Below are 51,827 nucleotides of genomic sequence, written 5' to 3'. Positions count from 1 at the left end.
ATTTTCTTTTCACCTCGATGATAAGCTTTGACTGCTTTTTCTCTTAAATCGTAGCCGTATGGAGCTGGCATTTTCTTAATCTTCTCTTTCTGCCTCAATTTTAGGACAAAAATGTCCTAACACAACTACGTATTGCTATACTTATGATTCAGGAACTATAAAGGAATCTAAATATACCGCCTTTTTTGGCAACTACAAGTATGAAGAAGATAATACTTCTTTCAATATTGGTAAAGATTTTAAATCCATTTCGGTTGATAGCACTGGAAAAGCCGCATTACATTTTGCTTTTCAGCTACAACAATTATTAGATGATGATTTGACAGCATCTGACACTGACTATAGTTTCTTGTGCCAACTCAATAAAGTTTCTACACTTAGAGAATTTAAGAACGTTGTATCTCAAGGAATCTATATGAACGAAAAGTAGTATTTATTGATTAATAGCTCTATCTAATACCAACCAATAAAAATAATCCTACCAACTATATACGAACTTGTAAGCGATCGCGATCGAGTATGAGCATAGACCTTTGCATTTTTCCCACTAGCTCAGAACATTTTTATTGGGGCGAGCTAAAAGACAAGTTTTTAGAATTATTAACTTTAGAAGATGCACAAAGACTAGGAACTGTATCTTTGTGCAAACTAGGTAGTGATGAAATATTGGCAGAGAAAGAAAAAATATATATTCCTGATGATCAAAATCACAATTATTATTACTTGTCTTTAGGCATTCCTAATACTCTTGGGATGAATATTCGTAGAAACGAACCAAATTATGTTATTGAAATTGATATGCTTGAAGATTTTGGTCGTAATTTAAATTCTGCGAGTATCCAAACCTTAGTACAAAAATGGCAGTTAATAGGCTATGTATATGGAATTACTAGTATGGCAGGTAGAAGTAGATGGGAACCTCCTTTGTTTGTTGCTTTAGCAGCAGCTATTGCTCATCTCTGTCAAGGTTACGTCATAGTCATGAGCGATGAATTTACTTTGGATGTTGGAGTTTATACACCTACTGAATTTCAACAAGCAAAAATGAAATTTTCTATCCAGAAATGGTCAGAAGAGGATACATAGATATTCTCGGCGAGAAGATAAGATCTTTTCTGATAAACAATTTGAATTAATGCTCGTAAATTAATAGCTCTATCTCTCTAATCCCAACCAATAAAAATAATACTTAGAGAGATAAATCATGAATACAGATATTTTAGGCACAAACCTCGGCGAACAACTTTACGGTATCACTAATTGGTAAATAGCCGATCCACGATTAAAATAATTTTCTTTAGCTAATAGTAATTATTTGTACCTATAGAGCCTTGATTGATATTTGTGCCTGAAGATCTGAGATAATTTTCGCTCCCGTAGTTACGGGGGTTACAGAACCTTCTACCGCAGCAGCATAGCTAGGAATGGCGCTGGCAGCTAGGGGAATATGGCGATCGCTAACTAGCAAACCTAAAGTAGGATCGTAACCCCGCCAACCAGCCCCAGGTAGATAAATCTCTACCCAAGCATGAAGATCCCGCGACTGTTGCTCGAAATCTCCTTCTTGATAGCCACTCACAAACCGTGCCGCAATTCCCACTGCTCGACACACATCCATAAACAGAACTGTATAATCTCGGCATGAGCCTTGTTTGCCTCGCCATGTTACTCCAGCTGGGAAGGGTTCGCCCGTATCTCTAATAATATATTTGCAGTCTTGATAGATACGTTGATTGAGAGCAAATAAAAGTCTAGCGTATTTTCTTTTGTAGCAAAGGCAATATCTTGAGCTAATTCTAAAGCTGAACTATCGGGAATAAAACTATATGAGCTTGACATACTCCTATTTCTTCAGGAATAGGAGTATGTCAAATCAACCCGCCTCAAGCCTTTAGTAGTTCGCATCTGTAGATAGCCATCTGCTACGATTAAATCTCTTCCTTCGACTAATTCAATGCCCATTTGCTGCGCCAAAAAGGAATGCTCGTAATATGCACAGTTATAAATCCCAGGCGTTAAAACCACCACCATCGGATCTGGTACTTGAGAAGGCGCAAGATTAAGTAAGGTTTCTAATAGCTGGCTGGGATAGTCATCGACAGGTTTAACCATCATGTTGCGAAAAATTTCGGGGAAGGTGCTTTTCATTACCCGCCGATTTTCTAGAACATAAGAAACTCCAGAAGGCGATCGCAAATTATCTTCTAAGACATACCATCGGCCGTCTTTATCCCTGACTAAATCTGTTCCCGTAATATGACACCAAACTCCAGCAGGAGGCTTAATGCCTAAGCAAGGCTTGAGAACACCAGAAGCCGTGTAGATAATCTCAGCGGGAATTTTGCCATCTTTAATTATCTTTTGCGCGCCATAAATATCGTCGAGAAATAGATTTAAGGCTTGGATTCTCTGCTTTAAACCTTGCTCTAACTGCAACCATTCTGTCCCGTCAATGATGCGAAAAATAATATCAAACGGGAAGATTTTTTCTACTCCCTGATTATCGCTATAGACATTAAAAGTTACTCCCAGTTTAAACAAAGCTATTTCCGCTGTTTGACGCTGTTGCTCTAGCTGCGATATGCCTAACTTTACCATGCGTTGAACCAAAGAGGCACAGTGCGATCGCGGTTCACCTAAAGCTAAAAACAGTTCGTCATAAAAATTTTCTGGGGCGTAAGCTTCAAATGCCATGTGTCTCTTTTAACTAGCCTTAAGACGGAAAATAATTTAGTCACAATGCTTAAACTTAGCGATGTTTAATCTAGCTTGATGTTCGTTATGAACTTTGTAATGTTACTTAACAGTTACTTAATCTAAAGAGTTTGTATCAAGAAATTCTATATAATAAAGAGCCTATAGTACTAAGCCGACCTTGAAAGCAGGGTTTGCGATCGCGTTTTTCTTATCATCATGCTTAATCCAAATTTGGAAGCAATCGAACTCAATAAAGATGAATATCAAAGGTATTCACGCCATATTATCTTGCCAGAGGTAGGATTAGACGGACAAAAACGCCTCAAGGCAGCTAGCGTTCTTTGTATTGGTAGCGGTGGTCTTGGTTCGCCGCTGCTGTTATATTTAGCAGCCGCGGGTATTGGCAAAATTGGCTTGGTAGACTTCGATATTGTCGATAGTTCTAATTTACAACGTCAGATAATTCACAGCGAATCATGGGTTGGCAAACCCAAGATTCAGTCAGCTAAAGACCGAATTCACAGCATCAATCCTCATTGTCAGGTAGATCTATACGAAACTGCCTTAAGTTCCGTTAATGCCTTAGATATTTTAGCCCCCTATGACGTAGTAGTTGATGGTACAGACAACTTCCCCACTCGTTATTTGACTAACGATGCTTGCGTATTGTTAGACAAGCCTAACGTCTATGGTTCTATCTTTCGCTTTGAAGGACAGGCAACAGTCTTCAACTATCAAGGAGGCCCTAACTACCGCGATTTATATCCCGAACCACCACCACCAGGAATGGTGCCTTCCTGTGCCGAAGGAGGAGTTTTAGGGGTGCTTTGTGGCATTATTGGCACAATTCAGGCAACAGAGGCAATTAAAATCATTTTGGGTGCAGAAAATACCCTGAGTGGTAGATTACTGCTTTATAATGCTTGGGACATGAAATTCCGTGAACTGAAGCTACGTCCTAATCCCGAACGACCTGTAATTGAACAACTGATCGATTACCAAGAGTTTTGTGGGATTCCTCAGGCAGCAGCGGCAGCAGCAGCAGAGAATAATGCGATCGCTGAAATGTCGGTTAAAGACTTAAAGCAGCTTATGGATAGCGCTAAGGGCGATTTTGTCTTACTAGATGTTCGTAATCCTAACGAATACGAAATTGCTAAAATTGACGGTTCGGTTTTGATTCCTCTATCTGAATTAGAAGATGGTAGCAGTATCGATAAAGTAAAAGAACTAGTCAATGGTCATCGTCTAATTGCTCACTGCAAACTAGGAGGGCGTTCTGCTAAAGCCTTAAATATTCTCAAAGAAGCAGGAATTGAAGGCACAAACGTTAAGGGTGGAATTGCTGCCTGGAGTCAGGAAATCGATCCTAGTGTTCCTCAGTACTAAATGATTCTTAATTTAGTTAGCAGTAAGTAATCAGTTGTATTACTTACTGCTGGCTTATTTATTTGTCGTTCTTTAGGTTTTATGCCTCGTTCCTCACGTCTAATCCCTTTAAAGCATATACTCGCCGATTCTGGCGATCTAGCCTTAATATGGTTGTGAGTTGAAAATATTATTGAATTATCATGCAAATTCTTTTGAAAGCGGTTAGTTGGACTAGTCTGGTTTCTGTTCCCATATTTTTATTGATTACACCTAATTCTTCTGCCTTAGCTGGTAGCATCGGTACTTGTGCCGATAGCCTGATCTTAAGTGGCGTGCAGAAATCGCCCGCAGCGATCGCTTGTTCTGATGCTTTAGAGCCTGAGGATCTTGCTGCTTGTGTAGAGGAGATTAAAACAGGAACTAATGTTGAAGGAAATGACGCTCTACAAGCCTGCTATCGTGTTCGTAGACCTGATGAACTTGCTGGCTGCGTTACGACTATTAGTGCTGGTTTAGAAACGGGAGCGGCAATAGCTTTAGATACTTGTCGCCGTAGCTTGTTGCCCGAACGCCATGCCGAATGCACTCTCGACCTTGCTAGTATTGCTAACATATCTGCTGAAGAAGCCATGAGAAGCTGTACTGCCGCCGAAATTACTCCTGGAGAAGTAGCACCTGAAACCACTGAATAGAATGTAACTGCCTAATGTTGCCTATTTTGCTGAAACACTTGCTGAAACACTTTTTGATTGGAAAACATTGACATAAGCCCTGTTCATGCTTTTTGTAAAACAGGGTTAAATAATTTATAGCTTGACCGCAGTTTAATCAGATTAACGCTCAAATTAAGCTATATTATGTAGCAATTAGCTATTAAATATAAATAACTTTAATCAACTATTTAACTGTGAATATTCAAGGATATAAGAGATTTAATGATTAAGATTTATTGCTCTAGAGGATAGTATTTGAATCAAATTAATATCTCTGGTAAACAGTTTCGATCTGATGTAAATTTTCAACCGAATTCACTGGCTTTACCATAGCATAACGCTTTGCTGTCCTAGCTTTGGTTCGGGCTTTAGTACGTATTTCGCTCAATGATATCGGCATGACTACGATCCACAAAGCTGATGCGATCGCGACTACTATCCAGGATGTAGGGTCTGTTTTAGAACACTCTCGATCTTTAAACTTGCATAACAGTAGAAAAACACAGTATGCACCAGCACCAGTTAAGTAAAATGTCATCTTAATTTAAAAATACATCTTAGGTTTGATATCTTTATATTATCATTTATGCTGGACAGACTTTAGGTTAAGAAATAATATTGTTTGTAAAATAATCAATAAAGCTTTGATGAAAAAAACCAATTGAAATTGAGATTAATTCGCTTTAGGTTATTATGTTACCTAATATGAAAGCAGATTATGTTTCCTCCCAATGGCAAGAACTAGCTGACTTAAAGGCTACCAATAATAGTCAATTAGATAAGATTAAATATCATTTAGATCTGGTTCTATTAGCTTTAGAGGCGATCGCCGATATTAGTTCAGAAGCTATTTTACAGGCTGCAAAAGATTTAAACTTAGAATCGATAATTGGCGATCGCGGAGCGTGGGCTGCGCCCAATCGCATTACTGATCTCGAAACAAGTGAGCCTAAACATACTTGTTCGGCAGACAAAAAACTAGATCTAGAAGTAGCGCGATCGCTGGCATTAATTATTTGCTATTTAGCCAACCAGCATCAAGAATTGCTGCGTCGAGGAGTCGGCTTATTGGAGCAAGCAACCCAACAAAACAAAGTTCCCGAGCAAACTGCTTTACTAAGCAATTATCTAGAGCGATTTATTAATTACTATCAAGCCAGAATTAGTAATTCTCAAAAGATTTCGCCTCAAACCTTATCGCCCTTAGCTTGGAAACTATTGATCGCTCTGCTGTTTTACAGTGGTCAAAATGGCCCTAGTTTACTTGGGATTGCTATCTTTGATGCTGCTGGAATATCTAAATAAAGCTGGGAAAATATCAGTTAAATCATGTCTTCTTCCATACATCGCTTCACTCCACCCACCTGTACTTTAGAAATTAGAGGCAAAAAATCGCTTCTTTCGGGCTGGAAAAAGCAAAATTTAGCAAAAAACTGGAAATTTGAGCTAAGATTTGACGATCCACGCGAAATGACTTCAAATCAGGTAACGCTTCAAGGCGATCGCCAAGATTTAGAACTGCTTCAAGTAGCGATCGCTCGGTACGTACAAAAATATTTACAAGCTTCATTTCAGCCAATAGATAGCAATGTAAATCTCAATCGAGAACTGATTCAAAATAATCAGCCTTATTTAAAACCCCAAGGATTGGTCAATCATGAACTTTTTTTTGGTTCTTTAATTCATGATGGCAAAGCCGAGCAAATAAAACTTAGCACAGTGCAGCTATTTGATTTAGTAACTGCATTAGAAGCATATCAGACCGAAATTGCTACTCTACCAGAAAAGCAGGTGTCAGCTACAAAAAAGCTCATCCCTGTTTGGGGTGGAATAGCTGCCGTGGCGATCGCTGCGCTAGGTATCACTACGATTTTGCTTAGATCGCAATCAATCTCTAACAAAGCTTCGTCTCCAGAATCTGAGTCCCAACCTCCAGCAGAAATTCCCGAATTAAATGAGGTTATTCCACCTCAAGCACCAGAGACAGTTAAATCGATCTCTAAACCCCAGCTGACACAACCGCTTACTTCTGCCAAGAGACTACCGCCACCTCCCGCCGTAGACACCCCGAAACCCAAACCAAACATACCCGATCCTGCCGACTATCCCTTATCTGATGTAGTTCGTCAGTCTGGACTAAATAATTCAATACAAAAAGAAATTGCTGCTCAACCAACCGAATCAACAATTGTAGTTCCTAACACAACCAAAGAGAAGCAAGAAGCAAATTCCACAACAACAGAGAAAATTGCGGGCTTGGCTAAATCTGACGTTTTAAAAGATTCTCGTTCTCAACCAAGTCAGATACAGGAAGTTATTGTTTATTTTCAGCAGAAGTGGCAGCCCCCAGAGGATTTAAAACAAAGTCTTGAATACCGATTGCTGCTCAATGCCGATGGTTCAATCAAAAGGGTAGTTGCTTTGGGTAAAGCTTCTCAACTATATCTAAAGCAGAGCAATATTCCTGTAAACGGCGAATCATTTGTTTCGCCTCTTGACGAGTCACAATCAGCTACAGTTCGTCTACTATTAAATCCTGATGGTAGAGTTCAAGCTTTTACAGAATAAATAAAGTAACGCTTTACCTCTTCCATTCAATAATTATTGTTTTGTTGATAAGCCAAATATGTTGCTTCTAAAAATTGACTATGACTGTAACCTTCTGGGATCTCATCTAAAAGAATAATTTCTTTAACTTGTTCGGCTAGTTTACGGCTTAATTGGTGCTGATATTGCAACATAATATTTTTTCGCCGCTGGAGGAAATCGCGGATAGTGGCATAGTCTTCAGGCAATAAATTAGCTATTTCCGATTCTATTCTTAATTGAATTGCTAAATCTTCAGCTTCAGAAGAAATGTCAACATTAGCTAATTTTGAGCCTTGTTCTTCTTGAACTACTATTGTTCCTGCAACCATGTCGCCAAGGCGCTTTTCTTGTTGAGAAAAAATAATCAAAAATACGCCCACAAATAATATATCATCTACAGGTCTGAGTAATGCCCGTAAGATTGCTTGAGGTAATCTTTCTGGTTTGCCATTGTCACGAATAACTCTAATTTTTGTCCATTTTTTTCCTGGTGTTTGTCCTTGCCATAAAGTTTCTAAAACAACAAAATAATCTACATAAATAGCAAAGCTAGTTATAAATTGAATTGCTAAAATCCATTGTTCGACCAGGTCTAAAACTCCACTAACGACTAGATTAGGAACAAGCTGAAAAGCCAAAAAAGCACTAATAATCCAAACTAATAAAATAGTTAAACCAAAGACAAGATAATCAATTATTAGAGCAAAAGAGCGATTACCAATCCCTGCCAAAGTAAACTCTAGCTCAACACTTTCTGGAGTTTGTAAATTAATCTGATTAAAAAGACGCATATATTAAACAGCTTAGGAAAAATATTAATTATTAATCTATAGCGGTTCTTATTCACGTAAGGTACAGTCTGACACCCTGGTTTTTGCTAATAGCCAATGGGACGCGATATCCGAAGGTGTATGCTAAAGCATATGCCCTAAAGGATACCGCTTCGCGTCACGCGAAGCGGTATCCTTTAGGGCTAATGGTTCACGCCTAATTGAGGTTTACCTTATAAATATGAGAATTGCTATAAGCTTTGAGTTTAGCTTGACTCAACATAAGAAACTGTGATTTAACTATCTCTATTGATAGAAGTAAGACCAAAAAATTTTAGTTAGTTTTTGAAAAGAAAAATGATTTATGACGTTGCTGATTTAAACTATACTACAAGAGTATATCCGAAGGTGTATGCTAAAGCATATGCGAAGCGGTATCCTTTAGGACTAGCTCCGCAAATTATGCACGGGCATATAGCTATCAGCTATTAGCTTTTTAATTAATTTGCTTAGTTGTAAGAATCATATAATCATTTTATTCAGCAACGCCTAATTTATTTGTCTTGGTCAGGCGATCGCCCTACCGGCATTTCTCATACTCATACCAATACTGCTGATATTCTTTATCTCTGCGTTTTATGGGTTGGCATCAGCGAAATTATGCCAAGGTGCAATGTTAGTTAGCGATTCAATTTTGGCGATCGCATCTTCATTATTAATTACTCAGTTATTGAGAATTAATAGCAATTAGTTAGAAAAAATGATAGATTATTTTTGTTGGCAAAAAAAGAAGTTTATACTTTGGTCAGTAATTGGTTAATCTATCAGGTTACCTTCTATTTTCTTGACTTAAGCCAATAATTACTGCAAATAACTCTTAATAGTTAAGAAGCAAAAATCAATGATGAATACACTTGACAAGCATCACAGAAGTAGGCCTCCTCAGTGGCAATCAGAAAAAATGAGAACTCTAATTGAAGAACGCTGGTCAGAAGTTTGGGAAGTTGTTATCGCTAGGGAACATTCTGAGCAAAATTTACCTCGGCTTTGCAGAAATTCACGTCGTAATTCAAGTTTTTAAACACTTAAGACTTAAAACTTAAGATAGTGAATGCTAGTCAATTAGCTCTAAGCTCTAATTACGTATAAAGAGGAAAAGCATATCCAGCAATAGCGATCGCAACAACCGCAACCAGAGACTAAAGAGATCGTCAATGCCATTCCCGCACCAGTTTGAGCGCCAAATATACCGCCGAAAATCTTAGATAAGCTACTATTAGTCTTCATTGCTGGCTCAAAGAAGCGATCGGCTAAAACACCAGCGACCGCAGCTCCTAAAGGTGTAGCAATACCTGCAATCAGATCGCGGGCAGCAAAAACCACTAATAACCGCAGCAGCCAGTTGAAAAAATATGGCTTGTGTTACTGATAGCAGAATTAAACCTGCTTTCGAGATCGCACTACCGAGTAATAATCCATGAATGCGACGTTTTGGTATATTCCAAATACTAATTGTTGCTGCGCCGAGCAAACCGCCAATACCAAAGGTGCTGACAAGTCTACCCCACACTGTCGGATTGTTATTACTGCGAGCTAAAACCATTGCAGGTAAAATGGCAAAATTAACGCTGTCAATTAAGTTATTGATTAGCAAAAAAAACAAAATTGCTAACAAATGGGGATATCTAAATAGGTAGCGCAAGCCAAAGGTTAGCTCTTGTTTTGGGTTACGAATATGCTGAGTAACCTGACTCAGACTAGGTTGAGGAATTGTGACTATGATTAAAGTTGCGATCGCCATAATATAAAGTAGCAATATCGATAATCAAAATTCCTTTTAAACTAATCAAAGGGTATAAGCTTCCAGCCAAAGCAGGAGCTAAAATATAAGACCCAGATATCTGAACCGAATTAAACGCGGTAGCTCTGGTGTAATGTTGCGGGGAAACAATGAGAGAGAGTGAGGAAGAGTAAGCTAACCCCTGAAGAAAGCCAAACAGACTATTTACTGCTGCGGTGCAGTATAGATGCCATATTTCAAGATTGTTGGTAAAAAAAAGTACCAGAATAGCAATTGTGGAAGTCCCTGCTGCCAAATCGCTGATAATTATTAGCAGTTTACGACTATAGCGATCGACTAGGACTCCAGCAAACAAAGAGACGATAACTCTGGGGGTTTGCACGAAAAATAAGATTAATGACAAAGGAGTAGCTCTTCCCGTAACTGACCAAGCCCAGTCGTCGGCTTCATTCGTAATACGATCCAGGGGAACATCGGCAATCTCGTCACCAATGGCAGAAACACCAAAACTAGGTGGTCGATCTTCGTTAAGATATTCTAATTCAAAATTAAGGTCAGTGCGATCGCCAATCTTCTAAGTCACCACAGCGGAAATATAAAACCGCTCAATATTTTGATCGACATCTTGGATATCATCACTGTTGCGATATAAGGCATTGAGTCTATTTTGATACTGCTTTGATATGAACTATGTTGTAGATTTTCAATCCGATCAAAACCATCGACATTATAAATTAGTTCTCTTGTTCCTCTCGTGTTTAAAGTTTGCTCTAATAATTGTTCTTCTGTAAGTATTTTCATTTGTTAGCGGTGGATAATTAGCTATCTGGCGCGATCGCTCTACTAACAATAGATTTTAGAAGCAAATGAGAATTAATTTCAACAATCTGTAAACTGAGTCCGATGGCACTTTCACCCACAGACTAGAGAAAAAGTGAAGAGTTTTATCGATTCAGGCTCCCCCTTTTATAATGCCAGCAATAGTATTGCATAGATCCCTGCATTTAAGGCAAACGACCAAAAACGACACCCAATTACCCAGCCAAAAATAATTGCTGCTGCTAGTATCCAACGACCGAGATTATGATAGGCGTGTTTATGATTTTCTCGTAACCCAAAGTTATTGACCACAAAATGCAACGCCATTGCCAAGAAAAAGAAACATAAACTCAAAAACCCTGGTTCTTCCCGATGTACCAGCAGATAGCCAATTAGCCCATTGTAGAGAGCAAAAGAAACAACGTGCAGCCAAAAAACCTCCGTTTCTCTCACGTCTCTTCCTGCTCTTTGGTTGCCTTGACGCGATAGTGAACTACCCACATCGAATCAAAGATTACGATGTCGGCTTCCTACCCAAAGGTCTGCCTCTCCATGCAAGCACAGTTTGGTCTTAAGTCCAGGCGATAGGCTTTGCCCCGCGTCCCGCAGGTCAAAATACTTGGATTTTACTTGTACAGGTATCGCTACTTGGATCGTAAGTTATTCCCTTACGGCGGGTCGGGTTCACGTACAAAGCTACATCCCTCTTACCGCTATTCCCCGAATCAACAGCCCATGTCATTACCATGCAGACCTATCAAAAATTAAAACTATCATACTACGAATCGGTTACCCGATCTACACCCTGTTGGCAATTCATCCGAACATCAAATCCAAGATTATGATGTCGGGCTTCTTGCCACATTAGCTAAAAAAAGCACTGCTTCGCCCATTACTCCCGTAGCAGTCTTTTGAGCTTGACTAAGTTCGGGTAAAATTATGAACGAAAACGTAGGCAACTGAAACTCCACTGGCAAACGATAGCCAAATGTTACGAGGGGTAGTTTTTAAAAGCGCAACCTACCTGCCAAGAAATGCACTAATGCCAGTGCGATAGCAAATAGCCCAGAAAGAAATAATATCGTTGAAATTCATGTTACCGAGAGGCTGGGAGGGTAAAAACAATAAGTTCTGGCGCGTAATTAATTGGGGGAGGAAAAATACCTAACCTAAGATGGATTTACAAAACAGTTGTTTTAATTATATTAATCAATACTCTCTTCAAAAAATGAAACCTAAGTCGAACAAAATTAACCATGAATTTCCAAGAAACAATTGCAGCAGCATGGGCAAAAATTGAAGAATTAATTAATAGTTCTATTCTCATCTTGCCCAATATTGTCTTAGCTGCGATCGCCTTTTTCGCGTTTTTTTTCGCCGCCAGATGGCTAAAAATAGTCGTTAAACGTCTCACCCGCAGGCATCGACAAGCGAGAAATTTGGGAATGGTGTTGGGACGCTTAGCTCAAGGAACGGTCATTCTCATTGGTTTGTTTGTCGCTTTGTCTATTATTATCCCAACATTTAGGGCGGGAGATTTGGTGCAACTATTAGGAATTAGTGGTGTTGCTATTGGTTTTGCTTTTCGCGATATTTTGCAGAACTTTCTAGCTGGTATTTTAATTCTTTTGACAGAGCCATTTCAAATTGACGACCAGATTGTCTTCCAAGAATATGAAGGAACGGTTGAAAATATTCAAACCCGTGCGACTACGATTAGAACCTATGATGGTCGTCGCATTGTTATTCCCAATTCTGAACTGTTTACCAATTCAGTCACCGTAAACACAGCTTTTGAAAGTCGTCGAATGGAATACGATGTCGGTATTGGTTATGGCGACGACCTCGATCGAGCAAAACAGTTGATGCTTGAAGCGATCTACAGTATAGATACAACGCTTAGAGAGCCTGCTCCTGACGTGTTAGTAGTCGATCTTGCTGAAAGCACTGTCAATATCCGTGCCAGATGGTGGATTAAACCACCGCGAAGATCAGACGATCTTGACGCACGTGATAAAATTTTGGCAGCAATTAAAAATAAACTGACGGCTAATGGAATCGATCTGCCTTTTCCAAGCCAACAAATACTTTTCCACGACCAAACCGAAGAGACAGACGGCGATCGCTCTCGTCAGAGAGAAGGTTGGCCAGCAGGAAACAAGGAAGTTCCAAAAGCTCGCGGCATTAGCGATTCTCTTAGAAGCATAGCGCAAATGCGAGCGTCGAGAAACGGTAGCAGTGGACAGGAAAAACAGACGAACTCGAGCCAGGAGCAACTATGAAAAATGTTAAACTTGGCAAACTTTGGGACTCGCTTAACTCTAGTTACTGGTTTTTGCCCACTATCTTTGCGTTTGTAGCGCTCGCCTTAGCATTTACTATGCTAAGGCTCGATCACCTAGGCTATTATGGACCACTGGAGAAATGGGGCTGGATATATACTGGTGGCTCTAACGGAGCGCGTGAAGTGCTTAGTGCCGTTGCCAGTTCCACTATCGGCGTTACTGGTACAGTCTTTTCGATTACGATTGTAGCGCTTCAGTTAGCTGCTTCTAATTTCGGCCCTAGGCTACTGCGTAACTTTATGCAGGATAAGGGCAATCAAATTGTTTTGGGTACATTTATCGGGACATTCATTTATTCGTTGCTTGTCCTGCGAACTATTCGTGGAGACGGAGACGATTACAATTCCTTTGTACCACAACTATCTGTTACAGTGGGTTTGCTACTGGCGATCGCTTCGATCGGCGTATTGATCTACTTTATCGATCATGCTTCTACCATCATTCAGGTGTCCCACGTTATTGTCGAAACGAGTGCCGATTTAGACCGCGCCATCGATCGCCTCTTTCCCGAAAGAATCGGACAAGGTGTATCCCAATTAACGCAGTCAACAGAAGAACTTCCAACCGATTTTGACTCGGATGCTTACAGGGTGAGAGCGCAGAGTAATGGTTATTTACAGGTGATCGACAATAAAGAATTAATGAAGTTTGCCTGTAAGCACGATTTGCTATTGCGTCTCAATTATCGCCCTGGTCAGTTTATCGTCAAAGGTAGTGAGTTGATAATGGTTTATCCTAGAGAACGGATCACGCGACAACTTGCTAAACAGCTAAACGATGCTTTTATTTTAGACAAGGAACGAACCGAGCAACAAGATGTAGAATTTCCCATCGAACAATTAGTTGAAATCGCCTTACGCGCCATTTCTCCTGGTGTTAACGACCCGTTTACCGCAATTCGCTGTATAGATCGCCTCAGTGCAGGATTGTCTCGCCTCGCCCAAAGAAACTTTCCTTCTCCCTACCGTTACGATGACCATAAAAATCTTCGCGTTATTGTCGAAAGAGTAACATTTACAGGGTTAATTAATACGGCTTTTAATCAGATTCGACAGTACGGCAAAAGCGATGTTGCTGTAACTATTCGTTTGTTAGAAGCGATCGCCACAGTTGCTCGTTTTACATCAACTCCTCAAGAGCGCAAAATACTTTTGCGTCATGCTGAGATGATTAGACGCAATAGCCAGCAAGCTATATCCGAAGAATTAGACAAAAAAGATATTGAGCAGCGTTATCTGACAATTAAGAAAGAGCTTTTAGCCAGATGAAGAAAATTAAACCGAGTCGTACGACGATTGCAGCGATCGCGCATTAAACGAAGAATTGCTATTGCTATTACGTTATCGTTCTACTGGTGCTTATCGCTGGCTTGTTCACAATTAAAGCCGTATTCTAGATCGCGATCGCTGCTAACACTATTGTCCTGCTACAAGAACATTTAGAGATTTTTAAAAATATTTATAGTCATGTTAATTGATGACAAACTATTAATTAATAATGAAATAAACTAATCTATTTAAAGTACGTTATTTTAAAGTTTTAACTATTGATCTTAATCACAGCTTTATTATTTTGATGAAGTTTAAAATATTGATTGTTATAAATAAATAAGGATATTTCTGAAATGTATAGTTGGGGAGCTTACAACCAACATAGTCCTGGTATAGATCGGGAACTAGAACTATTAAAACTTCAGTTAAGTCAAGCAAAGGATCGAGCTATTATTAAGACTCTCAACCACACAGAAAATATCAACAACAAGGTTACCCAAAATCAAGATGAAGCTAAAAACAATTTAGACAATATAGAAGAGATACTACGAGAATTAAATAGCTTAATAGGATTAACAAAACTTAAATCAGAAATTAATAATTTAATTAACTTTCTAAAAATTCAACAGAAAAGACAAGAACTTGGATTGTCTAAAGTTTCGATTACTTTACATTTAGTATTTTATGGTTCTCCTGGTACTGGAAAAACTACGGTTGCTCGTCTTATGGGTAAGATTTATCAAGAATTAGGCATTCTTCAAAAAGGACATTGTATTGAAACAGATCGTTCAGGAATGGTCGCTCAGTATGTCGGACATACTGCACAAAAAACCGACGATTTAATTAAATTAGCTTTAGATGGCGTACTGTTTATTGATGAAGCTTATACTTTAAAACCCGAAAATGCAGGTAATGATTTTGGTCAAGAGGCAATCGATACATTACTAAAAAGAATGGAAGATTATCGCGATCGCTTAGTAGTTATTGTCGCAGGTTATCCTAATGAAATGTCTCGCTTTATTCAATCCAATCCTGGCTTACAATCAAGATTTACCCGCTATTTTACTTTTGAAGATTATCAACCTGTTGAATTACTCGCTATTTTTCAAAAGATTTGCGACTCTAATCATTATCAACTAGATAAAGAGGCTAAAAAAGCTTTGTTAACCAAGTTTACCAAGTTATATCATCAAAGAGATAAAGATTTTGGCAATGGTAGGTTAGTACGTAATCTTTTTGAGAAAACAATAGAAAAACAAGCTACAAGATTAACCAAACTTTCTCAGCTTAATAAGAAGAACATTGTGACCATCATGCCAGAAGATATCGAAAACATTATCTAAATTCTGACATTGTTTAAAGCCTGGAGGAATTTTTGCTCAGGATTTGGAAGAGAAATTTTCAATATAGCCCACCAGTATACTAAGTCAATTCTTGTAAAAGCGCGATCGCAAATCCTACCAAAACTTGCCAAAAACTTAGACGCGGTTGGTAAGCAAATCAATCATCTGTATTCACCTGTATTCATCTGTATTTATCTGTGCGATATGCCCTAAAGGACTAGCTTCGCGTCGCGAAGCGGTATCCTTTAGGACGTAGGAGCTAATCATGCACGGGCATATCATGCACGGGGACACTTTTACAGCCAGATTTCAGACTGCTCAGTCCACGACTAAATCTCTAATGACTTTTGCTCAATGGGATAAAAAAACAAAAAACCCCTGATTCAATTAATTCTCATCAAAGGGCTGTTAAACAATATTTAATCAAAAGCTGTTATTTACATCAAACCAAGCTGTCTTAAAACCCCATGTCCCGTATTTAGTTCTAAAATAATAGCAGAGACAAAACCGATCATTGCTAAACGACCATTCCAAATCTCGGCAAAATTAGTGAAGCCAAATTTACTCTCTTTATTTTTCATAATAATTACTATCCCTTCATTGCAGGGTTTACTTGTGTCAAGTATTGTTAATATAGCGTAACTCACATACTCATATTTTTTGTTTTAATCTGTCAATAATTAAGTAGAAGTACCCCGAACTGACTTTGATTACCACTGAAACTCTCGACTTATTGGAATGGCAACGTTTATGCCAAAATTTGTCCACCTTCGCAGCAACTAAGTTAGGCGTGGTAGCAGCGCGTCAATTGAGACTACCTACTAGCCAAGCAGAGAGCGAAAGGCTACTTGCTCAAACTAAAGAAATATATAATCTAGAACAAGGATTAAATTCGGGATGGACTTTTAAAGGCATAAAAGATGTCGGTGCGTCTTTAGAACGATCTGGTATTGGTGGAATATTATCAGCGCAAGAATTATTAGATTTGGCTACAACCTTGGCAGGAATGCGTTATCTGCGTCGCTTAATTGACGATCGCAGCGAAGAATTAGTAACTTTGACCGAGTTAGTTACTGATGTTCGCACCTATCCTGAAATTGAGCAAGAAATACATCACTGTATTGACGATCGCGCTGAAATAACCGATCGCGCTAATCCCAAGCTAGCGGATATCCGTAGTGAAATTAAAAACCTACGTGAGCGAATTTATAAAACGCTACAGGGAATTATGCAGCGCAACTCCACGGCAATTCAAGAAGCGGTAATTACTCAAAGGAGCGATCGCTTTGTCTTGCCCGTTAAACCAGCCCAGAAAGAAACAATCAAAGGAATAGTCCATGATGTTTCTAGTACAGGTTCTACTTACTACATTGAACCCAATGCGGTGGTGCCGTTGGGTAATCAGCTTCGGCAAAAAGAGCGTCAGGAAAAACGAGAAGAAGAAATTATTTTACAAGGGCTGTCGGAAAAAGTGGCAGAGGTACAAGAAGATTTAGAGAAAGTTTTAGCTGTCGCAACAATGCTCGATTTGGCTACGGCGAGAGCGCGTTATGGCTTATGGTTAGAAGCTAATCCGCCTCAGTTTATTGACACTACCAAAGGTGAAACTACTACCCTGCGTCGTTTGCGTCATCCATTGTTAGTTTGGCAACAACGCCACGAAGAGGGATCGCAAGTAGTTCCGATTAATGTCTTAGTTAAACCCGAAACAAGAGTAGTAGCGATTACGGGGCCAAACACGGGCGGTAAAACCGTTACCCTCAAAACGATCGCCTTAGCTGCGCTGATGGCCAAAGCAGGAATGTTTGTTCCTGCCAAAGAGCCTGTAGAATTACCTTGGTTTGATGTGGTTTTGGCTGATATTGGAGATGAGCAGTCTTTACAACAGAGCTTATCAACTTTTTCAGGCCATATTCGCCGTATTAGTCGTATTATGGCCGCTTTAAACGAGAATAATGGCAATTCTCTAATTTTGCTAGATGAAGTTGGCGCAGGTACAGATCCCGCTGAAGGGAGTGCTTTAGCGATCGCTCTGCTCAAACACTTAGCAGAACATGGTTTGTTAACTATTGCCACTACTCACTATGGAGAATTAAAAGCCCTAAAATATCAAGATGCCAGGTTTGAAAATGCTTCGGTGGAGTTTGACGATAGTACTCTCCAGCCTACCTATAGATTGTTGTGGGGAATTCCTGGACGTTCCAATGCCCTAACTATTGCTCGACGTTTAGGCTTAAATTCAGATATTATTGAGGAGGCTCGGTCTTTAGTAGGTACGGGTTCATCAGAAGATGTCAACCAGGTAATTGCCGCCTTAGAAGCACAAAGAAGAGAACAGGAAGAAAAAGCCCAGGAAGCGGGTAAGCTACTAGAACAAACAGAGCGTTTTTATTCAGAAGTATCAGAGAAAGCTTCTGCTTTGCAGGAAAGAGAACAGTCATTAAAAGTCTATCAAGAACAAGCGGTGCAACAAGCGATCGCCGAAGCCAAAAAAGAAGTGGCAAAAGTTATTCGTCGCTTACAGCAGGGCGAGCAAACTATGCAGAAAACCCAACAGGCAACAGAAGCTTTAAATGATCTTACCACCAAGGAATTAGCCAAAACTCAGACACCAAAGCCACCCAAACCCAGCTATAAACCCCAGGTAGGAGAAAAAATTAGGATTCCTCGTCTTAATCAAACAGGAGAGGTACTGAGTATTGATGAGGCAGAAGAACAGCTAACAGTGCGCTTTGGCATCATGAAAATGAGTATTAGTTTAGCAGAAATTGAATCTTTAGATGGACAGAAAGCCGAAGTTAAGCCCAAAGCCAAGAATACCAAGAAAGCTGTGGCACAAACTCAGCCCAAAAAGCCAGCGGTAATGGTGCGGACTTCTAAAAACACCTTGGATATTCGTGGTCAACGGGTAGACAATGCAGAAAGAGAAATCGATAATGCGATCGCTCTCGCCCTAGAATCAGGAGTATTGTGGATTATTCATGGCAAAGGAACAGGACGTTTACGCCAAGGAGTTCATGAATTCCTCAAGCGTCATTCCCAGGTAGACAAATTTGAACTTGCTCCCCAAAACGAAGGTGGTGCTGGAGTTACCGTCGTGCATCTTCAATAATCTCGCGGTTTCTCGCCGATCGAAGTAATAATATCAATTCTCGCGCAATAGCTGGCGATATCGATAACTTACTAAAAACTCAAACATGGTTGGTAAGCAAATCAATCATCCGTGTTCATCTGCGTTTATCTGTGCGATATGCCCGTGCATGACTAACTACGTGTCGCGAAGCGGTATACTTTAGGACGCGAAGCTAGTACTTTAGTGAATCATGCACGGGGACACTTTTACAGTCAGATCTCAGACGGATCGGTTCACTTTTTCTCAATCGTATCAAATAAATTAAATTTTCTTATTTCGGCACTTTCGGCTAGATTTTAACGTCATTTGATTTAAGTAAGCATATAGATGAATTGTTAATTTCCTCATGCAAAAAACAAAAATATTTGGCTTGATAAAACTACATTATTGCTTGGCGATATATCAAGCTAACAAAACTTTATCAAGTCTAAATTAAAAATTATTTAGCTAACGGCACTCTCAATTTGCTCTGGTAAATTTTGAAGCAAAAGCTAAAATAAATCAGCAAGATAATTCAGAGAAAAAATAAAATTAAAACAAGTCTTTGTATATATACTTAGGCGAAAAGTTAATATTTATCGGCTTTAAATATTTATCTGGAATACAACAATGCTTTTTGCAAAAAAGTCAAACGTCTATAAACTAGTAGCTATAATTTTTGGATTTACATTAGCTATTATTACTAATAATTTAGTTCACGCTGAAAACTTAGATTCAGCAAAATTTACTATTCAAGAACTAGATAAAACTTCTAGCTTTACTATTGCTCAGACATTTAAACAGCTTGATTTTAGTAACACTTATTATCAAAAATTGTCAGAGGCAGATTACTATTATCGTCAAGGTAATTTAAGTCAAGCAAAGGAAATTCAACAGCAGGTAAAACCAGCATTTGCTGCTACAGCAACTGTTCCTCCCGCAATAGATGACTTAGCAAAACTGGACGCTAAAGGTCAGCAATATTGGAACACGGCTAATAAAGCAATTGAAGCCAATCCTGAAACCGAATTAGAAATTACTGGCAAAATTTTTGAGCCATTACAAAGCTTAGTCAAAGAGTATCCTGGATTTATTCCTGGTCATATTTTGCTAGCTGATACTTACGATCTTTATGGTGAAGAAAAACCAGCTTTAGCGACTATTGAAAAAGCTGCGGAAATGTATCCAGCCAGAGAAGATATCTTAGATACTAAGATTGACCTGTTATTGCTCTACGGTCAACCTTTAGAAGCCTCAATTGCAGCGCGGGAATTTGCCTACAGCTATCCCAACAATCAAAAAAGCAAAGCTTACGAACAGGCAGCTAACCAATACTTTGAACAATACAAGAAAAAGCTCAACTCTAAAATTACCACTTCAGGAATCCTCGGCAGTATTGGTCAGGTTGCTACGGGAAATGAACTTGGTGCTTTGGAAATTGGTCAAATGTTATTAGCGGGAGAGAAAAGTGCGGGACAATCTTTTGCTCAAAGCATTAAGGCTCAATCAAAAATGGTCTCCGATCAAAAACAACTAAAATACCTCAACGATATCGGTCAGAAATTGGCTAAATTGATGGGAAGGAATGAATTTGAATACGAATTTAATATCGTTGACGATCCTACCCCGAATGCTTTTGCCTTGCCTGGAGGTAAAATATTTTTTCATACAGGAATGTTGGAATTGATGGATTCTGAAGCAGAATTAGCTGGGGTGTTAGCGCACGAAATAGCCCACTCTGTTTTATCTCACAGCTATAAACAAATTGGTGAGTCTGCATTGACTGGCACAGCTTCAAATTTAATAACTAGTATGATTGGACGAGGAGCAGGAGCTGCTTCTCAAGTAGGTGGATTATTGCTCAACCAAAAATTTAGCCGTGATAAAGAAAAACAATCGGATATCTTGGGCTTGAGGGTACTAGATGCTGCTGGATACTCGGCGGATGGTTTATATAACGTGATGGCAAAGCTGAAAAAACTTCAGGGAGAATCTGGTACAGGTGCTTCTTTGTTGTCCAGTCACCCTGCTTCGGAAGAGAGAATGCGTTATTTAGAAGAATTGATTCAAACTAAGGGTTACAACCGCTATGGATATGAGGGAGTAGAAGCCTATCGCTCAGTCTTTCCTCGCTAGAGTTCTTTTTACCAAACAGACATAAACCTTATGGGGGCGTTTCGCGTTTGCGTAGCATCTGGGAAGGAGAAACGCCCCTACCCTAGACATCTTTACACTGATTCGGTCTGGCGAATTAAATATTGTTCGCGGTTAAATTCTTTTTGTTTTTCAGTCAATAGGCTGTAATTATCAATGGGAGGACGCATATCCCATTGAGTTTCCGCAAATATTAGCAAATTCGCTGTCATGATTAAACCTGTGGCTAAAAATTGCCAGCCAGTGCATAGGGGTAGAATTAATATTCCTAAAAGATGAAATAGTCCAGCGATCGCAAAAGCACGCGATCGCAATCCCAACCACGTACAGAAATAGCCCATTGCGCTTAACCCTAGCCACAAATGACATAGGTGCATCAAAACCGTTCCCCATCCCCAGAGAATACCTAAGTCGGTGATAGCTACACCACCCAACATCAGAACTATCCAGGCATACAATACCCAACGCAATCGTTCTACCTTTACCCAAAAATTAGTCAAGACGCTCATTACCACTGTACCAAAAACAGTTAATACGGACCAAAAAGCAGCCTGAGTAGTCCAGTTAATCGGTGCAAACTGGGCCGTAAAAAAGATAATTGCCGTAATTAACCCCCAGAATCCAAAAACCTGATCGATTCTGGTATAAATGCTATTAAATAAAATTTTGTTGCTAATTTGCAGTTTAAGTGTTACTAGTCCTTGACGATCTTGAAAATCTAATGCGTGTTGCTTGCGACGGATGATTGGCTCGACAGAGTTGAACAAAAGCATTTAATTATATAGCTGTAGCGAAATTAGTTGTATAACTTTAGTTGTATTTATCTTTCTTAACAATTATATATATATTTGGGATTAAAAAACTCAGGAAAACAATCCGAGTAGTTACCGCTTACCCGAATAGTGTTGTTGAAAACAATTAATCTAGTCAAATAGAAAGATGAGTTGCTGTCCAAATTGTCCAACCGTCAATGAGCCATAAGAACATCGTAAAAATAAATAGAATTAGATACATCCAGGGTTGCGCTAGGGGACGAATATCAAAAGTATCAATGCCTGTTTTCTCGCTAACTAGGTTGACCATGCGATTAAAGCCAGCAACGCGCATCGGCAGCAAATAGGCTTTTTCGGCGGTAGGAGAAGTCAAGTAGTAGACCATTCCACCTTGTCCTGTGGTACGCATTTTCAGGTTATTAATTTCCTGCCAAGACAAAGACCAACCCTGGCGAAAAAATGAGGGAACCCAATTAGGATAAGCAACCTGTATTTTATCCTCGTCTAGAATGACTCTTTCACTAAGAGCAGCATATAAGGCGATCGCACCTAAAGCAATTCCCATCCACAATAGCCAAGAAGGTACTGGTGCATCAGTAAAGTCAGCTAAAAAAGGTAAGGGAACTGTCAAAGCAATATAAAGACATAAAAGAGTAATGCGGATAAGAGGAGAAATTTTGAAAATATTCACTTTAATTCTTTAATTACTAATTACTGATAACGGTTAGCTGATAACTGAATTTCCTTGTCCCCAGAAGCCATCATATTTAATCACTTCGATATCGCCTAAAACTTCAGTTTGGCAAGCCAGACGGCGATTTTGTTCTGAGGAATGAGGCAAGGCGCGATCGCTACCGCCTTGTCTTTCCAGTTGGCAGGAGAAACCTGACCAATTATTTCTACGGCATATGTTCCGCAACTACCGAGCCCTGTACAGTTGATAATTGTTGATTTACCGTTATAGAGCTTGATTTTGTGTTTCAATAAAACTCTGCGTAAATTTGCGCCAAACTCACAGGTAAAAGTGTTTCCTCGTACAGTTACGGTAGGCATAATCAATTACTAGTCTCGGCAAAATAATATTTATCTTAAGTAACTTAGCATTTGTTAACTTTAATTGAAGCAAAATTTGACTCCATGAATCAAAAACCAGTAATTCAGGTTTACGATACTACTCTAAGAGACGGTTCTCAAAGAGAAGGAATTTCTTTATCATTAGGTGACAAGCTCAAAATAGCGCGACAACTGGATCGACTAGGAGTGCATTTTATTGAAGGGGGATGGCCAGGAGCAAATCCGAAGGATGTCCAGTTTTTTTGGAAATTAAAAGAAGAACCGCTACAAAATGCCAAAATAGTTGCTTTTTGCTCCACTCGCCGTCCTAACGTATCCGTTGTCGAAGATAAAATGCTTCAGGCGATTTTGGCAGCAGGCACTCATTGGGTAACAATTTTTGGTAAGTCTTGGGATCTCCACGTTACGGAAACCTTAAAGACTAGTCTAGAAGAAAACCTGGCAATGATTCGCGACACAATTGAATATTTACGCCAGGAAGGTAGAAAAGTAATTTATGATGCCGAACATTGGTTTGATGGCTATAAATATAATCCAGAATACGCCCTCTTAACGCTGAGAACAGCTTGGGCGGCAGGGGCCGAATGGTTAGCTTTGTGCGACACAAACGGCGGTACATTACCCCACGAAATAGCTCAGATAGTCACAGAAATAATTGACGCCATACCAGAATTGCACGGCAAGTTAGGGATACATACTCACAATGACGGCGGAACGGCAGTAGCTAATGCGATCGCAGCGGTGATGTCAGGAGCGACGATGATTCAGGGAACAATTAATGGCTATGGAGAAAGGTGCGGTAATGCTAATCTTTGTACTCTGATTCCCAATTTACAGCTAAAGCTGGGCTATCCGTGTTTACGACAGCAACAGCTAGCTAAACTAAGTCCAACTAGCCGTCTAATCAGCGAAATAGTTAACTTAGCTCCCGATGACCATGCCCCTTTTGTCGGGCGTTCGGCATTTGCCCATAAAGCGGGAGTTCATGTTGCCGCAGTTGAGAAAAATCCTTTAACCTACGAACACATTCAACCTGAATTAATCGGCAATCAAAGAAGAATCGTCATTTCAGATCAGTCAGGCTTGAGCAATGTTTTACACTATGCAGCTAAGTTTGGCATTAACCTAAGTAAACAAGATGTAACCTGTCGCCAAATCTTAGATAAGCTGAAAACATTAGAAAACCAGGGGTATCAATTTGAAGCAGCCGAAGCCAGTTTTGAACTACTAATGCGCTCTATACTCGAACCGGGAAAACAGTTATTTCTACTCAAAGGTTTTCAGGTTCACTGCAATATTCATCAGGAGATAGATAATTTGGCTAGCAAAGCTTTAGCTACAATTAAAGTAGAAGTTGATGGTGAAAATCTGCTGGAGGTAGCAGAAGGAAATGGCCCAGTAGCAGCTTTGGATCGGGCTTTACGCAAAGCATTGGTGAAATTTTATCCTCAAATTGCCGATTTTTATCTGGCAGACTATAAAGTTCGTATTCTCGATGGTAGTTCAGGAACAGCTGCAAAAACTCGTGTCTTAGTAGAATCAAGTAATGGGGTTAACCGCTGGACGACGATTGGAGTATCTGCCAATATCTTGGATGCTTCTTACCAAGCAGTAGTTGAAGGTATGGAATATGGTTTATTATTGCAGGCACCCCAGCGAAACAAAGCAGGTATTGTTAATTAAAGGACATAGTTACAAATATTTATGACGACTCTCCCGCCCACCACCAGAAGCAGACTGCAAAAAATTCCCTTGGCGAACGTTGTTTGGGAAGGCGATCGTCGTCCATTGGGCAGTATGGCATCACATTTAGATAGTGTTAACAATGCCGATGAAGAATGTATTATTTGGGTTGACGGCTCAGAAGGCGCAGTCAGAGCAATGGATGTAGTAGCTGAAGATATGGGTATTGAAGCCGTGGTGCGGACTTTATTACGCGCTATTGAATCTCCCCATCACCCAGGTCAGCCTAACCGCCCGCAAAAAATTGTGGTGCGCGATCGCGAAATTCAGTTTTTTCTGCGGGGAGTATTACAAAATTTGGAGATATCTATTGAATATTCTCCTCAACTTCCTTTAATCGATCGTCTTTTTGAAGGTTTTGCAGCTATTGATGAGGATCAGCCTGATCCTCTTCCCGATCTCTACGAAAAGGCAATTAAAGATGTTGCTGGTAAAATTTGGGACAGCGCACCTTGGGAGCTTTTGGCAGATAGCGACATCCTGGAAGTTGAATTAAAAGACTGCGAGATAGATCGAGTATACATCTGCATTATGGGCATGATGTCCGCTGAATACGGCGTGTTGCTATATCGCTCATTGGATTCTCTTCAGCAGTTTAGGGCAGCAGCATTAGGCGAAAATAAATCAGCAGCAGAGTTAGAAAAAGCCTTTTTGGCACAGGATTGTTGGTTTCTTAATTATGAAGAAGCACCAGAAGAGCTATTAGATGAAGTATCGATTGAACCTTTCTTTGGCAGTCTGCACCCTTTTGAAGGAATGCGACATTTTTTAGACGAAGCGGAGACTAAAATCGTTTATGCAACCTTGGAATCTTTATTTCGTTTTTGTAGTCGCAATCATTCAGCCTTAACCCAAGATCCAATTGAGGCAATATCTAAGTCTTATCGAATTACTCTTCCTAGTCCCAAAAAAGATAAAAAAATTATCTCTACCAAAATCTCCACTTTGCCACAGCTGGCAACGGAGTTATTAAGCATGCGGCAAAGCGATCGCCTCGATACAATTACTCAAGAAGTCGATCTTCCTATTCAAGAAGATTTAATTCCTGACGGTTCTTTAGTTAGTCTAGCCAGTATACCTAGAGAACTAGTCAAACAATTAAAACACCAGCCCAAAACCTACTGTCAATCTGCCAAGGTTTCCTCTAAAGCTAGTGAACTGCCGACTATCTTTATTCAAACTACTCGGCCCAAAGCTAATCATTTAATCACTAGAATCAAAAATGCTGGGGGTTTAAAAGCCGTTTGCTTTAATCCTGGGCACGATCCTTTTAGTGGCGAGGTTTATGAGTTGGGGCTGCTACAAACAGAAGATGATGAACTGTATATATTTGCCGAATATTCTCAGGATGTGATACAACAAGCCAAAGCATTAGAAAAATGGCATCAACGTTGCCAAAAGACTCAAGGATACTGTGGGTTGGTTATTGCTATGGGAGCAACAGGAGTAAACCGTGGAAATCCTAAAGCGAAAGATATGTTAGCTTTATTTGAAGTCAAATCAATCAATGGCACAGATTTGGGTATGGGAGTCTTGCAGCTAATGCCTAACTTTGATTTTTGAGCTAGATATTGGAGAAACTTTATCGATCCCGGCAGTTGTCAATAATTATTAGGTCAAATTGTGCTATTCTAGCTAAGTATGAAAAATACAACGGGATGTAGCGCAGCTTGGTAGCGCGCCTGCTTTGGGAGCAGGATGTCGCAGGTTCAAATCCTGTCATCCCGATACCTTGTATAATCAATACTTTAAGTAGCTGGTCTTACTTGGAGTTTGCAGATACAATCCAGCTTAAAACCAAATAAGAAGCAAATTAGGCTGACTTAATCTATTCCAGCAATTCTCATTTTGAAACGAGTTTACGCCATTTCAGCGATACCCAGGATCTTTAAGAATTCTTAAACCCTTATTGTGCAAGGGTTTTTATGTCATGAAATCTTAAAATGAGAATTGCTGTTTCCTGCCAAAAGCCCAGCACTCTCCCACCAAGTAGGTGTATGTAGTGGCGGGGGTCTGGATGAGAGGGGGGTAGACCTAACACTCTGAATATAAGTAGTTAAGCTAATATTTATCTAATTTTTATATTATAAAGACTTGGTTTGCTGTATTATTCTTAAAACCATAAAAAGACTTTTTTGAGAACGTTTAATTAGGTGTTAAATACCAATTTAATGAATCCTTTGGTATCTGCAATCATACCAGCTTATAATGCAGAGCGATTTATTGCTAGAACTCTTGATTCTATTCTCAATCAAACATATAAGAATATAGAAGTTTTAGTAGTAGATGATGGTTCATCGGATCGCACAGCGGAAATAGTGAAGGCGATCGCTAAAAAAGATAGTCGGATAATCTTACTACAACAGCCCAACTCAGGGGTAGCTAAAGCCAGAAATTTAGCTATAGCTAAAGCCAAAGGAGAATATATCGCCCCTATTGATGCCGACGATATTTGGTATCCTCAGAAAATAGAAAAGCAAGTAGAAGTATTTTCATATTCCGAAGCATCGGTAGGATTAGTTTATACTTGGTCAGTCCAAATTGACGAAGAAGATCGAATCGAAAATTGTTGTAATTCGCTAGACTCTTTTTATTTATTAAAAGCAATAAGCGTAGAAGGGCAAGTTTATTTACCTTTGATTTATCGCAATTTTCTTGGGAATGCCAGCGTACCATTAATTCATCGTTCCTGTTTTAGAAAAGTAGGTAATTATAACGAGCGACTAAAACAACAAGATGCTCAAGGATGCGAAGATTGGGATTTATATTTGCGTATTGCTGAATTTTATCAGTTTAAAGTAGTGCCTAAATTTTTAGTTGGATATCGTCAATTATTTAACAGTATGTCTAACAACTATCTTAAAATGGCTAAATCGTATAATTCGGTCATGACAGATGTGCGATTGAAGTATCCAAATATACCAAAGCATATTTATTGCTGGAGCAAAAGTAATTTTTATAATTATTTATTAGAAAAAAGCTGTAAAACTCAAGAATATGCAACAACAATGTATTTATTATCCGAAATTATTAAGACCGATATTCAAATGTTACTGAAGCTGGGTGTGTATAAAAATTTTATACTGCTAAACCTTGAAAAAAAGTTACCCAATTTAATAATTGCAAAAATAAAAAATAGACTATATAAATTCAAAAACAAGAAAACTTTCATGCCTAAAAATCGCGTATTAAACTATCTAGAAAAAATAGAAATTCAAATTATTAGATCGCAACCAAGAGGGTTTATAAGTCCATACAAAAAAATATTAAAATATAGATGGAATGGAGTATTAAAATTAAACAAATTAGAAAATAGCTGGCATCGCAATCTAAATTAAATAGTTAGTTTTTAGAAATATACAAGTATATTATTTTGATGTTTTTGAGAAAAATAAATTGCTATACAACATATATATATTAGTATGGGGACAACTATTAAGAGTTTATTACCATTACTTAAATTATATCCCTGGGTAACTCCAATGATTGTTACTTTAGGATTTTTAGCCTCACTTGCAGAAGGATTGGGAATTAGTTTATTTATACCATTACTACAAAGTATAGAATCGGTTGACTCTTTAGGAGTAAATAACAATTATTTTTTAGAATTTATCGATCGCTTATTGGTTAATGTATCCTCTCAGGGTCGTCTGTTAATAATTGGCTGTGCTATTTTTGGAACTATTATTCTTAAAAGCAGCTTAAATTTTAGTAGCACTATAATCTTTAGCTGGTACAATTGTCGCCTCAATCATCATCTGCGAATCGGAATATTTCGTCAATTTCTTAATGTCAGCTACAGTTTTTTAGATACACAGGATTTGGGAAAACTAATTAATACTCTTGCAAGTGAAACCTGGCGTGCAAGCGATGCTCTATCAGTTTTATTTGGCTTGATTATTGATATTTGTACGATTTTTGTTTTTGTAAGTTTGCTTTTGCTGATTTCTTGGAAACTAACTTTATTAGTATCAGCAGCCCTTTTATTTATTTCTTATATAATTATGTTTGTTACTCTTCAAAGTAAAAAACTGGGACAAAAAGCGGTAGAAGCCAATCAAATTCTTACCAAACAGATGTGGGAAGGATTGAGCGGCATGAAAGTAATTAGACATTTTGGTAGAGAAAATTACGAACAAGCTCGTTTTAATCGTGCTTCAAAAGCTGTAAGAAATACCTTTTTTCAAATGGATGTATTGTCTGGAATTGTTAATCCTCTTTCAGAAGTTCTTTCGGGTATTCTACTAGTGAGTATGTTGGTAATAACACTAAGGCAAAATTCAACTGCTCTACCAACTCTATTGACTTTTATTTTTATTCTCTATCGCCTTCAGCCAAAAGTCAGACAATTAGATGGTTGTCGAGTCGCGTTATCTTCTCTAAGCACCTCTGTAGATGAGGTAATGTATTTGTTGGATTGCTCCGACAAACCCTACATTCGTTCTGGAAATATCCCTTTTAAAGGTCTAAAAAAAGGGATCGCTTTTGAAGCCGTTAGTTTTGCTTATAAATCTGGAGAAAAAACTGCACTTCAAGATATCTCTATCTGTATTCCCAAAGGTAAAACTACGGCTTTAGTGGGTACTTCAGGAGCGGGCAAATCTACCCTGATTAATTTACTCTACCGTTTTTACGATCCCAATGAGGGAAAGATTAAAGTTGATGGTTGCCCTCTAGAGCAATTAAATCTAAGTGACTGGCGCAGTCGTCTCGCTATAGTCAGCCAAGATATTTATATGTTTAGTACCACCATCAGGGAAAATATCACCTATGGTCGTTTAAACGCTACAGAAGCAGAAATTATTCAGGCGGCAAAACTCGCCCACGCCCATGAATTTATTCAACAATTTCCCGATCGCTACGACACCATAGTAGGGGATCGGGGCGTGCGGCTTTCTGGAGGTCAAAGACAGCGTATTGCTCTAGCCAGAGCAATTATTAGTCGACCAGAAATTCTTATTTTAGATGAAGCTACCAACGCTCTCGATAGCATCGCCGAAAACATAATCCAAGAAGCGATCGCGACACTCAGTAAAAAATGTACGGTAATTGCGATCGCCCATCGATTGTCCACAATTGAAGGAGCGGATCAGATTATCGTCTTAGAAGCAGGCAGGGTTATCGAACGAGGCAATCTCCAACAATTACTACAGCATCAAGGATTATTTGCCAAACTCTATGCTTTACAGAATCGCAATACCTATGTTGGCAAAGAATTATAAATAAATTGGATTAACTATGTCTTATTTGCTTAGGAATCTCGAAGTTACCGAACCTTTGCCTACTATAGGCTTATCTACAGAAGAAACGGGTGTTGCTCTAATCGTGCGTCGTAAAAATAGACCGATTGGATTCTTGATGCGAGCCTTACCAGCCAAAAGCATAATAACTCCAGAAGAGTTAGGTGCGACGCTCTCCAAAAAACTTGGTAATAAGCTGATTGAAGAAAGCATTAGAGAAGAATTAACACCTGCTCCCAAGCCAATTGCGAAACCATCTCTGACAGTGGCAATTTGTACTAAAGATCGTACCGATAATCTGGCAAGATGCTTACAGTCGCTGCTAAAAATTAGAGCTAACGATTTAGAAGAGAATTGGTGGAATATTTTGGTAGTCGATAATGCTCCTAGTGATAATCGTACCAAGGAATTAATAGAGTCTCTAGATAGGGTGAACTATGTTCGAGAACCCAAACCAGGATTGAATTTTGCCCGCAACCAGGCTTTAAATAATGCTACAGGAGATTTTTTAGCCTTTATTGATGATGATGTAGTAGTCGATTCTCAATGGCTGAATGGTTTTCTAGAAGCTTGGGCAGAAAACCCCGATGCAGGAGGCTTTACGGGGTTAGTACTGCCATACGAATTGGCTACCGAAGCTCAAATATTATTCGAGTCGCGATCGGGCTGGAATTTTCGACGTAGCTTTAACAAAATTCGTTACGATCAATCTCGTCCTGAAAACTATTTATATCCTTGCGGTTCGGGAGAATTTGGAGTCGGGTGTAACATGGCTTTTAGCAGAGAAATTCTCCAGCAAATAGGCGGCTTTGACGAAGCTTTAGATACTGGTAAACCGCTTCCTGGCGGGGGAGATCACGATATTTTCTACCGTGTCATTCGCGCTGGCTACTCCTTGATATACGAGCCTAGATATCTTGTATTTCACCAACATCGCCAACAATACAAGCAGTTACGCCACCAACATTGGACTTGGGGTTTGAGCTTGATGGCTTTTGCCACGAAAGCTTATCAAACAGATCCTGAAAAAAGACTTCAGTGGCTGCGCCTCATTAAATGGTGGTTTAAACAACTTTTTCGTCAACTGCTCAAAAGTTTATTAGGAAGATATGTAGCACCACCAGATTTAATTTTAGTAGAACTTTGGGGCGGAGTCGTCGGCTTGTTTGGTGAATATTCTCGTTCTCAGCACCGCATAGAAAAAATTCGGAGACAGTACCAATGAGCAAGTCAAACTTTGTTCCCTGGAAAATTATCCATCTAAAACTAGACAAAATTCCCCATCTCTCAAAAGATTTGGCAGCAGGACGACTTTATATTGTCTTGTGGTGGCACGAAATTCCTTTAGGGCATTTAGAAATTTCTTCAGAACAACTACCAATCTCGGCTAATAAGTTAACGAATTTAGCGATTCAAACAATTACTCAAGCAGTTAAAGCTCATCACTGCGAAAAAAATTATGCTGTTGCCGAGAGCAAAAAACCAAACGCTCCTGCGGCAGATGCCTGTATTGATTTCGAGAGTTTGAAAAACCTACTAGAGCGTCCTTTAGACAAGCTAGAGCAACTTTACTCAAATTCTGTAAACAAATCTGTCTCGGTCGTAATTTGTACTCGCGATCGCACCCAGCAGCTATCAGAGTGTTTGTTATCTCTACAAAACTTACCACAACCTCCAGAAGAAATTGTAGTTGTGGACAATGCACCTAGTTCTGATGCCACCCGTCAGCTAGTACGACAAATGCCGAGAATTAAATATGTATTTGAACCCCAGCCTGGTTTAGATGTGGCACGTAACGCTGGAATAGCTCATAGCAATGGAGACATCATCGCTTTTACCGACGATGATGTTAAAATCCATCCTCAGTGGCTCTGGCGCTTGCGACAAAATTTCCAAGATCCCAAGGTAATGGCAATGACGGGACTAGTTTTACCAGGAGAACTCGCAACAGAATCACAATTAATTTTTGAAAAATTCTGGAGCTTCAATCGAGGGTATCAAACAATTATTTTTGATCGTCATTACTTTGAAAAATTTCAGCCTGTTGGCGTTCCCGTTTGGAAAATCGGTGCTGGTGCTAATATGGCTTTTCGCCGAGAAGCTTTTGAAAAAGTAGGGTATTTTGACGAAAGGTTAGATATGGGTGCTGCTGGCTGTAGCGGAGATTCTGAAATCTGGTATCGCCTTCTTGCTGAAGGTTTGATTTGCCGTTACGATCCAACTGCTGTAGTCTATCACTATCATCGCCGAAATATTAATAGTCTTAAAAAGCAGCTTCATAGTTATATGCGCGGTCATGTCACAGCACTTTTAATTCAGTTCGAAAAATATCAACACTGGGGCAATTTGCGTCGTCTACTTTTATCTTTACCGAAGCAGTATGCAAAATTATTTAGCAAAGGTTTAATTAAAGGTTTTAATATTAGACATATTACTCTTTTTGCAGAGATTTCGGGCTGTATGTCAGGAATACAATTTTATCTGCAAAATAGACCTGGTAAAGTCAAGCAATCTTACCCAGTAATAGCAAAAACAACCTCCAAAAATAATAAGCTCGAAAAACAAAACAGCCTTTAATCTTTATTATTTTCGATACATACCTAAATACTTTTACAGGCGTTAGCTATTATGCAAGCTTATACAGAAGATTTTTTTAATGATTTGAAAGAAGGAGCGAAACAATCGGCACAAGAGATTGTTCCTTTGGTTTTAGAACTAGTACAACCATGTTCTGTAGTTGATATTGGTTGCGGTTCTGGAGAATGGTTATCTGTTTTTAACCAACACGGTATAGAAGATATTTTAGGGATTGATGGAGATTATGTAGACCAAAAATCCCTGACAATATCCCCAAATAAGTTCGTATCATTCGATTTAACTAAAGCTTTTACAATAGATAGAAAATTTGATTTAGTCGTTTCCTTAGAAGTAGCAGAACATCTTCCTGCTGAATCGGCAGAAATTTTTATAGATTCATTAACCAGATTGGGTTCGGCTATTCTATTTTCGGCAGCTATTCCTTTTCAAGGAGGAACTCAACATATTAACGAGCAATGGCCAGAATATTGGATTGAACTATTTAAAAGTAAAAACTATGAGGCGATCGACTGTATTAGACCTCAAATATGGCAGAACCAAAACGTAGAATATTGGTATATTCAAAATACTTTTATGTTCGTTCAAAAAGACTATTTAGAACAGCACGAATTGCTAAAAGATAACTGGGAAAAAAGCGAAAAATCTCGCTATTCACTCGTTCATCCACAAATGTATTTACAATTATATGAAGCAACAACTAAAAATTATGAAGCCACTATTGAAAATTATGAAGCCACTATTGAAAATTATGAAGAAGCAGCAAAACCTAAAAATATGTCCTTGAAAAAAGTACTTTCAGCATTACCAATTATTTTAAAAAAAAGCCTTACCAGAAAAATAAAAATTATTAATAACCAAAAATAGAATAATGTCATCAACTTTACAATTTAAAAACAAAATCAATAAAACACCTGTAAAAGACTTTCTGGCTCGAAATCCTTTTCCCTATCCTTTAACTTTAGGGTTTTTCTATCGCGAAAAAATGCGTGCTATTCATCGCATTGCTCCCAATATTTATTTCGATAAGATTTTATAAATAGGTGGCGGACAAGGAGGATTAACCACTTTACTATATCCGCGATCGCAGATTACCAATTTAGACTTCAATCCAGATTTTGCCGATGCACCCTGTAACCGCCAGAAAAATGTCAGTTTTATTTGCGGCGATGCTACCGCTTTGCCTTTTGCCAATAATTCTTTTGCTGCCGTTACCATGTTCGATGTTCTAGAACATATTCCCGACGACAAAAAAGCAATTGCTGAAGCTTTACGAGTATTAAAACCCGGTGGATATCTGTTAGTTAGTACCCCTAACGAAAATTGGCGATTTCCTTACTACAGTTTTTTGCGCTCGATTTGTCCGGAAGAAATTGAAGTAATGCAGGAATGGGGTCACGTGCGCCGAGGCTACACCCCAGAAGAATTGAACAGTTTAATTACTTTACCCTGCCAAAAATCTGCCACTTTTATCAATCCCCTGACGGTATTGGGTCACGATGTGGCATTTTCTAGCCTATCTGCTCGCAAACGCAAATGGATTTGTAGGTTAATTAGCCCTCTAACTTGGCTGAGTTACTATTCCCATCGACCTCACGGCAAAGGAACAGAAACAGCATACCTGTGGCAGCAAGGAGAAGACAAAATTTAATGAGTTTTTCCTCGCAGCCGACTATCGCTTTACTTCATTGGGGCAATTTGATTGAGGATTTTCTCGATACCATCAACGTTTGGTTTGCGTCTTTTTGCCAAGAAATGACTGGCGGTTGGCTATTTGGCTATGTTAATGCTCTCAAATTATCAGGAGTAAAAACCGTTTTATACTGCAAAGAGCAATCGCGTCAGCGAACCTACTTACCATACCCATATACCTACGGGAGCAAAAATTTGTGTTTTGCCCGCTCCTAAAATTTACCATGCAGTTCGCCGTCCCCTCCTCAATCCCTATGGCTGGAATCTTCAAGAAGCTGTGGGAGATGTCCGAGGCTTGCGTCGTTGGCAATTAAAAATCTATCGGCATACGTTACCTTATTTAGCCACTCTAAAGTTGCTGGCGAGAGAGTTAAAACAAGAAAATTGTCGGGCAATTTTATGTCAAGAATATGAGTACGCTCGGTTTGATGCCTGTGTCTTGCTAGGAAAATTAATTAATATTCCCGTATGGGCAACTTTTCAGGGGGGAAACTTTCAACTGAGCTACTGGGAACGCTATTTACGCCCTCTAACCATTGAAGCCTGTGCTGGTTTGATTATTCCCGCTCAAACCGAAATAGAGCGAGTCAAACAAAAATATGGCATTCCCTCTCATAAAATAGCCAAGATTTTTAATCCGATGGATGTCACCGATTGGCAAGCGACAAACCGAGATGAAGCGCGAAATTTGCTCGATATTCCCCTAACTAGCCAATTGGTAGTATGGCATGGCAGAATTGAAATACACCGCAAAGGGTTAGATATATTAATTGATGCTTGGGAAAAAGTTTGTAATCAAAACCAGACACGCAGTTTAATCTTACTTTTGGTCGGTACTGGCAGCGATGCCGAACGACTCAGTGACATCATTCAACAAAAAAAATGTGGTCTGGAAATTGTCATCCCGCACCAGGACAATATCCTCCTCCTTTATCACACCTTTCAATAGAGCAATTGAACCAAGCTAAACTAGAGTTTGAAAATGAATTAGAAGCCCTACAAACCGATCAAGGTATCTGGAATGATATCACTACTTTTTATATATATGGTCGCAAGCCAAGAATTTAGTAAGTAACTAAATGATAGAGTGGCTAAATTTTGTTTGGTTTATGGCGATCGCCTGAGGATTTATCTGGTCACAAATTAAATATTTCCCTCGTTTATGTCCATGCCGATACGTAATCTTGAATTACTTGTTTGATTTCTGGCATATTTTTAGTTTTTTGAGTTGCTTAGGTTGAATCAATAGGATAATCACCTCATCTAAACTTAAAGTGCGCTCGCAAATTAAGTAATTGAGCAAGAATCTTCAAAAAATGGCTCAAAAGCTTTCAAGCAAAAATTTTTCGGCTTCTGTAAATTGAACATATAAAGTTTAAAAATCAAAGAAAAACGAGAATTATGCAATACAAACTACTCGGAAAAAGCGGACTTAGAGTATCAGAACTTTGCTTGGGGACAATGACTTTTGGTGAAGACTGGGGATGGGGTTCATCAAAAGAAGAAAGCCAGCAAATTTATCAAGTTTTTCGTGAAGCTGGTGGCAACTTTATTGATACTGCTAATGTTTATACTAATGGGACAAGTGAAAAGTTTTTGGGTGAGTTTGTTGCTTCGGAAAGAGAAGCTGTTGTTTTAGCTACTAAATACACTAATGGTTTTGCTGATGGAAATCCTAATGGTAGTGGTAATCAGCGCAAAAATATGGTGCAGTCGGTAGAAGCTAGTCTCAAACGCCTTAATACTGACTACATCGATATCTTATGGTTGCATATTTGGGATTTTATGACCCCTGCTGAAGAAGTAATGCGAGCGTTTGACGATTTAGTTAGAGCGGGAAAAGTGCTTTATATCGGCATTTCCGACGCTCCTGCTTGGGTAATTTCTCAATGCAATACTTTAGCCGAATTAAGAGGTTGGACGCAGTTTATCGGTTTACAAATTGAATATAGTTTAATCCAACGCACTCCAGAAAGAGACCTGTTACCAATGGCGAGGACTTTAGATATTGGTGTAACTGCATGGTCACCTTTAGCTAGCGGTTGGCTTACAGGAAAATATACCCAAGATAACGAGAATAAAGAAGAACGCAGATTAGATAATGAAATGATGGAGGGTTTTATTGATAAGAGCGATCGCAACCTGAAAATTGCTAAAGAAGTCGATCGAGTTGCCCAAGAAACAGGAAAGAGTTCGTCACAAGTTGCTTTAAGTTGGTTATTAAGCAAAGGTGTTATTCCCATCGTTGGTGCCAGAAAAGTTTCTCATATCAAAGATAATCTCCAATGCGCCGACTGGCAATTATCCACAGCACAAATTCAACAGCTAGACGAAGTGAGTCAGATCGAACTTGGTTTTCCCCATGATTTCTATCAAGGGGATATGGTCAAAAATTTTGTCTACAATGGCACGTTTGAGCGAATTAGCAATCATCGCTATTCACAGTTAAACAGTTAAATAATCAAATCTTAGGGTGGGCAGATTCGCTTAACTAAATGCCCACCACCTTTACCTACCGAACGCACCTATAAGCAGAAATATGGCGGATTATTCGTTATTAATTCCTCTGGACTTGAGTAGCCGCAGACGCTTCTTACGAGCAATTTCCTGTAAGTCTACATTGCGATCGGTTTCATCAACAATTTCTCCTGTAAGAACCTCTAAAACATCTTCGAGAGTTACAACTCCTGCAACTCCACCGTATTCGTCTAGCACTACCGCTAGATGTTCTCTATTTTCTTGAAATACTTTGAGGAGTTTATCGGCGCGATTAGTTTCAGGGACAAAGTGGGCGGGGCGCTGAAGAGTGTAGATTTGGCGATTGCCATTACCTTCAATCATGGCAGTTAATAATTCATCTTTCAACACCAAGCCAGTAACGTTATCAATAGTTTCATTAATTACTAAAATACGGGTGTGTTGAGACTTAATGATTTCTAACTGGCATTCGTTTAAGGTTTGGTCACCTTTGAGATAGGTAATAATGATTCTCGGTGTCATCAAATCCGAAGCTTTGAGGTCGTTTAACTGAAATACTCGCTGAATCATTTCCGCTTCATCATCTTCAATCACCCCTTCTTGAAAGCCGATATTAGTTAAAAATTTAATTTCTGCTTCATCAGTAGTGGGGAGGCTTTGACGTTTAACCAAGGGGGATGTGGCGTGTTCCACTAGCCAAACTAGAGGGGTAAAAATTATGGTTAAAAACTTGACAGGAATGGCGAAAAATAAACTAATAGGTTCAGCATATCGTTGACCGATGGTTTTGGGAGTAATTTCGCCAAAGATAATAATTAAAAAAGTAAGAATTCCTGAAACGATTCCTAACCACTTATCACCTAATGCCGTTGTAGTCAGGCTACCAACCATAATACTGCCAACAATGTTAAATATATTGTTGAGAATAACAATTGTGGCGATGGGTCGAGTGATATGGGAACGAATACCTGCCAGAGCTAAGGCTGCTGGCTTCTTAGATTGTGCTAATTGTCTTACTTTAATCGGAGAAATAGAAAGTATTGCCGCTTCCGCTCCCGAACAAAAAGCCGAACCAAACAAAACCACGATAACGACGATAATCAGAGCAAACATATAAAAATGTAATGGTTAATCTTTAATATAATTCAAAAACACACATAAGCATCATCGCTTTTCCTTACTGATGAAGTGTACCCAAATTCTGATGTAAGACTCAATTTACTTTAATATTTCTACTATTCCCGTTTGACCATTCAATCTTACCTGTTGACCATCATGAAATAGCTGGGTAGCATTAGGAATATCCATCACCGCAGGTATGTTGTATTCTCTAGCGACTATTGCTCCATGAGACAGACGACCTCCTACCTCAGAAATCAAGCCTCCTGCGCGAGCGAGAATCGGCGACCAGCCAGCATCGGTATATGGAACAACAATAATAGTCTGACTGTTAATATTCTCAGCCTGCTGTAGGCTAGAGACAATTTTAACTACTCCTTCTACTTGACCAGAACTAGCACCAATTCCTTTAAATTTAGACTGAGAGTCGATAATTACTGGAGCTTTCCAAATCGAAGAATCGGGTTTACCATAGACCAGTTTCGGCACAGGAATTAATTTTTTGGCTGTTTGCCACTGTCGCTTTCTAGTTTTAATTAGCTGCGGAAGCTTTTGACTTAAGCTGCTATCAGTATTTTCAACGACAGCAACTATCTCCTTTAGCTCGAGCAGAAATATGTCTCCCACATTGGTGATTAAACCACGAGCTAGCCATTGTTGCTCTAATGCCACAATAGCCCAGCGTAAATTTGCCAGTAGTTTATTATAGGTTTCCCCTACTTGACCTTTAAGGTTCAGTCGGTTTTGGACTAGCTTTGCTTTCCATGATTGAGGAGAGATTTGAGCAGATGATTGAGCTATTTTTGCGCCATGAGCATCAAAGTAAAACCGAGTAAACATTTGTCTGGGAATACCTGGCTTATCTCGCCAACGAGGAACGGCAATATCGGTTGCCACTTCGCTGAGATAGCCATATTGATCTAGCCAGAGATTAAATCGTTCCATAACGCCTGTTCCTTCGGAATTTTCGGCAATATGAGCAAATAGAGAAGCGCTGGAATCTAGAGTAATTTGTTCGGTAGCTAATAGTTTACGAGCTTCCGATGCTACCCTGGCCAAAGAACTAGTGGCAATGACTTCTGGTATTTGACTACGATCTAACTCAGTGTCGGCTACTTGAAAAACTGCTTGACGGATTGCCAAGCTCAAAGGAGCAAGGATGTTATAATAAGTCGCTTTATTCAGTAATTCTAAAAGAGTATTGATTCGGTCAATTATTTCTGTTGGGGACAATTCGGTAACCGCTTGAGCTTCGATCGCATCGAGAATTGGAGTGAACAGCTTCAGGCGATCGCGCTCAAAATGCTCGATTAAGCTCCATTCTCGTTTAAACAATCGCCATAGTCCAGGCAAGTTTTTGAGCGTAGACCAAAGAGGAGGCTTAGTAAATTCTGCACCTCTGGTTAAAAATTCCAGGCTTTGAGGGGGTAAACCCATGCGACGGAAGATCTTTCCCAACAGAGTGACGTTAAAATAGGCACTGGCAAAGTGCAGCGTAGCAGTTTCTTCAAAGTTCAAGTCTTTAGCGCGATCGCCTAATACAATGGTAAACACCTTACCCCAAACGCCACAGGTAAGAGGTTGATTAATCGACCAGGTAAGAGGGCGAATTTTGCCAGGAATAACTTCAGCTGCGATCCGTCTGGTCCAAATCGGCTGTAAGTTGGTAATGGGACGTACCTGCAACAACCAGAGTTTCTCCCCGTCATAAGTCCATTCAATATCCTGAGGTATTCCTTCAAATAAGTCTTCCATTTTCCTAGCTATAATTGCTGCCGATTCGATTATTTCTGCGGGAATGGTTATGGCATCTTCACCACGAACATTTTCTCGAGTAACGGTAATGGGAATATTATCTGCTCGCTCCGATAAAGAAGCTTCGGGGATAGCAACACAATATCTTTGAGGCGTAAACTTACCAGAGACAATTTTACTAGCTTTACCTGGTAAAGCTTCTACAGCTACAGTATCGTTGAGCTGATCTACAGGATCGCGACTAAAAGCAACCCCGCTATAAATGCCCTTAATCTGCTGTTGAATTAAAATTGCCATCGATGCTTCGGCTTGACGATTTTGACGACGATACTCTACCGCATTGCTTTGGAGATAGGAAGCTTGGCACTCAACGATCGCTGACTGCAATTTTTCTTTACTAGTAACGTTGAGAATACTAATATATTGCCCGGCAGCCGAAGCAGATTGAGAATCTTCCCCGATGGCAGAAGAACGAACAATTAAAGGAGATTTAGGGGAGGGTTCGAGGTTGGTCACTAAAGCTTTAATATCGTCGCCAGGACGCAACACCCATCCCTGCGCCACAGCATATCCCCGCTGTTTCAGCAAGGCAAGATTAGCTGCTTTTGCACCGACTTGACTAGGATTTAATTTTCTATCTAAAGTAATGATATTTTTATCTCCCTGAAAAAAGCGAAACATTTTGCTATTACTGGATTGGTCTGAAGTAGCAGCCAAATTCAAATCATCTGGTATATTTTGATAGATCCATGCTAGTAAACTCGCCAAAGCAAAGATAACAAATGCATATTCTGGTTGATTGGGATGACGCAAGCTAATAATCGTTACGAGTAAAACTAATGCACCATATTTACCCAAGGTGCGATCGCGAATAATTGTAAAACTAATTAAGCTAATTAACCATACTAGTCCAGCTGCGATCGCATCATGAGCCACGATGCCCCACACAGCGTTAGTTGTTCCTGCACTTTTGCCAATCCAATAACGCCCCATCACTAAAGCAATGATGGCAATAATTTCCCAAACTGAACCCGTAGCAAAAAAAGCCCTCGCTAATAACACCGCAATAATTCCTTTGGCTGCTTCGGATAGTACAGCACAAACTCCTACCAGTTTACCGCCATGATAAAAAGCTGCTGATACTGAGATATTGCCAGTTCCTAGCTTGCTCAACTGACGACCGGTAATAGTATACATGATCCAGTCTATTAAAGGAATTCCGCCCAATAAAGGACAGAGCGTAAAAACGGTTAGCGAACCCCAGATTGGTGTCAGGTTCATGGTCGATCTATAATCATCGAATAAAGATGCTTGTCTAAATTTATCAGGTTGATGATTGTACTGACCTATTGTATCTATATTTAATTAATCAGAGTTGACAAATTTTGTCTTTATTCCTTTGATATTGATGAGGAAAAAATATCAAATCATTTAAAACCTTCAATCAACACTACCAACAGATAACTCCATCTGTGTTCTTGATGCAGTCTATCACGGATTCCTAAAGGATTAGCTCCTTACGTCCTAAAGCATATCGCGTCCGCTGCATCGCTTTATCTGCGTTCATCTATGGATCTTATTATTGATTAAAATGCTTGCATACTTAACAGCAACCGAAATCATCGACTGGCAACACGCCAATATCCTGCAACTATCTCAACAGCTAGCAACCTCAAACGTAAATACTACTGTCAAAGCTTGTTTTGAATGGGTGAGGGACAACATCGATCACAGTAGCGATTTCCAAATGAATCCCGTTACCTGCCGCGCCTCAGAAGTATTACAACACAAAACTGGCTATTGCTTTGCCAAAAGTCATTTACTCGCTGCTTTGCTGCGGGCTAATTCTATTCCTGCTGGCTTTTGTTACCAAAGGTTAAGTGTTTTTGATAATGGTGCGCCTTATTCTCTTCATGGATTGAATGCAGTGTATCTTGCCGAATATGGTTGGTATCGTCTGGATGCAAGAGGAAATAAGCCCGGAGTTAATGCTCAATTTAATCCGCCACAAGAACAACTAGCTTACAGCATTAACTTTCCTGAAGAAATTGATTGCCAGCATATCTTTGCTGAACCTCTGCCCAAAGTAGTTAAATCACTGCAATCTTATACCACTTGGGATGAAGCATTACACAATTTACCCGATATTGAACGAGAAGATTTAGCTGCGTATGAAGAGAAAAGACAAATAAAATAAGGCAATATTGCATACTTATATAATATTAATATTCTTAACTACACACTAAATTAAAATAAAAATTATTTTGGCAACCTTTTTAGGAATAAATAATGTGTATTGTTTTTAATTTCGATATTAATTTTGTTAGCGCAGCTTTTCTGAATAAAATCCAACGTAGACTTAGATAATTTGTTATCTTTTAAAGCTTTAGATATAGTTTTTTGATGCCTAACTTTGAATTCTTAAGATAACCGTGATGAAGTCACCTTTTGCTGAGATTTTTGGCTAAGCTCAACTAAAGTTAGCTCTATTTTAGTTTGTATTTCCTGCTCGATCTTTGGCGTTTGAATATAATTAGAGATTTTGGTAATTATTGAGTTGCGATCGCTAATAAAATCATCAACATAAACACTTCCTGCCTCCTGATAAACTTTGCAAGTATTGCAGCCTTGCCTTTGTAGAGTTTGGTGTAAATAATTAAAAATAGCATCGTGAGAAACAACTAATTCTTTTACCTGGGGATAATTAAATTGTAAAGCAGCACCTAAAGTTAAAATTTGGGCATCAGCAGCATTTTGCTCTTTTGGCACATGGATTAATTGATATCCTTGCTGATGTAAATATTTGTCCAGTTTAGAAATGCTACTATTTTGCCAATTTGCTACTGCAAACTTGATGGTAATATCGTATTTGCAGTATGGCTTTAAATGCTGTGCCAAGTCTAATTTTAAAGGAAAATTCTCTACATCTAATAAGATTGCTCCCGTGCTAGATACAGTTTGGGGTAATAAATATTGTGGTAAATTTTGAAAATTCATTTTTCAGAAGTAGCGAAATTGAATTTTATTTTAAGCTCGTTAATCATGATTGAGCTGTGATTTACCACCTGGTAAACTATTTCTACTTAAACAACCAAAGCTTAGAGAATTTGCCGAATTGGCTCAAGGCGATCGCACTATAATCGTCGCTGAAAGAAACATTCCTGCAGCTTAAAAAAACTGTCAATTTATCTTTAAATCTTTAACTCTTGCCTGATTCCTTTTACCCTCCTACACCGGCAAAATCAACTAGTAAAGATAACTTCAGACGAAGGGTTTCTAGTCCTAGGCGATCGCCAGCAGAGATAAACAAAGCTAGGGGAAATTCGTCTTTAGCCTTAGCTAAAGTATCGCTGCCAACTTTATCTAGTTTATTAAACACGAGTAATATAGGGCCAGGAGCGATCGTCATTTCACCTAAAATTTCCATCACTGAACGGATCTGGTTTGACCAGGTAGGATGAGATAGATCTACTACGTGAATTAAGGCATCTGCTTCGGTAACTTCTTCTAACGTGGCACGAAAAGCGTCTACTAAAGGTGGTGGTAGCTGTTGGATAAAGCCAACCGTATCAGTTAACAGAATATTTCGAGGTTCACCCGTATCAGCATCGGGTATGGATAAGCGACGGGTAGTGGGATCTAAGGTAGCAAATAGCTGATCGGCTACGTATACTTCAGAATTAGTTAAAGCATTAATTAAAGTTGATTTTCCCGCATTGGTATAACCGACGATCGCCACACTAGGGACATCTTGCTTTTGGCGTTGTTTGCGCATCCGCGAACGATGTGCCTGTAATTCGTTGACTTCTGCCTGCAAACGAGCAATCCGCTTTTGAATACTCCGTCTTTCGGTTTCTAGCTTAGTTTCACCAGGTCCTCTCGTCCCAATACCGCCACCCAGACGAGACATCGCCTGACCTCTACCTACCAGACGGGGTAACATATACTCTAGTTGAGCTAACTCTACTTGTAGTTTACCAGCGCGGGATTGAGCGCGTTGAGCAAAAATATCCAAAATAATTTCGGTGCGATCGACTACCCGTACTCCAAACTGGCTTTCTAAGTTGCGAATTTGGGCAGGGGAAAGCGATCGATCAAAGGCTACCAGGTTTGCACCCAAAGTTTGTACCCGTAGAGCAATTTCCTGTACCTTACCTTCACCAACTAAGGTTTGAGGATGAGGGCGCGATCGCTTTTGGCGGATCGTTTGTAGTACTTCTCCTCCGGCGGTGTTTACCAATCCCAGCAGCTCATTTAAGCGGTCTTCAAATTCTTGTTCTTCGGTATTATCGACTTTCAAGCCAACTAAAACCACGCGATCGTGTTCTACATCTACCTGTTGGGCAACATATTCTCGTTCAAACTCGGCTTCTAAACCTTCAACTAAGGCTAGCAAATCTTGACCACTTAAGGCATCTAGAGTCATCGGCGCAGATACCGACCAATATTTTTGTTCTGCTAAAGTCGCTTCTGATTGGGGTAATAAATGAGCCAAATAGGTATCCCGAACATAGCCCGTTGCCCCACCACCCCGTTTGAATTTACCTGTACCAGTGAGAGTAATCAAAGCCAAAGCATCTAATCTCTGGCGCACCATAGCGGTTAAGCTCGACTCTTTTGGTGGTTCTGCTTTGAGCTTGGTTGCAATACAGCGAATTCCTGAAAGACGTTTAGCACCATAGCGAGGTAATTCTAAAGGAGGAATTTGAGTTTCATGAGCATTCCCTACCCCGACTCGAATTACCTGTCCTCGACGATTGAGATAAATACAGACAGGTTGATTGATGTCAGTACTAATCGCAGCTAGCCTTTGAGCAAACTCTGAGGTAACGATAATATCTCCAGGAAGTTTCTGATGATAAAATTTTTTTAGCTGCTTGAGCTGACTTGGTTTTAATCCTTTATATTTACCGTATATAGTGTCGATAGGCGTTGCCTCAAACTTAAGAGTGTTTAGATCTTTACGAAGATAATGTGATTTTAACGATTTTACGTCTCTTTTGACTCAACAAATTGGCACTGAGTCACAACTTGTAACTTATTTAGATTCCTTTGCATTAGTCATGGTAAAAATTGTCAGTCGTCAATTATTAGGTAAACAAGCTGTATATGATCTTGGCGTAGCCCAGGAGCATAATTTTTTGTTGGCTAACGGCATGGTGGCATCTAACTGTTTTAATAAGTCACATTCCACTGCTTATGCTTATGTAACCTATCAAACTGCATATCTCAAAGCTAATTATCCTGTTGAATATATGTCCGCATTGCTAACTGCTAGCAGCGGAATTCAGGATAAAGTCGATCGCTATCGGGAAAATGCTCAGAAAATGGGCATAATCATTTTGCCTCCCGACATCAATCGTTCTGGGGAAGATTTTTTACCCTTAGACGACAACCATATTTTGTTTGGTTTATCGGCAGTTAAAAACTTGGGGCAGGGCGCGATTGAAAATATTCTCAGTGCGAGAAATACTGATGGGGAATTCAAATCGCTGGCAGATTTTTGTGAACGGGTAGAATTACGCACCGTTAACCGTAGAGCCTTAGAAACTTTGATTTATTGTGGTGCTTTTGACTTAATACAGCCCAATCGCCGACAGTTAATTAACGACATTGATGTGATTATCTCTTGGGCGCAACAACGCAGCAAAGAGAGAGCCAGTGGTCAACTCAATTTATTTGACATGATGAACGGTATGGCAGGGCAAGAGAAGTCTCAGGATATTTTTGAACAAGCACCTACTACTCCTGTCGTAGAAGATTATCCTCTCCAGGAAAAACTGCGCTTAGAAAAGGAATACATCGGTTTTTATATCAGCGATCATCCCCTCAAATCAATTCATCAAGCAGCACAAATCTTGTCACCGATTAGCTTAAGTGCATTATCTGAACCAAAAGCCAGACAAAAAATTAGTGCGGTAGTAATGCTCAGTTCAGTTAGAAAAATTATTACCAAAAAAGGTGATCCGATGGCTTTTGTGCAGATGGAAGACATTACAGGCGAAGCCGAGGGAACAATCTTTCCTAGTACCTATCAAGAATTAGAACCATTATTACAAGAAGGCAAACAATTAATTGTTTGGGGGAAAGCACAACAGCGAAACGAAAAATATCAGCTAATCATTGATGATGCCGAAGCAGTAGAACAGGTAAAAATGCTGATGTTAGAAATTACTCCCGAACAGGCTTTAGATCGGGCAAAAAGTAATTATTTAAAAACAATTTTAGAACAGCAGTCTGTCGAACAGAACAAATTTAAAATTCCCGTAATCGCAGCTATAGGCAAAGGAGAACACAGACAATTTATTCGCTTCGGACAAAAATTTTGGGTGCAGAATGAAACAGCTGCGATCGCTTCTTTAAAAGATGCAGGATTTATGGCTCACTGCAAAACATTGATACCCTAGTAATGCTACTCAATAAAATAACTATTGCATAATTTTACTGATGACATTTAATCACACAAATGATGTAATCCCTATACAGTAAATAACATTGCCGATCGATTTTTTTAGATTAAAATATAGTTAACAAAGTTAAATAAAATTATGGTTTAGTTTTTAGGTGTTCATGTAATTAGTCTCCCTTTCGGTCTCGAGAATTAATAAGTATCAAAGCTACTTTGTGTCGCCTTAGTTATAGCTCAATATTAGATATAAATTAGATAATTCAACCAGATGGTCGACCCCAAATTCAAACTAACTTTAGTCAATTTAAACAAGGCTGACTTATCTAAAGGGAAACACGTATTAATTGTGGAATCGCCAGAATCGAGACGGGCTGTTTCCCTGAATTCCAACGTATTTTCTATTGGTCGCCATCCACATAACGACTTAGTAATCACTGATCCTCTAGCTTCTCGCCATCATGCTACTGTGGCCTGGATGAGATATACCGAAGGTGGAGACAAAGCTGACTATTCGTACTGGATTATTGATGGCAAAGGTAAGAGAAAAAGAAGTCGTAATGGGATTGTAATCAACGGCAATGAAAAACCGCTTCATCGTTTAGTTTCTGGAGACATTATTCGTATTGGTAATGACATAAAAATCTCTTATAGCTATATTACCTATAGTACTGATAATAGCCAATTTTTAAAATATCGTAGCTGCGAAAGAACTGAATATAAACCTGCTTTTTCTAATAAAAAATCTGCTCAAGATACGGTAGTTATTGAAGATACTATAATTAACAATAGTTTTTCTGAAAACAGCAGTATGGTAGAAGATACTATAGTCAAAGATTGAATAGCCAAACTAGATGGCAACTAGGATCGCTAGGCCCAAGTCAGTCACAAGTCAGAAGTTTTACTCATTACTTGCTACTAATAGTTAGTAAATTTTTTAATAATTAGTAAGCAATTGGGTTGCTGTTCGGTACGATAGTAATCCAAACGATCACAAATCTTGTTTAAGATAGGAATGCCACGACCACTGGCAAGCCAATTATTGTGTTTTTGGCAGATTTTCGCAATATAACTATGTAAATCAAAAGCAAAACCATAATCCCAAATTTTGATTTCCATAGCTGTTTCTTTGAGCAGTACTTCTATTAAGATTGGAACATCCGAAGCTAAATCTTTATGAGCGTGCCGTACGGCGTTAGTAAAGCCTTCAGCTAAAGCTAATCTGCACTGTAGTTAGTCTTTAAAAGGTATCGAATCTTAATAAATTTGATTGAATTGCAATAGCATTTGGTCTAATGCTTTCAAATCGCTGGGAACTATAATTTTGATGTTTCGTAAGACTTTTAACTTATTTTGCGCCTCGATCAAACATGACAGGCAAAAATATTTTTACCTCAAAAGTGGTTGTGGTAGGGTAAACTCTATCCCACTTATATTTTTTCTTTTTTTGTATGCTCAGATATATGATGATTATTAATTAATATCCTTTAGTTTAGCAAGGCGACTTAGCTGTTTCTAGAGACTGCTTAGTAATCTTTGGCTAGCATTCATTATTGATTGCGCTTTTTGATCTACTTTCCTTCTCTTGGTCAGCTTTCTTTGGAGAGCATTCCGTTGTAGAAAAGTACCGTCTTTGCTACGAGCTCTACAAGTCTCGTTGGCTTGAGGGGTCAGCATTTTAGGGTAACTTTGATCGCAATGCGTTCATTGTTAGATTGAGTGCAAAATACGCTGCGTTTGTTTCGACCTGTAGAATTGAAGGAACGGCTGAACCAGGCGCGGGGGGTCTGGTGGCTATTCAGCGAAGATTGCCATACCCTGTGGTCATTAGATAAAAAACTGTCAATACACTCACTATGGCTCAAATTCTAATCATTGATGATGATTCTACAACTCAACTGCTTTTAGAGAGAACTTTAATGATGCAGGGTTATGATATCACCTTAGCAAGTGATGGAGAAGAAGGGTTAATTAAAGCCAAAGCAATTCGTCCAGCTTTGATTATCTGTGACTGGATTATGCCCCGCAAAAATGGCTTAGAAGTCTGTAGTCAGATTAAATCTACTCCTGAATTATCTACCACGTTTTTTATCCTTTTAACCTCTTTAGATTCAATCGAAGATCGAGTAAAAGGTTTGGATGCTGGTGCAGATGACTTTTTATGCAAACCGATTGAGATGCACGAGCTAAAAGCTAGAGTTAGAGCTGGTCTACGCTTGCATCAGTTGAGTCGGGATCTACAAAATCAAAAGCAGCTGCTTGAAGCCGAACTAGCAGAAGCAGCAGAGTATGTAAGTACTATCTTGCCTGAACCACTTCAACATCCATCGTTGAAGATTGATGCCTGTTTTATTCCTTCACGCCAGCTTGGGGGAGATAGCTTTGATTATTTTTGGTTAGACGATCGCCATTTGGTTTTTTACTTACTAGACGTTTCAGGACATGGTTTACGGGCGAGTTTGCCTTCGTTGGCGGTGATTAATCTTTTAAGATCTCGTGGTTTGAATAACGTAGATTATTATCAACCCAACACGGTATTGCGGGCACTCAACCAAACTTTTCAGATGAGCGATCGCAATGATAAGTATTTTACTATCTGGTATGGAGTTTATGACCGACAAACTCGTAGTCTGACTTATTCTAGTGCAGGGCATCCTCCAGCAATTCTCTTAACATCAACCTTCAGAACTTCAGAACAAAGACTAAAAACCCCAGGAGTACCTGTAGGAATGTTTCCCGACATCGAATATGTTAATGCTTCTTGTAAGATTGCTGCTCAATCCAGCCTGTACGTGTTTAGCGATGGAATTTATGAGGTTGAACCACAAGCCAACTCTCACTGGGGATTAGACCGCTTGATCGATCTGCTCAAAAAATATCAGCAAAATCCCAAGCGAGATTTACCAAGACTACTACAGTACGTTAGAACGTGGCATCCTAATTTTCAATTTGAAGATGATTTATCAATTTTGCAAATAGATTTTTCGTAGTTCAGATTAGTTTGTTTTTAGCTATTAGTAATCTGACATTAAGAGAAAGTTCCATCGCTTCCTGAAGTCTCTTCTTGCTGAGATACTCTGATTCCCGTTCTGGCAAGGTGTAGATACTTATATAATCCTTCATAGCTAGAGTTTAAGCTGTCACCTGAGATTGCTGAAGCAGGAGCAGATCCTAATCTGCGATTGAGTGATTCGATCGCATAAATTGCCAAGCCGATCGTCAGCCAAAAGCTCAAGCTCAAAACTACAATTGTGCCGTTAATTGCCACAATACCTACAGCTTGATTAATTATTTGCTCGGTTCGAGCGATCGGTTCATCGATGTATAAGGGTAGCTGATTCGCAAACAAACCCGTGGCAAGAGTTCCCCAAATACCGCAACCTAAATGAACGGGAATTGCACCGACAGGATCGTCAATGCGTAATTTTGCCAATAATTGCTCGATCACAATGATCCACAGGCTGCCAACAGCACCAATCAGCATTGCTACGGCTAGACTAACGTAAACCGAAGAGGCGGTGATACTGACTAATCCGCCTAAAATACCGTTAATTACCAGAGGTAGTCTAAGTCTCTGACTGCGCAAACCTCGCAGCAATAGAATAAAAACTCCTCCCGATGCGCCCGCTAACATAGTGGTGGCAATTACATGAGGTGCATCAGCCACCGATCGCGCCGAGCCACCGTTAAAGCCCAACCAGCCTAACCAGAGAATTAAACAGCCTAAAGTAGATAAGGAAAGATTGTAGTAGCTAAAGTCTTGAGGACGAGCTGAAAATTGATTGCCCCTAGCTTCATCAGGATTATAGCCTTGCCAACCTCGACGAGGCCCAATTAAAATCGTTCCTACCAGTCCCGCCATGCCACCAACAGAATGAACTACAGTACTTCCAGCAAAATCCAGAAAATTAAAGTTGGTTGCGAGCCAGCCAACAGGATTCCAAACCCAGCGACCAGTTATTGGATAAGCGATCGCTACCAAGAGAAAACTAAACCAGAAAAATGCCCAGAATTTAACCCTTTCTGCCATTGCTCCAGAAACAATGGTAGCCGCAGTTCCCGCGAAAACCAACTGAAAAAAGAACGCCACCATCGACGGTTGTTCGGGATAAAGTAACAGCAGGCTATCAAAACTATTGCCTAAGTCAACTTGTAAAGGCGGATCGAAAGCCTTAAAGAAAAAACCTGTTGACCCAATCCAAGAGTTGCCATTGCCAAACATCAAACCAAAACCTAGCATCCAAAAAGCCAAGATAGATATACAGGAGACAATTAGATTTTTGGCTAAGACATTAGTCGAGTTTCTGGTCTGACACAGACCTGCTTCTAACATAGCAAAGCCCGCATTCATAAAAAACACTAGGCTGCCAGCTACGATTAACCAAAGAGTTTCAGTATTTTTTGGTTCTTTATTTTGCAACACTTGAGCTATCGCTGGTTCGATAAAAACTAATAGAAGCAAGCTGGTTATAAATAAACCAATAAATTGATAATTAGATTTAGATGCGATCGCCACTTTAAGAACTTAATTGTAATACTACTGTCTTAAAATCTTAGGCTGATTAGGCGACAATCGAAAAAATAATTAATTATAACCAAGAGAAAAAACCAAGGAATATTTTGGAACATCCTGGTTAAAAATTTTAGCAGCTGGCTCTATGGGCGCGATGCTTTCTTTAATTTAATCTTGCAAAATTAGCGCAAGTGTCTGATTTTGAGCGCAGATTCGAAATTTTAGGTTAGGAGCTTGCCCGATTAAAGCAATTTCTGCCGCACAAGTTCTGCGGATAATTTTCAGATTGCGATCGCGCTTTTGTCCTGGCTGAATTTTGGTAATTAAGTTAATTGCAGTACTTATTTTCAATAGAGCCTGTTGCAATTCCTGGGATAATTCGTCTTTGATCTGTAGTGCTTCTAATTCTCTAACTTTCTGCTCTAAAGCTTTAGTTTTTTGTTGCTCTTCGTTATATTGCTTCATCAATTTTGCTTGTTTTAGCAAGCGGGAGGTAATGGCATTGAGCAACTCTTCTCTTGTAAACGGCTTGGTTAAATAGTCATCTGCTCCCAGTTCCATACCGTGTCTAATATCGCCTTTATCAGCCATTGCCGTTAGAAAAATGAATGGCGTTAGTTCTGTGCCAGGTAAATCACGCATTTCGGCTAAAACATCATGTCCGTTAATTTCTGGCATCATTACATCACAAATAACCAGATCGGGGATATTTTCTTGCGCCCATAAAATACCCAAAATACCATTTTCGGTACTAAAAACTTCAAATTCTTCTGCTTCTAAAAGATCGACAATATTTTCTCTAACAAATAGTTCGTCTTCAATTACGAGAATTCTGGTCATAATTTTAGGGATATATCTTTTTTAATCAATTAATTAAAGACTCTAAACATAATTTTGCTCTATGCTCATGCAAACGACAAGTAGCAATGGTATTATGATTATTTTTGACCAAAATGTAATTCTTAAAAATTATATTTCATTCTAGTTACTAAACAATTACAAGTGGTTGATTAGCTATTGTCTTTAAAGCTTTTTTATTTATATATTATTTTAATAATATGCTACAACTACAGTTAGTTATTTAGAATTAACCTAAAAGGCGATCGCTAATTTTACTTTGTTTTATATCTATATAATTTACCTAATATTATCGACTAGTACCTCAGAAAAAAAACTGATTTATTGAATATAGTAAAATTTTGATTAATTATGCCACAATTCAGAAAAAAAGCGATAAACACTTTGGAAAACTATTCTTTATATAGATAAACCAATAAAATAAACAAAATTATTAACTAGTTTGACTATTAAATGTATAGCAATACGTAGTTGTGTTAGGACATTTTTGTCCTAAAATTGAGGCAGAAAGAGAAGATTAAGAAAATGCCAGCTCCATACGGCTACGATTTAAGAGAAAAAGCAGTCAAAGCTTATCATCGAGGTGAAAAGAAAAT

The 51,827-nt window shown here is 39.1% G+C and carries 45 protein-coding genes, 1 tRNA gene and 1 pseudogene; 28 read left to right on the top strand and 19 right to left on the bottom strand.

Going from position 1 to position 51,827, the window contains the following annotated elements:
- The first annotated feature begins 519 nt into the window (after nt 1-519).
- On the top strand, nt 520-1,086 hold the full coding sequence (locus tag V6C71_11250; GenBank protein ID HEY9769052.1) for a hypothetical protein: 567 nt from the start codon (nt 520-522) through the stop codon (nt 1,084-1,086).
- 235 nt (nt 1,087-1,321) lie between these two features.
- On the opposite strand, the gene V6C71_11245 is transcribed toward V6C71_11250, so the two are convergent.
- Nucleotides 1,322-1,795, bottom strand: coding sequence for a transglutaminase family protein (locus V6C71_11245; protein ID HEY9769051.1), 474 nt, complete (start codon nt 1,793-1,795; stop codon nt 1,322-1,324).
- A 56-nt stretch (nt 1,796-1,851) separates the two neighbouring features.
- Nucleotides 1,852-2,694, bottom strand: a complete 843-nt coding sequence (locus tag V6C71_11240) for a circularly permuted type 2 ATP-grasp protein (GenBank protein ID HEY9769050.1) — start codon at nt 2,692-2,694, stop codon at nt 1,852-1,854.
- Nucleotides 2,695-2,913: 219 nt separating this feature from the next.
- On the opposite strand from V6C71_11240, the gene moeB reads away from it, so the two are divergent.
- A complete protein-coding gene (moeB, locus tag V6C71_11235) occupies nt 2,914-4,086 on the top strand; it encodes a molybdopterin-synthase adenylyltransferase MoeB (protein ID HEY9769049.1) in 1,173 nt (390 codons plus the stop codon).
- A 182-nt stretch (nt 4,087-4,268) separates the two neighbouring features.
- A complete protein-coding gene (locus V6C71_11230; GenBank protein ID HEY9769048.1) occupies nt 4,269-4,760 on the top strand; it encodes a hypothetical protein in 492 nt (163 codons plus the stop codon).
- A 286-nt stretch (nt 4,761-5,046) separates the two neighbouring features.
- On the opposite strand, the gene V6C71_11225 is transcribed toward V6C71_11230, so the two are convergent.
- Complete coding sequence (locus V6C71_11225; GenBank protein ID HEY9769047.1) at nt 5,047-5,319, bottom strand: hypothetical protein; 273 nt, start codon at nt 5,317-5,319, stop codon at nt 5,047-5,049.
- Between the two features lie 155 nt (nt 5,320-5,474).
- On the opposite strand from V6C71_11225, the gene V6C71_11220 reads away from it, so the two are divergent.
- On the top strand, nt 5,475-6,086 hold the full coding sequence (locus V6C71_11220) for a DUF3038 domain-containing protein (GenBank protein ID HEY9769046.1): 612 nt from the start codon (nt 5,475-5,477) through the stop codon (nt 6,084-6,086).
- 24 nt (nt 6,087-6,110) lie between these two features.
- Complete coding sequence (locus tag V6C71_11215; protein ID HEY9769045.1) at nt 6,111-7,349, top strand: DUF4335 domain-containing protein; 1,239 nt, start codon at nt 6,111-6,113, stop codon at nt 7,347-7,349.
- Nucleotides 7,350-7,375: 26 nt separating this feature from the next.
- Here V6C71_11215 and V6C71_11210 read toward each other — a convergent pair whose 3' ends face one another.
- Complete coding sequence (locus V6C71_11210) at nt 7,376-8,161, bottom strand: RDD family protein (GenBank protein ID HEY9769044.1); 786 nt, start codon at nt 8,159-8,161, stop codon at nt 7,376-7,378.
- An 880-nt stretch (nt 8,162-9,041) separates the two neighbouring features.
- On the opposite strand from V6C71_11210, the gene V6C71_11205 reads away from it, so the two are divergent.
- Nucleotides 9,042-9,221 (top strand): hypothetical protein, encoded by a 180-nt coding sequence (locus V6C71_11205; protein ID HEY9769043.1) that lies wholly within the window; start codon nt 9,042-9,044, stop codon nt 9,219-9,221.
- Nucleotides 9,222-9,268: 47 nt separating this feature from the next.
- Here the strand turns inward: V6C71_11205 and V6C71_11200 are convergent, their stop codons facing one another.
- From V6C71_11200 to V6C71_11185, 4 genes are all read right to left on the bottom strand, one after another.
- Complete coding sequence (locus tag V6C71_11200; GenBank protein HEY9769042.1) at nt 9,269-9,427, bottom strand: hypothetical protein; 159 nt, start codon at nt 9,425-9,427, stop codon at nt 9,269-9,271.
- A gap of 7 nt (nt 9,428-9,434) precedes the next feature.
- Nucleotides 9,435-9,941 (bottom strand): hypothetical protein, encoded by a 507-nt coding sequence (locus V6C71_11195; protein HEY9769041.1) that lies wholly within the window; start codon nt 9,939-9,941, stop codon nt 9,435-9,437.
- On the bottom strand, nt 9,898-10,344 hold the full coding sequence (locus V6C71_11190) for an MFS transporter (GenBank protein ID HEY9769040.1): 447 nt from the start codon (nt 10,342-10,344) through the stop codon (nt 9,898-9,900). The genes V6C71_11195 and V6C71_11190 overlap by 44 nt, the downstream gene beginning before the upstream one ends.
- A 563-nt stretch (nt 10,345-10,907) precedes the next feature.
- Nucleotides 10,908-11,261 (bottom strand): hypothetical protein, encoded by a 354-nt coding sequence (locus V6C71_11185; GenBank protein HEY9769039.1) that lies wholly within the window; start codon nt 11,259-11,261, stop codon nt 10,908-10,910.
- 755 nt (nt 11,262-12,016) lie between these two features.
- On the opposite strand from V6C71_11185, the gene V6C71_11180 reads away from it, so the two are divergent.
- From V6C71_11180 to V6C71_11170, 3 genes are all read left to right on the top strand, one after another.
- Entirely contained in the window at nt 12,017-13,042 is a 1,026-nt protein-coding gene (locus V6C71_11180) for a mechanosensitive ion channel family protein (GenBank protein HEY9769038.1), read from the top strand.
- Nucleotides 13,039-14,373 carry a DUF2254 domain-containing protein gene (locus tag V6C71_11175; GenBank protein HEY9769037.1) on the top strand — a complete coding sequence of 445 codons (1,335 nt, stop codon included), beginning with the start codon at nt 13,039-13,041 and terminating at the stop codon, nt 14,371-14,373. The genes V6C71_11180 and V6C71_11175 overlap by 4 nt, the downstream gene beginning before the upstream one ends.
- A gap of 356 nt (nt 14,374-14,729) precedes the next feature.
- Complete coding sequence (locus V6C71_11170; protein HEY9769036.1) at nt 14,730-15,719, top strand: AAA family ATPase; 990 nt, start codon at nt 14,730-14,732, stop codon at nt 15,717-15,719.
- A 437-nt stretch (nt 15,720-16,156) separates the two neighbouring features.
- On the opposite strand, the gene V6C71_11165 is transcribed toward V6C71_11170, so the two are convergent.
- A complete protein-coding gene (locus V6C71_11165; GenBank protein HEY9769035.1) occupies nt 16,157-16,300 on the bottom strand; it encodes a chlorophyll a/b-binding protein in 144 nt (47 codons plus the stop codon).
- Nucleotides 16,301-16,425: 125 nt separating this feature from the next.
- Here V6C71_11165 and V6C71_11160 point away from each other — a divergent pair, with 125 nt between their 5' ends.
- Together V6C71_11160 and V6C71_11155 are read left to right on the top strand one after the other, a co-directional pair.
- Nucleotides 16,426-18,831 carry an endonuclease MutS2 gene (locus tag V6C71_11160; GenBank protein HEY9769034.1) on the top strand — a complete coding sequence of 802 codons (2,406 nt, stop codon included), beginning with the start codon at nt 16,426-16,428 and terminating at the stop codon, nt 18,829-18,831.
- Between the two features lie 630 nt (nt 18,832-19,461).
- Nucleotides 19,462-20,967 carry a M48 family metalloprotease gene (locus tag V6C71_11155; protein ID HEY9769033.1) on the top strand — a complete coding sequence of 502 codons (1,506 nt, stop codon included), beginning with the start codon at nt 19,462-19,464 and terminating at the stop codon, nt 20,965-20,967.
- Between the two features lie 92 nt (nt 20,968-21,059).
- On the opposite strand, the gene V6C71_11150 is transcribed toward V6C71_11155, so the two are convergent.
- The 3 genes from V6C71_11150 to V6C71_11140 form a co-directional block, all read right to left on the bottom strand.
- Entirely contained in the window at nt 21,060-21,758 is a 699-nt protein-coding gene (locus V6C71_11150; protein ID HEY9769032.1) for a hypothetical protein, read from the bottom strand.
- Nucleotides 21,759-21,912: 154 nt separating this feature from the next.
- Nucleotides 21,913-22,449, bottom strand: a complete 537-nt coding sequence (locus tag V6C71_11145; GenBank protein HEY9769031.1) for a hypothetical protein — start codon at nt 22,447-22,449, stop codon at nt 21,913-21,915.
- A gap of 95 nt (nt 22,450-22,544) precedes the next feature.
- Complete coding sequence (locus tag V6C71_11140) at nt 22,545-22,811, bottom strand: hypothetical protein (protein HEY9769030.1); 267 nt, start codon at nt 22,809-22,811, stop codon at nt 22,545-22,547.
- 84 nt (nt 22,812-22,895) lie between these two features.
- On the opposite strand from V6C71_11140, the gene cimA reads away from it, so the two are divergent.
- The 13 genes from cimA to V6C71_11075 all read left to right on the top strand — a co-directional run bounded on the left by cimA (nt 22,896) and on the right by V6C71_11075 (nt 36,559).
- Entirely contained in the window at nt 22,896-24,515 is a 1,620-nt protein-coding gene (cimA, locus tag V6C71_11135) for a citramalate synthase (protein HEY9769029.1), read from the top strand.
- 21 nt (nt 24,516-24,536) lie between these two features.
- A complete protein-coding gene (locus V6C71_11130; GenBank protein HEY9769028.1) occupies nt 24,537-26,138 on the top strand; it encodes a hypothetical protein in 1,602 nt (533 codons plus the stop codon).
- A 91-nt stretch (nt 26,139-26,229) separates the two neighbouring features.
- Nucleotides 26,230-26,303: transfer RNA gene (locus V6C71_11125), tRNA-Pro, on the top strand.
- A 443-nt stretch (nt 26,304-26,746) separates the two neighbouring features.
- Nucleotides 26,747-27,913 (top strand): glycosyltransferase family 2 protein, encoded by a 1,167-nt coding sequence (locus tag V6C71_11120; protein ID HEY9769027.1) that lies wholly within the window; start codon nt 26,747-26,749, stop codon nt 27,911-27,913.
- A gap of 84 nt (nt 27,914-27,997) precedes the next feature.
- Nucleotides 27,998-29,797 carry an ABC transporter ATP-binding protein gene (locus V6C71_11115; GenBank protein ID HEY9769026.1) on the top strand — a complete coding sequence of 600 codons (1,800 nt, stop codon included), beginning with the start codon at nt 27,998-28,000 and terminating at the stop codon, nt 29,795-29,797.
- Nucleotides 29,798-29,813: 16 nt separating this feature from the next.
- Nucleotides 29,814-31,040, top strand: coding sequence for a glycosyltransferase (locus V6C71_11110; protein ID HEY9769025.1), 1,227 nt, complete (start codon nt 29,814-29,816; stop codon nt 31,038-31,040).
- Nucleotides 31,037-32,392, top strand: a complete 1,356-nt coding sequence (locus V6C71_11105) for a glycosyltransferase (GenBank protein HEY9769024.1) — start codon at nt 31,037-31,039, stop codon at nt 32,390-32,392. Before V6C71_11110 ends, V6C71_11105 begins: the two co-directional genes overlap by 4 nt.
- A gap of 51 nt (nt 32,393-32,443) precedes the next feature.
- On the top strand, nt 32,444-33,277 hold the full coding sequence (locus V6C71_11100; GenBank protein ID HEY9769023.1) for a methyltransferase domain-containing protein: 834 nt from the start codon (nt 32,444-32,446) through the stop codon (nt 33,275-33,277).
- A 4-nt stretch (nt 33,278-33,281) separates the two neighbouring features.
- Nucleotides 33,282-33,449, top strand: a complete 168-nt coding sequence (locus V6C71_11095) for a hypothetical protein (protein ID HEY9769022.1) — start codon at nt 33,282-33,284, stop codon at nt 33,447-33,449.
- Nucleotides 33,450-34,061 carry a class I SAM-dependent methyltransferase gene (locus tag V6C71_11090; GenBank protein HEY9769021.1) on the top strand — a complete coding sequence of 204 codons (612 nt, stop codon included), beginning with the start codon at nt 33,450-33,452 and terminating at the stop codon, nt 34,059-34,061. It abuts the gene before it with no gap.
- Nucleotides 34,061-34,318, top strand: a complete 258-nt coding sequence (locus V6C71_11085) for a hypothetical protein (GenBank protein HEY9769020.1) — start codon at nt 34,061-34,063, stop codon at nt 34,316-34,318. The genes V6C71_11090 and V6C71_11085 overlap by 1 nt, the downstream gene beginning before the upstream one ends.
- On the top strand, nt 34,305-35,051 hold the full coding sequence (locus tag V6C71_11080) for a glycosyltransferase (GenBank protein HEY9769019.1): 747 nt from the start codon (nt 34,305-34,307) through the stop codon (nt 35,049-35,051). Before V6C71_11085 ends, V6C71_11080 begins: the two co-directional genes overlap by 14 nt.
- Nucleotides 35,052-35,503: 452 nt before the next feature.
- The gene (locus V6C71_11075) at nt 35,504-36,559 is read left to right on the top strand and encodes an aldo/keto reductase (GenBank protein HEY9769018.1); all 1,056 of its coding nucleotides are present in this window, start codon (nt 35,504-35,506) and stop codon (nt 36,557-36,559) included.
- A gap of 90 nt (nt 36,560-36,649) precedes the next feature.
- On the opposite strand, the gene V6C71_11070 is transcribed toward V6C71_11075, so the two are convergent.
- Nucleotides 36,650-37,693: a hemolysin family protein gene (locus V6C71_11070; protein ID HEY9769017.1), complete on the bottom strand. Its 1,044-nt coding sequence runs from the start codon at nt 37,691-37,693 to the stop codon at nt 36,650-36,652.
- A gap of 105 nt (nt 37,694-37,798) precedes the next feature.
- Nucleotides 37,799-40,735, bottom strand: coding sequence for a glycerol-3-phosphate acyltransferase (locus V6C71_11065; GenBank protein HEY9769016.1), 2,937 nt, complete (start codon nt 40,733-40,735; stop codon nt 37,799-37,801).
- A gap of 310 nt (nt 40,736-41,045) precedes the next feature.
- On the opposite strand from V6C71_11065, the gene V6C71_11060 reads away from it, so the two are divergent.
- Nucleotides 41,046-41,651, top strand: coding sequence for a transglutaminase family protein (locus V6C71_11060; GenBank protein HEY9769015.1), 606 nt, complete (start codon nt 41,046-41,048; stop codon nt 41,649-41,651).
- 224 nt (nt 41,652-41,875) lie between these two features.
- Here V6C71_11060 and V6C71_11055 read toward each other — a convergent pair whose 3' ends face one another.
- Together V6C71_11055 and hflX are read right to left on the bottom strand one after the other, a co-directional pair.
- Nucleotides 41,876-42,451, bottom strand: coding sequence for an NYN domain-containing protein (locus V6C71_11055; GenBank protein HEY9769014.1), 576 nt, complete (start codon nt 42,449-42,451; stop codon nt 41,876-41,878).
- A gap of 223 nt (nt 42,452-42,674) precedes the next feature.
- Nucleotides 42,675-44,051: a GTPase HflX gene (gene hflX / locus V6C71_11050; GenBank protein HEY9769013.1), complete on the bottom strand. Its 1,377-nt coding sequence runs from the start codon at nt 44,049-44,051 to the stop codon at nt 42,675-42,677.
- A 403-nt stretch (nt 44,052-44,454) separates the two neighbouring features.
- Between hflX and V6C71_11045 the strand changes: the two genes are divergently transcribed.
- Both V6C71_11045 and V6C71_11040 read left to right on the top strand, forming a co-directional pair.
- Entirely contained in the window at nt 44,455-45,861 is a 1,407-nt protein-coding gene (locus tag V6C71_11045) for an OB-fold nucleic acid binding domain-containing protein (GenBank protein ID HEY9769012.1), read from the top strand.
- 270 nt (nt 45,862-46,131) lie between these two features.
- On the top strand, nt 46,132-46,701 hold the full coding sequence (locus V6C71_11040; protein HEY9769011.1) for an FHA domain-containing protein: 570 nt from the start codon (nt 46,132-46,134) through the stop codon (nt 46,699-46,701).
- A 77-nt stretch (nt 46,702-46,778) separates the two neighbouring features.
- On the opposite strand, the pseudogene V6C71_11035 reads toward V6C71_11040, so the two are convergent.
- Nucleotides 46,779-47,075 (bottom strand): annotated as a pseudogene (locus tag V6C71_11035) (ATP-binding protein).
- Nucleotides 47,076-47,716: 641 nt separating this feature from the next.
- Here V6C71_11035 and V6C71_11030 point away from each other — a divergent pair.
- The gene (locus tag V6C71_11030) at nt 47,717-48,850 is read left to right on the top strand and encodes a SpoIIE family protein phosphatase (GenBank protein HEY9769010.1); all 1,134 of its coding nucleotides are present in this window, start codon (nt 47,717-47,719) and stop codon (nt 48,848-48,850) included.
- Nucleotides 48,851-48,888: 38 nt separating this feature from the next.
- On the opposite strand, the gene V6C71_11025 is transcribed toward V6C71_11030, so the two are convergent.
- Nucleotides 48,889-50,376, bottom strand: a complete 1,488-nt coding sequence (locus tag V6C71_11025) for an ammonium transporter (GenBank protein HEY9769009.1) — start codon at nt 50,374-50,376, stop codon at nt 48,889-48,891.
- A 165-nt stretch (nt 50,377-50,541) separates the two neighbouring features.
- Nucleotides 50,542-51,213, bottom strand: a complete 672-nt coding sequence (locus V6C71_11020) for a response regulator (GenBank protein ID HEY9769008.1) — start codon at nt 51,211-51,213, stop codon at nt 50,542-50,544.
- Between the last annotated feature and the right edge of the window lie 614 nt (nt 51,214-51,827).

It is taken from the genome of Coleofasciculaceae cyanobacterium (assembly GCA_036703275.1).
GTDB lineage: Bacteria > Cyanobacteriota > Cyanobacteriia > Cyanobacteriales > Xenococcaceae > Waterburya.
The sequence above is the reverse complement of the archived record's forward strand: the minus strand, read 5'-3'. Positions and strand labels throughout refer to the sequence as shown.

Coding starts and splice junctions, on each gene's coding strand:
- V6C71_11250 (HEY9769052.1), top strand. CDS start 520: ATGAGCATAGACCTTTGCATTTTTCCCACTAGCTCAGAACATTTTTAT.
- V6C71_11240 (HEY9769050.1), bottom strand. CDS start 2,694: ATGGCATTTGAAGCTTACGCCCCAGAAAATTTTTATGACGAACTGTTT.
- moeB (HEY9769049.1), top strand. CDS start 2,914: ATGCTTAATCCAAATTTGGAAGCAATCGAACTCAATAAAGATGAATAT.
- V6C71_11230 (HEY9769048.1), top strand. CDS start 4,269: ATGCAAATTCTTTTGAAAGCGGTTAGTTGGACTAGTCTGGTTTCTGTT.
- V6C71_11225 (HEY9769047.1), bottom strand. CDS start 5,319: ATGACATTTTACTTAACTGGTGCTGGTGCATACTGTGTTTTTCTACTG.
- V6C71_11220 (HEY9769046.1), top strand. CDS start 5,475: ATGTTACCTAATATGAAAGCAGATTATGTTTCCTCCCAATGGCAAGAA.
- V6C71_11215 (HEY9769045.1), top strand. CDS start 6,111: ATGTCTTCTTCCATACATCGCTTCACTCCACCCACCTGTACTTTAGAA.
- V6C71_11210 (HEY9769044.1), bottom strand. CDS start 8,161: ATGCGTCTTTTTAATCAGATTAATTTACAAACTCCAGAAAGTGTTGAG.
- V6C71_11205 (HEY9769043.1), top strand. CDS start 9,042: ATGATGAATACACTTGACAAGCATCACAGAAGTAGGCCTCCTCAGTGG.
- V6C71_11200 (HEY9769042.1), bottom strand. CDS start 9,427: ATGAAGACTAATAGTAGCTTATCTAAGATTTTCGGCGGTATATTTGGC.
- V6C71_11195 (HEY9769041.1), bottom strand. CDS start 9,941: ATGGCGATCGCAACTTTAATCATAGTCACAATTCCTCAACCTAGTCTG.
- V6C71_11180 (HEY9769038.1), top strand. CDS start 12,017: ATGAATTTCCAAGAAACAATTGCAGCAGCATGGGCAAAAATTGAAGAA.
- V6C71_11175 (HEY9769037.1), top strand. CDS start 13,039: ATGAAAAATGTTAAACTTGGCAAACTTTGGGACTCGCTTAACTCTAGT.
- V6C71_11170 (HEY9769036.1), top strand. CDS start 14,730: ATGTATAGTTGGGGAGCTTACAACCAACATAGTCCTGGTATAGATCGG.
- V6C71_11165 (HEY9769035.1), bottom strand. CDS start 16,300: ATGAAAAATAAAGAGAGTAAATTTGGCTTCACTAATTTTGCCGAGATT.
- V6C71_11155 (HEY9769033.1), top strand. CDS start 19,462: ATGCTTTTTGCAAAAAAGTCAAACGTCTATAAACTAGTAGCTATAATT.
- V6C71_11150 (HEY9769032.1), bottom strand. CDS start 21,758: ATGCTTTTGTTCAACTCTGTCGAGCCAATCATCCGTCGCAAGCAACAC.
- V6C71_11140 (HEY9769030.1), bottom strand. CDS start 22,811: ATGCCTACCGTAACTGTACGAGGAAACACTTTTACCTGTGAGTTTGGC.
- cimA (HEY9769029.1), top strand. CDS start 22,896: ATGAATCAAAAACCAGTAATTCAGGTTTACGATACTACTCTAAGAGAC.
- V6C71_11130 (HEY9769028.1), top strand. CDS start 24,537: ATGACGACTCTCCCGCCCACCACCAGAAGCAGACTGCAAAAAATTCCC.
- V6C71_11120 (HEY9769027.1), top strand. CDS start 26,747: ATGAATCCTTTGGTATCTGCAATCATACCAGCTTATAATGCAGAGCGA.
- V6C71_11115 (HEY9769026.1), top strand. CDS start 27,998: ATGGGGACAACTATTAAGAGTTTATTACCATTACTTAAATTATATCCC.
- V6C71_11110 (HEY9769025.1), top strand. CDS start 29,814: ATGTCTTATTTGCTTAGGAATCTCGAAGTTACCGAACCTTTGCCTACT.
- V6C71_11105 (HEY9769024.1), top strand. CDS start 31,037: ATGAGCAAGTCAAACTTTGTTCCCTGGAAAATTATCCATCTAAAACTA.
- V6C71_11100 (HEY9769023.1), top strand. CDS start 32,444: ATGCAAGCTTATACAGAAGATTTTTTTAATGATTTGAAAGAAGGAGCG.
- V6C71_11095 (HEY9769022.1), top strand. CDS start 33,282: ATGTCATCAACTTTACAATTTAAAAACAAAATCAATAAAACACCTGTA.
- V6C71_11085 (HEY9769020.1), top strand. CDS start 34,061: ATGAGTTTTTCCTCGCAGCCGACTATCGCTTTACTTCATTGGGGCAAT.
- V6C71_11075 (HEY9769018.1), top strand. CDS start 35,504: ATGCAATACAAACTACTCGGAAAAAGCGGACTTAGAGTATCAGAACTT.
- V6C71_11070 (HEY9769017.1), bottom strand. CDS start 37,693: ATGTTTGCTCTGATTATCGTCGTTATCGTGGTTTTGTTTGGTTCGGCT.
- V6C71_11065 (HEY9769016.1), bottom strand. CDS start 40,735: ATGAACCTGACACCAATCTGGGGTTCGCTAACCGTTTTTACGCTCTGT.
- V6C71_11060 (HEY9769015.1), top strand. CDS start 41,046: ATGCTTGCATACTTAACAGCAACCGAAATCATCGACTGGCAACACGCC.
- V6C71_11055 (HEY9769014.1), bottom strand. CDS start 42,451: ATGAATTTTCAAAATTTACCACAATATTTATTACCCCAAACTGTATCT.
- hflX (HEY9769013.1), bottom strand. CDS start 44,051: ATGGTGCGCCAGAGATTAGATGCTTTGGCTTTGATTACTCTCACTGGT.
- V6C71_11040 (HEY9769011.1), top strand. CDS start 46,132: ATGGTCGACCCCAAATTCAAACTAACTTTAGTCAATTTAAACAAGGCT.
- V6C71_11030 (HEY9769010.1), top strand. CDS start 47,717: ATGGCTCAAATTCTAATCATTGATGATGATTCTACAACTCAACTGCTT.
- V6C71_11020 (HEY9769008.1), bottom strand. CDS start 51,213: ATGACCAGAATTCTCGTAATTGAAGACGAACTATTTGTTAGAGAAAAT.